The sequence below is a fragment of the Streptomyces sp. NPDC023838 genome, assembly GCF_040639555.1.
Taxonomy (GTDB): domain Bacteria; phylum Actinomycetota; class Actinomycetes; order Streptomycetales; family Streptomycetaceae; genus Streptomyces.
In genome coordinates, this window is record NZ_JBFAAD010000005.1 from 196,177 (window position 1) to 251,637 (window position 55,461).

General features: G+C 72.1%; 54 protein-coding genes, 1 tRNA gene and 2 riboswitches (2 of these 57 cut by a window edge). Of the genes, 26 read left to right on the top strand and 29 right to left on the bottom strand.

All coding sequences use genetic code 11. The features are described 5' to 3' along the window. The 5 genes from AB0G17_RS08720 to AB0G17_RS08740 all read right to left on the bottom strand — a co-directional run. A protein-coding gene (locus AB0G17_RS08720; protein ID WP_361377682.1) for an ABC transporter ATP-binding protein crosses the window boundary here: on the bottom strand, positions 1–85 show its 5' end (the start). 1,673 nt of this gene lie to the left of the window's left edge; the window shows 85 of its 1,758 coding nt (coding positions 1–85); its start codon is at positions 83–85; its stop codon lies beyond the left edge, outside the window. Between the two features lie 65 nt (positions 86–150). Next, complete coding sequence (locus tag AB0G17_RS08725) at positions 151–282, bottom strand: SapB/AmfS family lanthipeptide (RefSeq protein ID WP_361377685.1); 132 nt, start codon at positions 280–282, stop codon at positions 151–153. Positions 283–323: 41 nt separating this feature from the next. Continuing rightward, the gene (gene lanKC, locus AB0G17_RS08730) at positions 324–2,957 is read right to left on the bottom strand and encodes a class III lanthionine synthetase LanKC (RefSeq protein WP_361377688.1); all 2,634 of its coding nucleotides are present in this window, start codon (positions 2,955–2,957) and stop codon (positions 324–326) included. 213 nt (positions 2,958–3,170) lie between these two features. Further along, positions 3,171–3,404 (bottom strand): ferredoxin, encoded by a 234-nt coding sequence (locus AB0G17_RS08735; protein WP_361378067.1) that lies wholly within the window; start codon positions 3,402–3,404, stop codon positions 3,171–3,173. Beyond that, a complete protein-coding gene (locus AB0G17_RS08740; protein WP_361377691.1) occupies positions 3,404–4,888 on the bottom strand; it encodes an aldehyde dehydrogenase in 1,485 nt (494 codons plus the stop codon). The genes AB0G17_RS08735 and AB0G17_RS08740 overlap by 1 nt, the downstream gene beginning before the upstream one ends. 218 nt (positions 4,889–5,106) lie before the next feature. Between AB0G17_RS08740 and AB0G17_RS08745 the strand changes: the two genes are divergently transcribed. The 7 genes from AB0G17_RS08745 (at position 5,107) to AB0G17_RS08775 (ending at position 14,076) form a co-directional block, all read left to right on the top strand. Further along, on the top strand, positions 5,107–6,177 hold the full coding sequence (locus AB0G17_RS08745; RefSeq protein ID WP_361377694.1) for an MBL fold metallo-hydrolase: 1,071 nt from the start codon (positions 5,107–5,109) through the stop codon (positions 6,175–6,177). 566 nt (positions 6,178–6,743) lie between these two features. After that, a riboswitch (cobalamin riboswitch) is annotated at positions 6,744–6,823 on the top strand. A gap of 132 nt (positions 6,824–6,955) precedes the next feature. Continuing rightward, complete coding sequence (locus AB0G17_RS08750; RefSeq protein WP_361377697.1) at positions 6,956–8,209, top strand: prenyltransferase/squalene oxidase repeat-containing protein; 1,254 nt, start codon at positions 6,956–6,958, stop codon at positions 8,207–8,209. Next, the gene (locus AB0G17_RS08755; protein WP_361377700.1) at positions 8,209–8,934 is read left to right on the top strand and encodes an SCO2322 family protein; all 726 of its coding nucleotides are present in this window, start codon (positions 8,209–8,211) and stop codon (positions 8,932–8,934) included. Before AB0G17_RS08750 ends, AB0G17_RS08755 begins: the two co-directional genes overlap by 1 nt. A 546-nt stretch (positions 8,935–9,480) precedes the next feature. Further along, complete coding sequence (locus AB0G17_RS08760; protein ID WP_361378070.1) at positions 9,481–10,590, top strand: energy-coupling factor transporter transmembrane component T; 1,110 nt, start codon at positions 9,481–9,483, stop codon at positions 10,588–10,590. Continuing rightward, positions 10,587–12,476 carry an ATP-binding cassette domain-containing protein gene (locus AB0G17_RS08765; protein ID WP_361377703.1) on the top strand — a complete coding sequence of 630 codons (1,890 nt, stop codon included), beginning with the start codon at positions 10,587–10,589 and terminating at the stop codon, positions 12,474–12,476. Before AB0G17_RS08760 ends, AB0G17_RS08765 begins: the two co-directional genes overlap by 4 nt. Continuing rightward, positions 12,473–13,339: an ECF transporter S component gene (locus AB0G17_RS08770; RefSeq protein WP_361377706.1), complete on the top strand. Its 867-nt coding sequence runs from the start codon at positions 12,473–12,475 to the stop codon at positions 13,337–13,339. The genes AB0G17_RS08765 and AB0G17_RS08770 overlap by 4 nt, the downstream gene beginning before the upstream one ends. Before the next feature lie 311 nt (positions 13,340–13,650). Further along, positions 13,651–14,076 carry a transglycosylase SLT domain-containing protein gene (locus AB0G17_RS08775; RefSeq protein ID WP_361377709.1) on the top strand — a complete coding sequence of 142 codons (426 nt, stop codon included), beginning with the start codon at positions 13,651–13,653 and terminating at the stop codon, positions 14,074–14,076. A 295-nt stretch (positions 14,077–14,371) separates the two neighbouring features. Here AB0G17_RS08775 and AB0G17_RS08780 read toward each other — a convergent pair whose 3' ends face one another. Continuing rightward, complete coding sequence (locus tag AB0G17_RS08780; RefSeq protein ID WP_361377712.1) at positions 14,372–15,541, bottom strand: steroid 3-ketoacyl-CoA thiolase; 1,170 nt, start codon at positions 15,539–15,541, stop codon at positions 14,372–14,374. A 282-nt stretch (positions 15,542–15,823) separates the two neighbouring features. Here AB0G17_RS08780 and AB0G17_RS08785 point away from each other — a divergent pair, with 282 nt between their 5' ends. Next, positions 15,824–17,065, top strand: a complete 1,242-nt coding sequence (locus AB0G17_RS08785; protein ID WP_361378073.1) for a cytochrome P450 — start codon at positions 15,824–15,826, stop codon at positions 17,063–17,065. A gap of 21 nt (positions 17,066–17,086) precedes the next feature. On the opposite strand, the gene AB0G17_RS08790 is transcribed toward AB0G17_RS08785, so the two are convergent. Together AB0G17_RS08790 and AB0G17_RS08795 are read right to left on the bottom strand one after the other, a co-directional pair. Further along, the gene (locus tag AB0G17_RS08790) at positions 17,087–17,350 is read right to left on the bottom strand and encodes a DUF397 domain-containing protein (protein WP_361377715.1); all 264 of its coding nucleotides are present in this window, start codon (positions 17,348–17,350) and stop codon (positions 17,087–17,089) included. Further along, entirely contained in the window at positions 17,331–18,158 is an 828-nt protein-coding gene (locus tag AB0G17_RS08795; protein ID WP_361377718.1) for a helix-turn-helix transcriptional regulator, read from the bottom strand. Before AB0G17_RS08795 ends, AB0G17_RS08790 begins: the two co-directional genes overlap by 20 nt. Positions 18,159–18,252: 94 nt before the next feature. Here AB0G17_RS08795 and AB0G17_RS08800 point away from each other — a divergent pair, with 94 nt between their 5' ends. Continuing rightward, positions 18,253–18,687, top strand: a complete 435-nt coding sequence (locus AB0G17_RS08800; RefSeq protein WP_361377721.1) for an ATP-binding protein — start codon at positions 18,253–18,255, stop codon at positions 18,685–18,687. Here AB0G17_RS08800 and AB0G17_RS08805 read toward each other — a convergent pair. Further along, positions 18,646–19,926: a M48 family metalloprotease gene (locus AB0G17_RS08805; RefSeq protein WP_361377724.1), complete on the bottom strand. Its 1,281-nt coding sequence runs from the start codon at positions 19,924–19,926 to the stop codon at positions 18,646–18,648. The genes AB0G17_RS08800 and AB0G17_RS08805 overlap by 42 nt on opposite strands. Positions 19,927–20,085: 159 nt before the next feature. On the opposite strand from AB0G17_RS08805, the gene AB0G17_RS08810 reads away from it, so the two are divergent. Next, the gene (locus AB0G17_RS08810) at positions 20,086–20,787 is read left to right on the top strand and encodes a pyridoxamine 5'-phosphate oxidase family protein (RefSeq protein WP_361377727.1); all 702 of its coding nucleotides are present in this window, start codon (positions 20,086–20,088) and stop codon (positions 20,785–20,787) included. Here the strand turns inward: AB0G17_RS08810 and AB0G17_RS08815 are convergent. Then, positions 20,691–22,694 carry a bifunctional glycosyltransferase 87/phosphatase PAP2 family protein gene (locus AB0G17_RS08815; RefSeq protein ID WP_361378076.1) on the bottom strand — a complete coding sequence of 668 codons (2,004 nt, stop codon included), beginning with the start codon at positions 22,692–22,694 and terminating at the stop codon, positions 20,691–20,693. The two genes, AB0G17_RS08810 and AB0G17_RS08815, sit on opposite strands and share 97 nt — an antisense overlap. Before the next feature lie 334 nt (positions 22,695–23,028). On the opposite strand from AB0G17_RS08815, the gene AB0G17_RS08820 reads away from it, so the two are divergent. Then, positions 23,029–24,183, top strand: coding sequence for a DUF2330 domain-containing protein (locus AB0G17_RS08820; RefSeq protein ID WP_361377730.1), 1,155 nt, complete (start codon positions 23,029–23,031; stop codon positions 24,181–24,183). A 119-nt stretch (positions 24,184–24,302) separates the two neighbouring features. On the opposite strand, the gene AB0G17_RS08825 is transcribed toward AB0G17_RS08820, so the two are convergent. Both AB0G17_RS08825 and AB0G17_RS08830 read right to left on the bottom strand, forming a co-directional pair. Beyond that, a complete protein-coding gene (locus tag AB0G17_RS08825) occupies positions 24,303–24,773 on the bottom strand; it encodes a hypothetical protein (protein ID WP_361377733.1) in 471 nt (156 codons plus the stop codon). Continuing rightward, entirely contained in the window at positions 24,773–25,372 is a 600-nt protein-coding gene (locus AB0G17_RS08830) for a hypothetical protein (protein WP_361377736.1), read from the bottom strand. The genes AB0G17_RS08825 and AB0G17_RS08830 overlap by 1 nt, the downstream gene beginning before the upstream one ends. Before the next feature lie 89 nt (positions 25,373–25,461). Between AB0G17_RS08830 and AB0G17_RS08835 the strand changes: the two genes are divergently transcribed. Further along, the gene (locus AB0G17_RS08835; protein ID WP_361377739.1) at positions 25,462–25,965 is read left to right on the top strand and encodes a GNAT family N-acetyltransferase; all 504 of its coding nucleotides are present in this window, start codon (positions 25,462–25,464) and stop codon (positions 25,963–25,965) included. A gap of 94 nt (positions 25,966–26,059) precedes the next feature. Here the strand turns inward: AB0G17_RS08835 and AB0G17_RS08840 are convergent, their stop codons facing one another. Then, entirely contained in the window at positions 26,060–28,114 is a 2,055-nt protein-coding gene (locus tag AB0G17_RS08840) for an MDR family MFS transporter (protein ID WP_361377742.1), read from the bottom strand. A gap of 635 nt (positions 28,115–28,749) precedes the next feature. Here AB0G17_RS08840 and AB0G17_RS08845 point away from each other — a divergent pair. Together AB0G17_RS08845 and AB0G17_RS08850 are read left to right on the top strand one after the other, a co-directional pair. Then, a complete protein-coding gene (locus AB0G17_RS08845) occupies positions 28,750–29,484 on the top strand; it encodes a peptidoglycan-binding protein (RefSeq protein ID WP_361377745.1) in 735 nt (244 codons plus the stop codon). Positions 29,485–29,683: 199 nt separating this feature from the next. Continuing rightward, entirely contained in the window at positions 29,684–30,349 is a 666-nt protein-coding gene (locus AB0G17_RS08850; RefSeq protein WP_361377748.1) for an HAD family hydrolase, read from the top strand. Between the two features lie 320 nt (positions 30,350–30,669). Here AB0G17_RS08850 and AB0G17_RS08855 read toward each other — a convergent pair whose 3' ends face one another. Together AB0G17_RS08855 and AB0G17_RS08860 are read right to left on the bottom strand one after the other, a co-directional pair. Continuing rightward, positions 30,670–31,251 carry a TMEM165/GDT1 family protein gene (locus AB0G17_RS08855; protein ID WP_361377751.1) on the bottom strand — a complete coding sequence of 194 codons (582 nt, stop codon included), beginning with the start codon at positions 31,249–31,251 and terminating at the stop codon, positions 30,670–30,672. Positions 31,252–31,567: 316 nt separating this feature from the next. Then, a complete protein-coding gene (locus AB0G17_RS08860; protein ID WP_361377754.1) occupies positions 31,568–32,311 on the bottom strand; it encodes an ABC transporter permease in 744 nt (247 codons plus the stop codon). Positions 32,312–32,557: 246 nt separating this feature from the next. Here AB0G17_RS08860 and AB0G17_RS08865 point away from each other — a divergent pair, with 246 nt between their 5' ends. From AB0G17_RS08865 to AB0G17_RS08880, 4 genes are all read left to right on the top strand, one after another. Beyond that, positions 32,558–33,211, top strand: coding sequence for an HNH endonuclease family protein (locus AB0G17_RS08865; protein ID WP_361377757.1), 654 nt, complete (start codon positions 32,558–32,560; stop codon positions 33,209–33,211). A gap of 96 nt (positions 33,212–33,307) precedes the next feature. Then, positions 33,308–35,128 (top strand): alkaline phosphatase D family protein, encoded by a 1,821-nt coding sequence (locus tag AB0G17_RS08870; protein WP_361377760.1) that lies wholly within the window; start codon positions 33,308–33,310, stop codon positions 35,126–35,128. Positions 35,129–35,390: 262 nt separating this feature from the next. Further along, complete coding sequence (locus AB0G17_RS08875; RefSeq protein ID WP_361377763.1) at positions 35,391–35,870, top strand: DoxX family protein; 480 nt, start codon at positions 35,391–35,393, stop codon at positions 35,868–35,870. Positions 35,871–36,025: 155 nt separating this feature from the next. Further along, on the top strand, positions 36,026–36,667 hold the full coding sequence (locus AB0G17_RS08880) for a VTT domain-containing protein (protein ID WP_361377766.1): 642 nt from the start codon (positions 36,026–36,028) through the stop codon (positions 36,665–36,667). A gap of 84 nt (positions 36,668–36,751) precedes the next feature. Here AB0G17_RS08880 and AB0G17_RS08885 read toward each other — a convergent pair whose 3' ends face one another. Continuing rightward, on the bottom strand, positions 36,752–36,988 hold the full coding sequence (locus AB0G17_RS08885) for a DUF2277 domain-containing protein (RefSeq protein WP_361377768.1): 237 nt from the start codon (positions 36,986–36,988) through the stop codon (positions 36,752–36,754). A 51-nt stretch (positions 36,989–37,039) separates the two neighbouring features. Here AB0G17_RS08885 and AB0G17_RS08890 point away from each other — a divergent pair, with 51 nt between their 5' ends. Continuing rightward, positions 37,040–37,474 (top strand): RNA-binding S4 domain-containing protein, encoded by a 435-nt coding sequence (locus AB0G17_RS08890; RefSeq protein WP_361377771.1) that lies wholly within the window; start codon positions 37,040–37,042, stop codon positions 37,472–37,474. 118 nt (positions 37,475–37,592) lie between these two features. Further along, positions 37,593–37,874 carry a hypothetical protein gene (locus tag AB0G17_RS08895; protein ID WP_361377774.1) on the top strand — a complete coding sequence of 94 codons (282 nt, stop codon included), beginning with the start codon at positions 37,593–37,595 and terminating at the stop codon, positions 37,872–37,874. Positions 37,875–38,020: 146 nt separating this feature from the next. Here the strand turns inward: AB0G17_RS08895 and AB0G17_RS08900 are convergent, their stop codons facing one another. Further along, positions 38,021–38,794 carry a CbtA family protein gene (locus tag AB0G17_RS08900; protein WP_361377777.1) on the bottom strand — a complete coding sequence of 258 codons (774 nt, stop codon included), beginning with the start codon at positions 38,792–38,794 and terminating at the stop codon, positions 38,021–38,023. Between the two features lie 15 nt (positions 38,795–38,809). Then, a complete protein-coding gene (locus AB0G17_RS08905; protein ID WP_361377780.1) occupies positions 38,810–39,034 on the bottom strand; it encodes a CbtB domain-containing protein in 225 nt (74 codons plus the stop codon). A 36-nt stretch (positions 39,035–39,070) separates the two neighbouring features. Continuing rightward, positions 39,071–39,217, bottom strand: a riboswitch (cobalamin riboswitch). A 76-nt stretch (positions 39,218–39,293) separates the two neighbouring features. Here AB0G17_RS08905 and AB0G17_RS08910 point away from each other — a divergent pair. Then, positions 39,294–39,863: a histidine phosphatase family protein gene (locus AB0G17_RS08910; RefSeq protein WP_361377783.1), complete on the top strand. Its 570-nt coding sequence runs from the start codon at positions 39,294–39,296 to the stop codon at positions 39,861–39,863. Between the two features lie 155 nt (positions 39,864–40,018). On the opposite strand, the gene AB0G17_RS08915 is transcribed toward AB0G17_RS08910, so the two are convergent. After that, positions 40,019–40,090 (bottom strand) — tRNA-Val (locus tag AB0G17_RS08915). A 181-nt stretch (positions 40,091–40,271) separates the two neighbouring features. Between AB0G17_RS08915 and AB0G17_RS08920 the strand changes: the two genes are divergently transcribed. From AB0G17_RS08920 to AB0G17_RS08930, 3 genes are all read left to right on the top strand, one after another. Next, positions 40,272–41,771: a hypothetical protein gene (locus AB0G17_RS08920; RefSeq protein ID WP_361377786.1), complete on the top strand. Its 1,500-nt coding sequence runs from the start codon at positions 40,272–40,274 to the stop codon at positions 41,769–41,771. Positions 41,772–41,981: 210 nt separating this feature from the next. Further along, positions 41,982–42,539, top strand: a complete 558-nt coding sequence (locus tag AB0G17_RS08925; protein ID WP_361377789.1) for a DUF4383 domain-containing protein — start codon at positions 41,982–41,984, stop codon at positions 42,537–42,539. A 38-nt stretch (positions 42,540–42,577) separates the two neighbouring features. Continuing rightward, positions 42,578–42,793: a zinc ribbon domain-containing protein gene (locus AB0G17_RS08930; protein WP_361377792.1), complete on the top strand. Its 216-nt coding sequence runs from the start codon at positions 42,578–42,580 to the stop codon at positions 42,791–42,793. Positions 42,794–43,106: 313 nt separating this feature from the next. On the opposite strand, the gene AB0G17_RS08935 is transcribed toward AB0G17_RS08930, so the two are convergent. Genes AB0G17_RS08935 through AB0G17_RS08950 form a run of 4 tightly spaced genes read right to left on the bottom strand, consistent with a single transcriptional unit; the run spans position 43,107 to position 48,251 of the window. After that, the gene (locus AB0G17_RS08935; RefSeq protein WP_361377795.1) at positions 43,107–43,766 is read right to left on the bottom strand and encodes a class I SAM-dependent methyltransferase; all 660 of its coding nucleotides are present in this window, start codon (positions 43,764–43,766) and stop codon (positions 43,107–43,109) included. Positions 43,767–43,786: 20 nt separating this feature from the next. Beyond that, positions 43,787–44,623 (bottom strand): HAD family hydrolase, encoded by an 837-nt coding sequence (locus tag AB0G17_RS08940; RefSeq protein ID WP_361377798.1) that lies wholly within the window; start codon positions 44,621–44,623, stop codon positions 43,787–43,789. Continuing rightward, positions 44,620–47,091 carry a phosphoribosyltransferase gene (locus AB0G17_RS08945; RefSeq protein WP_361377801.1) on the bottom strand — a complete coding sequence of 824 codons (2,472 nt, stop codon included), beginning with the start codon at positions 47,089–47,091 and terminating at the stop codon, positions 44,620–44,622. The genes AB0G17_RS08940 and AB0G17_RS08945 overlap by 4 nt, the downstream gene beginning before the upstream one ends. Then, positions 47,088–48,251: an HpcH/HpaI aldolase/citrate lyase family protein gene (locus tag AB0G17_RS08950; RefSeq protein WP_361377804.1), complete on the bottom strand. Its 1,164-nt coding sequence runs from the start codon at positions 48,249–48,251 to the stop codon at positions 47,088–47,090. Before AB0G17_RS08950 ends, AB0G17_RS08945 begins: the two co-directional genes overlap by 4 nt. 240 nt (positions 48,252–48,491) lie before the next feature. Here AB0G17_RS08950 and AB0G17_RS08955 point away from each other — a divergent pair, with 240 nt between their 5' ends. After that, complete coding sequence (locus AB0G17_RS08955) at positions 48,492–49,415, top strand: TerD family protein (protein WP_361377807.1); 924 nt, start codon at positions 48,492–48,494, stop codon at positions 49,413–49,415. 28 nt (positions 49,416–49,443) lie between these two features. Here the strand turns inward: AB0G17_RS08955 and AB0G17_RS08960 are convergent, their stop codons facing one another. From AB0G17_RS08960 to AB0G17_RS08985, 6 genes are all read right to left on the bottom strand, one after another. Beyond that, positions 49,444–50,178: a Tellurium resistance gene (locus AB0G17_RS08960; RefSeq protein WP_361377810.1), complete on the bottom strand. Its 735-nt coding sequence runs from the start codon at positions 50,176–50,178 to the stop codon at positions 49,444–49,446. 133 nt (positions 50,179–50,311) lie between these two features. Further along, positions 50,312–51,457: a DUF475 domain-containing protein gene (locus tag AB0G17_RS08965; protein WP_101388160.1), complete on the bottom strand. Its 1,146-nt coding sequence runs from the start codon at positions 51,455–51,457 to the stop codon at positions 50,312–50,314. A gap of 87 nt (positions 51,458–51,544) precedes the next feature. Beyond that, positions 51,545–52,120 (bottom strand): TerD family protein, encoded by a 576-nt coding sequence (locus tag AB0G17_RS08970; protein ID WP_361377813.1) that lies wholly within the window; start codon positions 52,118–52,120, stop codon positions 51,545–51,547. Positions 52,121–52,211: 91 nt separating this feature from the next. Further along, the gene (locus tag AB0G17_RS08975; protein ID WP_361377815.1) at positions 52,212–52,787 is read right to left on the bottom strand and encodes a TerD family protein; all 576 of its coding nucleotides are present in this window, start codon (positions 52,785–52,787) and stop codon (positions 52,212–52,214) included. Between the two features lie 122 nt (positions 52,788–52,909). Further along, entirely contained in the window at positions 52,910–53,368 is a 459-nt protein-coding gene (locus tag AB0G17_RS08980) for a peroxiredoxin (protein WP_067158615.1), read from the bottom strand. A 139-nt stretch (positions 53,369–53,507) separates the two neighbouring features. After that, positions 53,508–53,930, bottom strand: coding sequence for a DUF3052 domain-containing protein (locus tag AB0G17_RS08985; RefSeq protein WP_361377818.1), 423 nt, complete (start codon positions 53,928–53,930; stop codon positions 53,508–53,510). 391 nt (positions 53,931–54,321) lie between these two features. Between AB0G17_RS08985 and aceE the strand changes: the two genes are divergently transcribed. After that, positions 54,322–55,461: the start of a pyruvate dehydrogenase (acetyl-transferring), homodimeric type gene (gene aceE / locus AB0G17_RS08990; protein ID WP_361377821.1), read on the top strand. The gene runs 1,608 nt beyond the window's last position; only the first 1,140 of its 2,748 coding nucleotides appear in the window; it begins with the start codon at positions 54,322–54,324; its stop codon lies beyond the right edge, outside the window.

Genomic DNA, 55,461 nt, shown 5'->3' on the forward strand with positions numbered 1-55,461 from the left:
CGCGGAGAAAGGGGCGTGGAGCCAAGGGACCCTCCGGGGCGCGCAGGCCCCGGGCGGAGAGCAGATCCGCCCGGGGCCACGTCACACGGTTGATCAGGATCGATCACGGTTGATCAGGTGCAACAGGGATTGATCAGGGTGGTTCGTGTCTCAGAGGCAGAGCAGCTGGCTGGCCCCGCTGTGCTTGTCACACAGCAGCAGGCTGACGCTGCTCTCGCCGCCACCGCCGCCGCCACCGGTGGTCTCGGGAACGTCCATCTTCTGCAGGTCGAGAAGTGTCATGACAATCTCCTTCTGTCGGGAACTTCTTCGTGGGGACGGGTTCACCGTCCGGCCCCTCGCGGGGCCGTCTTGGGGGCCACCGGAAGCGGTGGCAGGAAGGGCAGCCCCGCGGGGCGCCTTCGGGCGGACGCGGCGGCGGGCAGCGAGCCCAGGGCGAGCAGACAGCCCGCCGTGCCGGTCGCGAGGTCCATGGAGAGCCGCATCATCTGGTTGCCGGGAAAGGCCAGATGGCCCTGGTACGGCACGGCGTACCAGGCGAGCGCCGCGCTCTGCGCGTCCAGGTCGGCACGTGCGGCGCGGGTGCGGGCGAGGTGCAGCACCATGCCCGCGCGGCCGTCGAACAGGCCCGGCTGGGCGTAGTACCGCAGCCGCGCGGTGGGCAGGATCGCGGCCCTGGCCTCGGCGAACTCCTCGTCGTGCCGGTGCGCCAGATAGTCGTCGAGCACCATCGCGATGCCGACACCGCCCGAGCCCAGATAGGGCATGGTCCGTACGCCCTCGTCGACCTGGAGGGCGCCCGAGCGGTCGGTGACGCAGCGCGCGAGGTCGCGCCGGAGGAACTCGGCGGCGTGGTCGAGGAGCGCGGGCTCGCCGGTGTGCTCATAGAGCCGAAGGAAGAGCAGGGCGGGGCCGCTGGCGCCGTGCAGCAGCCCGGCGCGCGGGCGTGCGGCTCCCTCGTCCGGCCGCGGCTCCCCGGCGATGATCCAGGCCGCTTCCAGGGCCCGGTCGCGCAGGTCGCTCTCGCCGGTGGTGCGGCCGAGGGAGTCGAGGGCCAGCCCGAGTCCGGCGAGGCCGCCGTGCAGTCCGGGCGCGAGCCGCTGCCACTTCTCGTCGAGCACCCGGTCGACGAGGTCGAGGGCGCGCTCGGTGTGGCCGAGCCGGTCCAGGACGTACGCGACGCCGCTCAGCCCGTCGTAGAAGCCCAGCGGAGAGCCGGCGGGCGGCTCCTCGGTGCGGCGCAGCAGCCACTCCTCGCCGTCCCGGTAGCGCCCGGCGCCGGTGGCGTCCAGGGCGTAGAGCACCCCGGCCGCGCCGTACGCGACGCCGAGGCCGCCGCCGTCCGCGAACTGCGAGATGTCCCCGGGGAAGAGCCGGTCCTCGCGCTCGGGCGTGGCGGAGGCGAGGATCGCGCGGACCATCGAGTCGCGCCCGGCGGGCCACTCCTCGGGCCGGGCGGGCAGATAGGGCCGCGCCAGGGGCTCGTCCGTGCCCCGGATGACCCGTACCGCCTCTTCGAAGAAACCTTCCGGCACAGCGGGGAACTGGCTCTTCGCGACCTTCGCCAGATGCGCCGCCTTGTCCTGGTCGACCACGAGCAGCGTCGTCATCGGCACGAACAGGGCGAGCCGCAGACAGGCCAGCGCGTACCGGTCGACCTCGAAGCCCTTGCGGTCGGGCGGGGCCACGAACCCGGGGTGCGCCATCGTCTGCCCCTCGTGCTCGTCGACCGGCACCGCGGCCTCGAAGTCGAGCAGTCGCACCGGGACCTCCCGGCCGCCGTTCGCCTCGTCCCCGTCCGGCCCGACCATCACGTTGAACATGTGCAGGTCGTTGCAGACCAGCCCGCGCGAGTGCACCGCCTCGACCGCCCGCTCCACGGCGCGGTGCACCGCAAGGGCCCAGGTCGTGTACGAGGCCACCGCGTCCGGGTCGGGATCGACCGCGAGGAGCGGGTGGCGCTCGGCGAAGAACGCGTTCAGTGTGCGCCCCTCCAGGAAGTCCATGACGAGGAAGCGGTGGTCGCCCAGCTCGAACCAGTCGCGCACCTCCGGCGCCACCCCGAGCCCGGAGATCCGCTCCAGGGCCGCCTTCTCCCGCTCCAGGCGGGTGACCGCGTCGCAGCCGTCGGCGGCGAGCCCCGCGTACGGCCGGGCCTCCTTCAGAACGACCTTGCTGCCGTCGCGCACATCGGTCCCGGCGTACACCCCGCCGCCGTTGGAGAAGTGCAGCGCCCGCTCGATGCGGTACGGCAGGTCGCCCACGGTCGTCGCGTTGCGCGCCTCCAGCTGGGGCCGCAGGAACGGGGGCAGCGTCACCCACTCGGGCATCTGGAACACCGGGTCGCGGCGGTCGGGGACCAGCTCGCCCCGGGCGTTCTCGATCGCGGGCACCAGCGCCCCGCCCTCACCGACGCAGTGCCGCTCGACGAAGCCGCCGTAACGCACGTACAGCGGCCCGGAGTTCCAGCGCAGATCGGTGAGGATGTACGGGCCCGGCTCGCCGTCGAGCAGCTCGCCGAGCTCGGTGAGTATTCGCTCCAGCTCGTCCACGCCGGAGGGGTAGATCGTGGCGAACTTCCCGCTGGAACCGCGCCCGGCGTACTTGGAGTTGCGCAGGTGCAGCGGCTGGCGGCCCGGCACGAACTTGAACGGGACCGCTCGGGGGACGCAGTACTCCCACACCTGCGCCGCCATCTTCTCGGCGTTGTCCAGACACGCCGAGACGTGGATCTTCCAGCCCTGGCGGGGCCTCCCCGGGCGCGGTTCGCCCGCCTCGTCGACGGGACTGAAGTGGAGCCAGTCCCCGGAGAGCGTGCTGCGCCACCCCTCGGGAACCGGGCGCAGGGCCGCCTCGAAGAGCGGTACGGACTCGCCGGTCCTGGCCGATGACAGACGGTCCGGAGTCTCATAGAACTGCCTGTCGGCCAGACAGAAGACCTCGTACCGCTTGTCCATCGCTTCTCCCCTCGGTGGCGTGGCAACGAAGGTGCCATGCCGGCCGGGAGCCGGACAGTCGCATGTGTCATGCGGTCACTGTGCGGTACGCATGCGTCAACCTGTGTTCGTAGGGGTTCGAACGGACGGAGCGCCTGCTGCGGGCCGGTGGGGAGGCAGGGGCGCGGGGAGCTGCGCGACCAGCCCACCAGGACCCGCAGACGAACGACGCACTCACTCCTCAGGGGGGAAAACGGGCTCGCCCGAATCGTGCAGGGCGATGCTGATCGCCTCCACCGGGCACCCCTCGGCCGCCGCGAGCACGCGCTCATTCGCGTCCGTGTCGGCGCCGCGCGGCCGCGACTGCCGAGCCGCGTCCAGCGCGAAAGCACCCGGCGCGGTGTTCACGCACATGCCCGAGCCGATGCAGACGCTCCGGTCGACCTCGACGTGCCAGCGGTCCCCCATCACGCCTCGCCCCCGGCCCCGCCGTACCCGGCGGGCAGGTGGATCATCTTGTGCTCCAGGTACTCGCTCAGCCCCTCGGGCCCGAACTCCCGCCCCAGACCGGAGTTCTTGTAGCCGCCGAACGGGCCGAGCATGTCCAGGCTGAAGGTGTTCACGTTGAAGGTGCCGGTGCGCACCCGCCGGGCGAAGTCGATGCCGTGCTCGACGTCGCCGGTCCACACGCTGCCGCTGAGCCCGTACTCGGAGTCGTTGGCGATGCTCAGCGCCTCGGCCTCGTCCCCGTACGGCAGGAGGCAGATCACCGGCCCGAAGATCTCCTCGCGGGCGATCCGCATGGAGTTGTCGACACCGCCGAAGAGCGTCGGCTCGACGTACCAGCCCCGGTCCCGGCCCGGCGGGCGGCCGCCGCCCGCGAGGATCTTGGCGCCCTCCTCCTGGCCGATCCGGATGTAGTCGAGCGAGCGCCGCTGCTGCCGTTCGGCGACCAGCGGGCCGACCTGGGTCGCCGGGTCGAGCGGGTCGCCGACGACCAGTTGTCCGGCGGCGGCGGCGAACCCCTCCGCGAACTCGTCGTACCGGCTCGCGGGCGCCAGGATCCGGGTCTGGGCGACGCACGCCTGCCCGTTGTTCATCCAGGCGGCCGGGACGACTCCGGCGACGGTCGCCTCCAGGTCGGCGTCGGGCAGGACGACGGCGGCGGACTTGCCGCCCAGTTCGAGGGTGACCCGGGTGAGGTTGCGGGCGGCGACCTCCATGACGCGCCGCCCCGCGCCGACCGACCCGGTGAACGACACCTTGTCGACGCCCGGATGCCCCACCAGATACTCGCTGACCTCGCGGTCGGCGGGCAGGATCGAGAGCACGCCCTCCGGCAGCCCGGCCTCGCGGGCGATGTCGCCGAGGATGTACGCGTCGAGCGGCGTCTCGGGCGACGGCTTGAGCACCACCGAGCACCCGGCGAGCAGCGCCGGCGCGAGCTTGGCGGCGGCCACGAACTGCGGGACGTTCCAGGGGACGACGGCCGCCACGACCCCGACCGGCTCGCGACGGACCAGGATCGGCCCGAGGACGCCGGCGCGCCGCTCCTCGTACGGGAAGTCACGCGCCACGGTGATCGCCGTGTCCCAGACCATCATGGCGCCCAGCGCCTGCGCGAGGACGCTCCAGGAGTACGGGGAGCCGTTCTGCGCGCTGATGGTGCGGGCGATCTCCTCGTGGCGCAGGGCGATCGCGTCCTTGATACGGGTGACGACGGCGATGCGTTCGTCGAGGGTGGCGCGCGGCCAGGGCCCCTCGTCGAAGGCGCGGCGCGCGGTGGCGACGGCGCGGTCGACGTCGGCGCGGGAGGCGTGCGGCACACGGCCGATGAGCTGCTCGGTGTGGGGGGAGACGACCTCGATGACGTCGGAGCCGAGGGGGTCGGTCAACTCCCCGCCGATGTAGAGGTGCTGGTGTTCGACGAGGTCGTGCGTGGCATCGGTCATGGCGTGGCGCCTCCGGGTCCGGTCCACTCTGGCGGTGTTTCGGGCGGTGTTTCTGACGGCATGTTTCTGACGACATGTTTCTGACGCCATTTCAGATCTGCGAAAACTGATACCAGTTCCACTATCAGGAGTCCACGGCCCGGGAGGCCCCTTGAGGGCTTACTGAAACACGTTCTACTGTGGCCCGAACGGCAGATGACCAGAGACGAGGCGGCACCATGACGCGGACGACCCCGGTGACCGACCACGGCGGGGGCGTCCACTCCCTCGCGGTACCCATCCCGGACAACCCGCTGGGCCACACACTGGTGTACGTCGTCGACACCGACCGGGGCCCGGTCCTGGTCGACACGGGCTGGGACGACCCGGCGTCCTGGGACGCGCTGACGGAGGGCCTGCGACGGCTCGGTACCGACGTCACGGACATCCACGGGGTGGTCCTGACCCACCACCACCCCGACCACCACGGGCTGTCCGCCCGGGTACGGGAGGCGTCCGGCGCGTGGCTGGCGATGCACGCGGCGGACACGGCGGTCGTACGGCGTACGCGCGAGGCCGAACCGGGCGCGTGGCTCGACTACTTGACGGAGAAGCTGACGGCGGTGGGGGCGCCGGAGGACCACCTCGCGCCGCTGCGGGAGGCGCGGGCGCGGGGGGCGGGGCGGTCGCTGCCGGGGATGCGGGCGGCGCTCCCCGACCGCGAGATCGTCCCCGGCGACCTGCTCCCCCTCCCCGGCCGCCGCCTGCGGGCGATCTGGACGCCGGGCCACACGCCGGGCCACGTCTGCCTCCACCTGGAGGAACGGCATCCGTCGGGGCGGCCGGGCCACGGCCGCCTGTTCTCCGGGGACCACCTGCTCCCCGGCATCACGCCGCACATCGGCCTGTACGAGGACCCCGACGACGCGACGGTGACCGATCCGCTCGGCGACTACGTCTCGTCCCTTGAGCGGGTGGGGCGCCTGGGGGTGGCGGAGGTACTGCCGGCCCACCAGCACGCGTTCCCGGACGCGGCGGGCCGGGTCCGGGAGCTCCTGGCCCACCACGAGTCCCGCCTGGCGGACCTGCTGGCGCTGCTGGCATCGGAGCCGCTGACCCCCTGGCAACTGGCGGTCCGCATGGAGTGGAACCGCCCCTGGGCGGAGATCCCGTACGGGTCCCGCAACATCGCGGTGTCGGAGGCGGAGGCGCATGTGCGGCGGTTGGTGAAGCTGGGGAGGGCGGAGGGGGTGCCGGGGCGGCCGCAGGCCTATCGAGCGGTGGATCCCCCCACCCCGCCCCTTCCCTGAACCCTCCGGGGGTGGGTGGGTGGCTGAGGTGGCTCTCCCGGGGGCTACGCCCCCGGACCCCGTCTGCGGGGCCTGCGGCCCCTGCGCCCCGCTCCGTTTGTCCGCGGACCGTGCTGGGCTGGTCGCGCAGTTCCCCGCGCCCCTCAAATACCGCTGCGCGGCATCCCCTGCGCCCTGCTTCCGTTTGTCTGCGGGCCGCGTGCGGCTGGTCGCGCAGTTCCCCGCGCCCCTGAAAGATGCGGGGTGCAGCGGCCGCAACCCCCCAAGGGGCGCGGGGCTGTGACATGTGCGGCTCCGCCGCGATGGGGGTCCCTCCTGTTCGAGCGAAGCCGAGAACTTGGGGGAGCGACCAGCCGAAGCGGACCCGCACCCGACCGACGGCCAGTCCTTCAGGGGCGCGGGGACCCGCACACCCACGGCCAAGCCTTCAGGGGCGCGGGGAACTGCGCGACCGAACCCCACCGGGCCGCAGGCGGGCGCGGGGCCCGGGGCGTAGCCCCGGTAGGGGCCCCCGGGGGCGGGGTGGGGCGGCCGGTACAGTGGGCGCGTCGTCCATGACCGTACGGGGGGAAGCCGGTGCGAATCCGGCGCTGACCCGCAACCGTGAGCCGCCGCCGAGAACAGGCGCGGCGAAGCCGGACCACCCCGACGGACATGACCGGCTCAACGGTCACCGGCAAGCCGCCGATGACCGGCCCCGTCGAGGTACACGGAGCCGGAGCCGGCGTGCCCCCGCGCCCGCCTGCCGCCGGCCCCCGCAGGAGAGGCACCGCCCGCCATGACCGTACGCCGCTGCGCCGCAACGCTCGCCGCCGCCACCACCGTGATCCTCGGCGGCGCCGCCCCGGCCGCCTTCGCCGACGGCACGGCGCCCCCCGCGACCACGATCCCGCAGGGGCTGTACGGGACGAAGGACCCCGCGTACGACGGCGTCTGGCGGCAGTCGCTCGCCCTGCTCGCGCAGAGCACCGTCGGAGTGAAGCCCGCCGCGCAGGCGGTGACGTGGCTGACGGGGCAGCAGTGCGACACCGGCGCGTTCGCCTCGTACCGCCCCGACGCCGCCAAGCCGTGCGACGCCAAGACGATGCTCGACACCAACGCCACCGCCGCCGCCGTCCAGGCGCTCGTCGCCCTCGGTGACCACACCGACGCCGTGACCAAGGGCGTCTCCTGGTTGAAGACCGTGCAGAACGAGGACGGCGGCTGGGCGTACAACCCCAGCGGCAAGAGCGACGCCAACTCCACCGCCGTCGTGATCGGCGCGCTCGCCGCCGCCGGCGAGAAGCCCGCCGACGCCAAGTCGGCTGTGAAGGACGGCAAGGGCGGCAAGTCGCCGCTCGACGCGCTGCTGACCTTCGCGATGCCGTGCGACAGCACGCCCGCCTCGGGCGCGTTCGCGTACCAGCCGGACCTCAAGACCGGGAAGCTGTACGCGAACGCCGACGCCAGCGCCGCCGCCGTGACCGCCTCGTACGGCAAGGGCCTCGCCGCCACCGCCGGGCACTCCGACGCCAAGGGAACCACCTGCGAGAAGGCGGCCACGCCGGAGCAGGCCGCGCACAACGGCGCCGCGTACCTGGCCAGGACCATGGCCAAGTCGGGCCACCTCAACTCCGCGATGCCGGGCGCCGAGAACCAGCCCGACTTCGGCAACACCGCCGACGCCGTCGTCGCCCTCGCCGCCGACGGCCAGGAGGCCCAGGCCAAGGCGTCCCTGCAGTGGCTGGAGAAGAACGCGTCCGGCTGGGCCAAGGAGAACGGCCCCGCCGCCTACGCCCAGCTCCTCCTCGCCGCGAACGCCACCGGCACCGACCCGAGGAACTTCGGCGGCGCGGACCTGGTCTCCCAGCTGAACGCGACGGGCCCGAAGCCGGCGGGAGTCGCGGCCGACCAGGGCAAGCCCGCGAAGGAGAAGTCCGAGAAGGACGACTCCTCCAGCACGTCGGTGTGGTGGATCGTCGGCGTGTTCTTCGTGGCGAGCGTGGGCGTCGGCTTCCTGGTGAGCGCGCGCAAGAAGAACGCGCAGAAGTGATGCGGGTGCGTGTGCCCGTGCCTCTGCCCGTGCGCATCTCCGTGGCCCTGCCCGTACTACGTCGGGCCCTGACCGGTCTCGCCCTCGCCCTCGCGCTGACGCTCGGCGCGGGGGCGGTGGCGGCGCCCGCCCAGGCGTCCGGGTACCGCTACTGGTCCTTCTGGGACCGCCAGGGCACGACATGGACGTACGCCACGCAGGGCCCGGCCACCGCGCACCCCTCGGACGGCGATGTCCAGGGCTTCCGCTTCGCGGTCAGCGCGGACTCCAAGGACGCGGCGACCCCGCGTACGGCGCCGACGTTCGACGAGGTGTGCGCGTCGACCCCGGCGAAGCCGGGCCGCAAGCGGGTCGCCCTCGCCCTGGACTTCGGCACCCCGCAGGACGCCCCGGGCGGCGAGACGCCCCCGGCGGCGCGTACGGCGTGCGCGCAGGTCCCCGAGGACGCGACGACGGCGGACGCGCTGGCCGCGGTGGCCAAGCCGCTCCGCTACAACAGCGCGGCCCTGCTCTGCGCGATCGCGGGCTACCCGCACACGGGCTGCGGGGAACAGGTCTCGGGCAAGACGCGGACGAAGGCCCCCAACCAGTCGGCCGAGCCGCAGGATTCCGCCGAGAGGTCCTCCGACTCCGGCCCGTCCCTGGGCCTCCTGGCGGGCATCGCGGCGATCCTGGCGGTAGCCGCAGCAGCCATCTGGCAATCCCGCCGCCGCCCCCGCGACTGACCCATGCCGACCGAGAACGACAACCCGCACCCCCGCAGGGCGAAGCCGCCCTACGGGGAACCCCCCACCGGCGAAGCCCCCACCCACGACCCGCACCCGCCAACGGCGAACGCGCCCCACGCTGAGCCCCACACCAGCGAACCCACCGTCACGGGCGAAGCCCCCACCCACGACCCGCACCCGCCAACGGCGAACGCGCCCCACGAGAAGACCCGCACCGACGAACCGACCCTCACGGGTGGAGCGGGTGGGTACGACAACCCGGCCGAAGGCCGGGTGCCTGCCCACGGCCCGCAGCCGCCGACGGCGAACGCGCCCCACGAGAAGACCCGCACCAACGAACCGACCCTCACGGGTGGAGCGGGTGGGAACACCGGCCCGGCCGAAGGCCGGGTGCCCACCCACCGGCCCGGGGCCGAAAGCCGCCGCACCCCCCGGCCCCCGGCCAAGCCGCACCGCACCCCCCGCCCCCCGGCCAAGCCGCACCGCACCCCCCGCCCCCCGGCCAAGCCGCACCGCACCCCCTACGCCACCCGCTCCAACGCCCTGCCCCCCGGCGCCTGGTGGCTCTGGGCCATCGGTCTCGCGACGGCCGCGTCCCGCACCACCAACCCTCTCCTCCTCGCCCTGCTCGTCACCGTCGCCGGCTACGTCGTCGCGGCGAGGCGCACCGACGCCCCCTGGGCCCGCTCGTACACCGCCTTCGTCAAGCTCGGCCTCGCCGTCGTGGCCATCCGCCTCGTCTTCAACATCGCCCTCGGCTCGCCCATCCCCGGCACCCACACCCTCCTCACGCTCCCCGAGGCCCCCCTCCCCGACTGGGCCAAGGGCATCCGCATCGGCGGCCGCGTCACCGCCGAGGGGATGCTCTTCGCGCTGTACGACGGCGCCCGGCTCGCCACCCTCCTCATCTGCGTCGGCGCCGCGAACGCCCTCGCCAACCCGGCCCGCCTCCTCAAGTCCCTCCCGGGCGCCCTGTACGAGGCCGGCGTGGCCGTCGTCGTCGCGATGACGTTCGCGCCGAACATGGTCGCCGACGTCGCCCGCCTGCGTACCGTCCGCCGTCTGCGCGGCCGCCCCACCGGCGGCATCAAGGCGATCCTCCAGATCGGCCTGCCGGTCCTGGAGGGCGCCCTGGAGCGCTCGGTCGCCGTCGCCGCCTCCATGGACGCCCGCGGCTACGGCCGCACCGCGCACGTACCACCCGCCGTACGCCACACCACCACCGTCCTCACCCTCGGCGGACTCCTCGGCGTCTGCGCCGGTACGTACGGACTCCTCGCCGCCGAAGGCGCCCGCTACGGCCTGCCCGTCCTGCTCACCGGCCTCGCCGCCGCCCTCGCGGGCCTGCGTCTGGGCGGCCGCCGCTCGGTCCGCACCCGCTACCGCCCCGACCGCTGGGGCGCCCGCGCCTGGCTGGTGGCCGGTTCCGGCGCGGCGGTGGCGGCGGTGATGATCTGGGCGGGTAGGTACGCACCGGACGCCCTGCACCTCGGCGTGGTCCCGCTCACCGCGCCCACGCTCCCCCTCTGGCCCGCCCTCGCCACGCTCCTCGGCCTGCTCCCGGCCTTCGTGGCCCCCGCACCTCAGACCCGCCCGGCACGCCCGGCACCCCCGGCGCTCCCGACCCCCTCGACACCCCAGGAGTCAGAATGATCCACTTCGACGAGGTGTCGGTCACGTACGAGGGCCAGGCGTCGCCCACGATCCAGCAGGTCCAACTCGCTGTCCCCGAAGGGGAGTTGGTCCTCCTCATCGGCCCCTCCGGCGTCGGCAAGTCGACCCTCCTCGGTACGGTCTCGGGCCTCGTCCCCCACTTCACCGGCGGCACCCTGCGCGGCCGCGTGACGGTCGACGGCCGCGACACCCGTACCCACAAGCCGCGCGAACTCGCCGACCTGGTCGGCACGGTGGGCCAGGACCCGCTCGCCCACTTCGTCACCGACACGGTCGAGGACGAACTCGCGTACGGCATGGAGTCGCTCGGCCTGGCCCCGCACGTGATGCGCCGCCGGGTGGAGGAGACCCTCGACCTGCTGGGCCTGGCGGACCTGCGCGACCGCCCGATCGCGACCCTCTCCGGCGGCCAGCAGCAACGCGTGGCGATCGGCTCGGTCCTGACCCCCCACCCCAAGGTCCTGGTCCTGGACGAGCCGACGTCGGCGCTCGACCCGGCGGCGGCGGAGGAGGTCCTGTCCGTACTCCAGCGCCTGGTCCACGACCTGGGCACAACGGTCCTGATGGCGGAACACCGCCTGGAACGAGTGATCCAGTACGCCGACCGGGCCCTCCTCCTCCCGTCCCCGGCCGCCCCTCCCGTCCTGGGCACCCCGGCCGAGATCATGGCGATCTCCCCGGTCCACCCCCCGGTGGTGACCCTGGGCCGCCTGGCGGGCTGGCACCCCCTCCCACTGTCAGTACGAGACGCCCGCCGCCGGGCAACCGACCTCCGAGTCCGCCTGGCGACAAAGGCGCCGCAGCCGCCGACGGCGAAGGCGCTCCACGGGAAGACCCTCACCGACGAACCCACCGTCACAGGTGGAGCGGGTGGGTACGACAACCCGGCCGAAGGCCGGGTGTCCGCCCACGGCCCGCAGCCGCCGACGGCGAACGCCCCTCGCCAGAAGACCCGCACCAGCGAACTCACCGTCACGGGCGGAGCGGCTGGGAACACCGACCCGACCGAAGGCCGCGGCCCCACCCACCGCCCCGCACGGGAAAGCATCAGCCGCCTCCGCGCGGCGCTCCGCCTCCGCCGAGGCACGAACGCAACCCCACCGCCCGCCGCCAAGGCGACCGCAACCCTGAAAACCCTCGGCGTACGCCGAGCCCGCATCGACGCCCTCCGAGACGTCACCCTCACCCTCACCCCCGGAGAAACCGTCGCCCTCATGGGCCGCAACGGCGCCGGCAAGTCCACCCTTCTCAACACCCTCGTCGGCATGATCGAGCCCACCACCGGCACGGTGACCGTCAACGGCCGCACCCCGCACCGCACACCCCCGCGCGACCTGATCCGCGAGGTCGGCCTCGTACCGCAGGAGCCCCGCGACCTGCTGTACGCGGACACGGTCGAGGCCGAGTGCGCGGCGGCCGACGCGGACGCCGAGGCACCCCCCGGCACCTGCCGCGACCTGGTCTCCGCGCTCCTGCCGGGCGTCCCCGACGACACCCACCCCCGCGACCTCTCCGAGGGCCAGCGCCTCGCCCTCGCGCTCGCGATCGTGCTGACCGGCCGCCCCCCGCTGCTCCTCCTGGACGAGCCGACCCGAGGTCTGGACTACGCGGCGAAGGCGCGGCTCGCGGACGTCCTGCGCGACCTCGCGGCCGAGGGCCACGCGATCGTCCTGGCCACCCATGACGTGGAGCTGGCCGCCGAGATCGCCCACCGGGTGGTGATCCTGGCCGACGGCGAGGTCGTCGCGGACGGCCCGACCGCCGACGTGGTCGTCTCCTCGCCCTCCTTCGCCCCCCAGGTTTCCAAGATCCTGGCCCCGGACCCGTGGCTCACGGTCACCCAGGTACGCGAGGCCCTCGCATGACCACGCCCCCAACGCCCCCGACGCCCCCGCATCCCCAGCCCCACACCCCCCAGGCAAAGGCGGTCCGCCTCGGCCCGCGCGGGGTGATCGCCCTCACCCTCATCACCCTCATCGGCATCGCGGCCTTCGGCTGGCCGCTCCTCGCCGACGCGGACGCCGGGCTCGCCCACTCCCGGGATGCCCCCTGGCTCTTCGCCGCGCTCCTGCCCCTCCTCGTCGGCGTGGTCGTCGCCACCATCGCGGACGAGGACGGCGGCATGGACGCCAAGGCCGTCGCCATGCTCGGCGTCCTCGCGGCGGTCGGCGCCGCCCTGCGCCCGCTGGGCGCGGGCACGGCCGGTCTGGAGCCGATGTTCTTCCTGATGGTGCTGAGCGGCCGCGTCCTCGGCCCGGGTTTCGGCTTCGTGCTCGGCGCGGTCACGATGTTCGCGTCCGCGCTGCTCACGGGGGGTGTGGGCCCCTGGATGCCGTTCCAGATGCTGTCGATGGGCTGGTTCACCATGGGCGCCGGACTGCTCCCGGGCGGCCACCGCCTCCGGGGCCGGGCCGAGCTGGTACTCCTCGCGCTGTACGGCTTCGCGGCGTCCTTCGCGTACGGCACGGTCATGAACCTTCAGGGCTGGACGTACATCGGCGGGATGTCGTCCGGGATCTCCTTCCACCCGGGCGACCCGCTGGGCGAGAACCTGCTGCGCTTCGCCGCGTACTGCGCGACCACCTCGCTCGGCTGGGACCTGGGCCGGGCGGTGCTGACGACGGTCCTCACGTTCACGCTCGGCTCGACCGTACTGAAGGCACTGCGCAGGGCCACCCGGCGCGCTTCCTTCGAGGCCCAGGTCACATTCGACGGGCCCGGCGGGTGAGGCCCCCCACAGGACCTGCGTCACATACGACCCGGAATAGTGGATTTATACGGCCTATATAGAGGCAAAAATCCCGTCTCCGACCAGCCGTTTCTCCTCCACGCCCCACCGGGGCCGCAACACCCCGGATGCGAGGACCACTAGTAAGAGGGGTCGTTGCGGCGGCCTCTCGGGGTCGCTAAAACTGATCCAGTCGCCGGGCACCGCCTGGCCCGTCACCCGGGCCGCGGAAGCCCACGCAGGACGAAACCCTCGCTCCTCCCGGGAGCTCATGTGGCTCTCCGGAGCTGCCGCCTGCTCCGTGACGCCCCATGCCCCCGACGTTAGGTCTCTCTGTGTCGTTCGCCGCCCGTCTCGCCGCCCGCAAGAAGTCGATCGCCGCCGGTGGCGCCACGCTGCTCGCCGCCGCCGGTATCGCGATGGCCGCCGTTCCCGCCCAGGCCGCCCCCATGGGCGCCCAGGACGTGGCGAAGAAGATGATCCCGAGCGCCGCCCAGTTCCAGTGCTTCAGCAACATCGTGAACCACGAGTCCGGCTGGAACGTGCACGCCTCCAACCCCTCCAGCGGTGCGTACGGCCTGGTCCAGGCGCTGCCCGGCTCCAAGATGGCCGCCAAGGGCTCCGACTGGCAGACCAACCCCGCCACCCAGATCGCGTGGGGCCTGGACTACATGAACTCGCGCTACGGCAGCCCGTGCGGCGCCTGGAACTTCTGGCAGCAGAACAGCTGGTACTGAGCCGAGCGGCTGAGCACCCCAGCTGAGCGCACCAGCTGAACCCACCAGCTGAACCCACCAGCTGAGCACAAGCAACGCGAAGCTCCCCGGTAGGAACGCCTGCCGAGGGAGCTTCTCCCGTATAACCGCTGACCGCTGACCGCTGACCACTGACCACTGACAGCTAACAGCTAACAGCTAACAGCTAACAGCTAACAGCTAACGGCTGACAGCTAACGGCTGACAGCTAACGGCTGACGGCTAACGGCTGACGGCTAACGGCTGACAGCTAACCGCTCCACCCCGGCGGCAGCCCCTACAGCCGCTGAATGATCGTCCCCGTAGCCACCGCACCCCCCGCACACATCGTCACCAGCGCGAACTCCCGATCGCGCCGTTCCAGCTCGTGCAGAGCCGTCGTAATAAGACGGGCCCCCGTCGCGCCGACCGGGTGGCCGAGGGCTATCGCGCCGCCGTTGACGTTCACCTTGTCCAGGTCCTGGTCGAAGACCTGGGCCCAGCTGAGCACGACCGACGCGAAGGCCTCGTTGATCTCGACGAGGTCGATGTCCCGCAGCGACATCCCCGCCTTTCCCAGCACCGCCCGCGTCGCGTCGATCGGCCCGTCCAGATGGAAGTGCGGGTCGGCCCCCACCAGCGCCTGCGCCACGATCCGTGCCCGGGGCCGCAGCTTCAGCGCCCGGGCCATCCGCTTGGACGCCCACATGATCGCGGCCGCGCCGTCGGAGATCTGGGAGGAGTTCCCGGCCGTGTGCACGGCGGTCGGCATGACCGGCTTCAGCCCGGCCAGCGCCTCCATCGACGTGTCCCGCAGCCCCTCGTCCCGGTCGACGAGCCGCCACATGCCCTGCCCGGCCGTCTGCTCCTCCTCGGTCGTCGGCACCTGCACCGCGAACGTCTCCCGCTTGAACCGCTCCTCCGCCCACGCCGCTCCCGCCCGCTCCTGCGAGAGCAGCCCGAGCGAGTCGACCCGCTCCCGCGTCAGCCCCCGGTGGCGCGCGATCCGCTCCGCCGCCTCGAACTGGTTGGGCAGGTCCACGTTCCACTCGTCCGGGAACGGCTTGCCCGGCCCGTGCTTGGACCCCGATCCCAGCGGCACCCGCGACATCGCCTCCACGCCGCAGCTGATGCCGACGTCCACGACCCCCGCCGCGATCATGTTCGCGACCATGTGACTGGCCTGCTGGGACGAGCCGCACTGGCAGTCCACGGTGGTCGCCGCCGTCTCGTACGGCAGCCCCATCGCCAGCCACGCGGTGCGCGCCGGGTTCATCGACTGCTCGCCGGCGTGCGTGACCGTGCCGCCGACGATCTGCTCCACGCAGTCCGCGTGGATCCCGGTCCGCCCCAGCAGTTCACGGTAGGTCTCGCCGAGCAGATAGGCGGGGTGGAGATTGGCGAGCGCACCTCCGCGCTTGCCGATCGGTGTGCGTACGGCTTCGACGATGACGGGTTCCGCGGCCATGAGCTCGTCCTCTCCCTCGCACAGTCGCCGGGGCCTCCCGGAGCCGCCGCGACCGAACTAGTACGCGTTCTAGTTCCGTATGCAGTCTGGTGAGACTTACCCCCGGTACGCAAGGGTTGTGCACGCATCGCGCGCGCTCCAGCGCACTCCCGCGCGGGAACGAACACCTCCCGCACCCTTGCGACTTGTAGAACCCGTTACTACCTTTCAGTCAAATTCTGATGGGTCGTCAGACAAGTTCAGACACGTGCCGTCCGGATGGAGTTCCCGATGGAGTTGCCGATGCGCTGCCCCCACCTTCCCGAGGGGTTCGACTTCACCGACCCCGACCTGCTCCAGGACCGCGTCCCCTACCCGGAGTTCGCCCGCGCGCGGCAGACCGCCCCGGTCTCCTGGTGCCCGCAGCCGCACGGCATCGCCGGCTTCGGCGACGACGGCTACTGGGTGGTGACCCGGCACGCCGACGTCAAGTACGTCTCCACGCACCCGGAGCTGTTCTCCTCCACCACCAACACGGCCGTCATCCGCTTCAACGAGAACATCACCCGTGAACAGATCGAGGTCCAGCGGCTGATCATGCTGAACATGGACCCGCCCGAGCACACCCGGGTCCGCCAGATCGTCCAGCGCGGCTTCACCCCGCGCGCGGTCCGCTCGCTCGAAGACGCCCTGCGCGACCGCGCCCGCCGGATCGTCGACACGGCCCTCGCGGCCTCCGAGGGCCACGACTCCTTCGACTTCGTCACCAACATCGCGGTCGAGCTGCCGCTCCAGGCGATCGCGGAGCTCATCGGCGTACCGCAGGAGGACCGCGCGAAGATCTTCGACTGGTCCAACAAGATGGCGGCGTACGACGATCCCGAGTACGCCATCACCGAGGAGATCGGCGCCGAGGCGGCCATGGAGATCGTCAGTTACGCCATGAACCTCGCGGCGGCGCGCAAGGAGTGCCCGGCCAAGGACATCGTGTCGACGCTGGTCGCGGCCGAGGGCGAAGGCAACCTGCTGGCCGACGAGTTCGGCTTCTTCGTCATCCTGCTCGCGGTGGCGGGCAACGAGACGACCCGCAACGCGATCAGCCACGGCATGCACGCGTTCCTCACCCACCCCGACCAGTGGGAGCTCTACAAGCGCGAGCGCCCCGAGACGACGGCGGAGGAGATCGTACGCTGGGCCACGCCGGTGGTGTCCTTCCAGCGTACGGCGACACAGGACACCGAGCTGGGCGGCCAGAAGATCAAGGCGGGCGACCGCGTCGGCCTCTTCTACTCCTCGGCCAACAACGACCCCGAACTCTTCGACGAGCCCGAGCGGTTCGACATTCTCCGCGACCCGAACCCGCACCTCGGCTTCGGCGGCGGAGGCCCGCACTTCTGCCTCGGCAAGTCGCTGGCGGTCCTCGAAATCAACCTGATCTTCAACGCGATCGCCGACGCCCTGCCCAACCTGACGCTCGCGGGCGACCCACGCCGCCTGCGCTCGGCATGGCTGAACGGGATCAAGGAGTTGCAGGTGAGCCCATGAGCCCCGTGAGCTCCGTGAGCTCTACAGGTGCCGTACGAAGTCGCTGAAAGCGGTGACGTCGAAGCGGAGGGCGGGGCCTTGGGGGTTCTTGGAGTCGCGGATCGCGACGGTGTGGGGCAGGGCGGCGATCTCTACGCAGTCACCGCCCTGGTCGCCACTGTGCGCGGACTTGCGCCACTCGGCCCCGTCGAGGGCTGCACACTCGACGCATTCGCCGCCCTGGTCGCTGCTGTAACTCGACTTACGCCACTCGGCCTGGGACAGCTCAGAGTTGTTGCTCCCCATAGCGCTCCTCCATCACCCGCCGGATCAGCTCTGCCGAGTCCCGGAGGGACAGGGCGGCTGCCTGCAGATGATCGTATCGGAGCGAGCAGTCCTTGACAGTCTCTGGATTGGCCGTGGGATGCCCCATTCCGTAGCCCTCGGTGTAGATGATCGCGGGGTCGCTGGAGAACCGGTAGAGGTTGAATGAGCCTTGCAGCCCGGCGTGCGACCCGACGTCGTACGGCAGCACCTGAATGTTGACCTTCGGGTTGTCCTCGTAGCTCAACAGATGCGCAAGTTGCTCGCGCATGACCTTCGGGCCGCCGATTTCCTGGCTCAGGGCCGCCTCGCTCAGGATCGCCCAAAGAACCGGAGCCCCGTCCTTCTCCAGAATCCGCTGCCGAGCGAGCCGCACCGCCGCACGGTCCTCCAGATTGGCGGTGTCCACGGCCCCCAGCACCGCCTTGGCGTACCCGCTCGTCTGGAGCAGGCCGTGCACCATGTGCGTCTGGAAGGTATAAATCTCAATCGCCCGCGCCTCCAGCTCAGCAACTTGCTGAAACCAAGCCGGAAGTTGACTTCGCAGAACGAGCGGCAGCAGCCGGGACAGCAACCCGCCCGTGCCGAGCGCGATGTCCGCGCGTTCGCTGAAGTCGGCCGTCGGTAGCTTGCGGGCCGTCTCGATCTGACCGATCAGCGAGCCCGTGTACGAGATGATCGCGCCCAGTTGTTTCTGCGTGAGCCCGCTCGCCTCTCGGTAGCGGCGCAGCTCGTAGCCGTAATAGTCGAGCGGCGAGGCGCTCGGGTCGAGGACGTTGATGTGGACCACGGCGGGTACCCCCTCGTGCTCAACTCCGCTTACTTCTCAGCGGGTTGTATTCGTGCCGTAGCCGAGAGTAGCCATCGCGCGCCACGCTCGTACCGTGAACGACAATTCCCAGTACGGCATGCGCTTCACGGTCGGCGCGCACTCTGCCCGCCACGTCCGCAGGATCGTCCGTACGCACCTCGACTTCTGGGCCATGTCCGACCTCACGGACGTGGCCGAACTCGCCGTGACAGAGCTGCTCGCCAATGTGGTGCGGCATGTGCCCGACCGTTACTGCGAGTTGAGCATCCGCCGTCGGCCGCACGGCGTACGCATCGAAGTGTCGGACAGATTCCCGCAGCTTCCCCTCCCCCTCACCGCGTCGGAGGAGGACGAGTCCGGGCGCGGGCTCTTCCTCCTGGACGCGGTGGTCGACAAGTGGGGCGTCTCGCCGGGGCCGGCGAGGAGCGGGAAGACGGTGTGGTTCGAGTGCACCACGTCCAACGTCTCAGCCCGCGTAGTCCCGGATGACCCGCCGCGCCACGCGTGAGCGGGCGCCCGCGAGTTCCGCCTCGATGGCGGCTGTGCTGTCCTCGGTGGGGCGGACGGCGGCCGGGTGCGGCGCGGCCGCCTCGGCGAGGCGCCCGCGGCGCAGGTGGGTGGGCGGATGGGTGGAGTCGACGGCGTGGCCGCGCAGCGCGGCGGCCCGGCGCAGGCGCTCGTACTCCCGCTCCGGTATGGCTCCGATACGTTCGGCGAGCCGGTCCCACAGGCCCCGCTCCGCCTCGTCGCGCGACGCGCTCGCACGGCCCTTGGTCTGCGCTGCGACGGACTCGCGGCGCAGTTCGAGCGCGACCGAGTCCGTGAGCAGGATGCGGTCCATCAGCTCGACGGCCGCCTCGGTCGAACCGGCCCGGGCGGCGGCCTCGTCCGCGAGGTACTCGGCGCGCTGGGTCGCGCGCAGGGTGAGCTGGTCGAGCAGGACGAGCACGCCGTACACGGCCCATCTGGGCACGGCCATCAGGTAGTTGGCGAGCCGCTCGGCCATGGTCGGGTGCGGCTCGGGCGAGAGGAAGTAGACCCACAGGGAGAGCGAGCGCAGGGCGTTGTGGACGATCGTGCCGTGCCGGGTGTCGCCGTTGGCGTAGTGACCCAGCTCGTGGCCGAGGAGGGCGACGCGCTGACGGGGTGTCAGCACCGTCCAGAGACCGAGGCCCAGCCAGAGCACCCGGCGCCGACGTATCCCGTACGTACTGACCGCGGCGTTGGCCTCGGCCCCGACCACGACCGCATCCACGCCGCGCGTGCCGACGACGGCCGCGACCTCGTCGATCAGGCCGAAGAGGCTGGGCGCGTCGGCCCGATACAGCACCGGCTCCTCCCCGGAGTCGGGCAGTGAGCCGAGCCGGGGCCGGAGGACGAACGCGATGCCCAGGAGCACGGCGCCGAGAGCCCAGCCGCTGAACGTGCCGATGCCGCCGACCAGGATCACCACCCCCGCGACGGCGAGGCCGAGGGTGACGGCGTGCACGAGGAGCGCCAGCGCTCGGGCGAGGACGCTCGACGCGTCCTTGAGGGGGCGGCCGTCGACCCCTTCGGCGTACAGCTGCTCGCCGTGACGTCGTGCCAGCTGCCGCCGCAGCGCCTCCAGCCGCCCCTCGGGGGCCTGCGGCGCGCCCGGATCGACGTTCCAGCCACACGCGGCGCACCACGTCACGAACCTCGGGTCGACCGGTACGTCCCGGCCGCAGTCCGGGCAGAGCTTCGCCTGCGGTCTCGCGGTCTCCACGGTTCTCTTTCCCCTCCCCTGGCCGCCCCTCCCCAGGGGCCGCCTCCGATGCCGGGCGCACCGCGCCGACGAGGCAGGGTAGAGCCTCACCTCTTGATTGCCCGCACCACAACTGAAACAGTTGATATTGCAGGTGATATCAACCGGATCGGTGGGGGAATGAGCACCAAGGAACAGAATCAGCAGCATCCGGGGCAGCTGGACGTCACCGAGCGGACCCGGCACCGGCGGCTGCGGGAGCAAGGCAGCACCGAGGTCGCCGACCTCGACGCGATCCTTGGGGGCGGGTTCGTGTGCCATCTCGGGGTCGTCGTCGACGGCGCGCCGATGGTCGTGCCGACCGTCTACGGCGTGGACTTCGACGTCCGTACGCTCTACGTCCACGGATCCGTCGCCAGCCGCAGCCTCCTCCGTGCCCCCGAGCAGACCGTGTGCGTCACCGTGACGCACATCGACGGGCTCGTCCTCGCCCGGTCCGTCTTCGAGCACGGGGTGAACTACCGCAGCGCGATGATCTACGGCGTGCCCCGGGCCGTGAGCGAGGGGGACGAGCTGCTGCACGGGCTGCGGGTGGTGACCGAGCAGTGCGCGCCGGGGCAGTGGGAGTACGCGCGCCGGCCCAGCCGTAAGGAGCTCGCCGCCACCGCGCTGCTCGCGCTGCCGCTCGACGAGGCGTCCGTGAAGACCGCGTCCGGCCCGCCCCAGGACGGGGACGGGCCGGACGGTGAACTCGGGCTGTGGGCCGGGGTGGTGCCGCTGCGGAGCTACTTCGACACGCCGGTGCCCGACCCCGTTCTGCCCGTCGGCATCGCCGTGCCGCCCCATGTGGCCGCTCTGGGCGCGGGCGGTCCCGGAAGCTGAACGCCGCGCGGGCCCGCCAGTACGTACACCAGGGCGAAGCCCGCGCCGACGACCGTCGCGCCGCCCACCGCGTCGAGCACCCAGTGGTTGGCGGTGGCGATGATCGCGCAGACGGTGAAGAGCGGGTGGAGCAGGCCGAGCGCCTTCATCCACAGCTTGGGCGCCACCACCGCGATCACGATGCCGCACCACAGCGACCAGCCGAAGTGCAGGCTCGGCATCGCCGCGTACTGGTTGGTGACCTGCGTCATCGCCCCGTAGTCCGGGTTGGCCAGGTCCTGCGGGCCGTGGACCGTGTCGACGAAGTCCATGCCCGGCATCAGGCGCGGCGGGGCGAGCGGGAAGAACCAGAAGCCGAGCAGGCCGAGGAGCGTGGCGAAGCCCAGGGCGGCGCGCGCCCAGCGGTAGTCCACCGGGCGGCGGACGTACAGCACGGCCAGGACCGTCAGCGGCACCACGAAGTGGAATGACTCGTAGTAGAAGTCGAGGAACGATTCTAGCCACTTGACGTGCTGGATCGAGTGGTTCGCCCAGCGCTCGATGTCGATGTGGAGCGCGCGCTCGATCGACACGATCGTCCGGCCGTGCGCCTCGGCCGTCCCGCGCCCGGCGTCGGCGGCGGCGCGGATGTGCGAGTACGCGGAGTAGCCGACGCGGATGAGCAGCAGTTCCAGGAGCAGGTTGGGGCGGCTGAGCACCCTGCGCCATAACGGCAGCAGCGGAACGCGCGCCCAGCGGGCCGGGGCGGGCTGCGCGTACGTGGTGGGAATCGGCGCCCGGAAGTGCTCGGAGGCGCGCGGCAGGAACGGCACCAGACAGGCCGCCATGAGCGCCGTGAGGAGGGGGACGTTCTCGCGTATCGGGTACAGCACCGCCACGTTGGGCAGCAGCACCGCGCCCGGGAGCGTCATCACCAGGATCACGACGGCGGGCCACACCAGACGGTCGCGGGCCCTGGTCCCGGCCCGGCCGGCCATCGCCAGCAGCACCCACAGCAGCTGGTGCTGCCAGGCCGTCGGCGAGACGGCGACCGCGACACAACCGGTGAGGGCGACGGCGAGCAGCAACTGGCCGTCGCGCGCGAGGCGGACGGCGCGGTGCAGCCCGAGGACGATCACGGCGGCGGCGAGCACCAGGAACAGCGCGATCTCCAGCGGCCCTTCGAGGCCGAGGCGGAGCAGGGCGCCGTGCAGGGACTGGTTGGCGAGTCCGTCGGGGCGCGCGCCGAGCCCGGCGCCCGCCACGTGGTGCACCCAGTACGTCCAGGAGTCGTGCGGCATGACCGCCCAGGTCAGGGCGGTCGCGGCGGCGAAGGTGGCGGTGGTGGAGACGGCCGCGCGTCTGCGTCCGGTCAGCCAGAGCAGCGGCACGAAGAGCAGCACGGTGGGCTGGAGGGCCGCGCCGATCCCGATGAGCAGGCCGCAGACGCGCTCGCCCCGTACGGCGAAGCAGCCGAGCAGGACGAGCAGGACCGGGATGATGCTGGTCTGGCCGGTGGTGAGGGCGTTGCGGACCGGCAGCGAGACCATCAGGAGGCTGATGGCGACGGGCGCGGCCAGCAGCGAGCTGCGGCGCGAGAGGGGACCCGGCAGCGCGCGGGCGGCCACGACGCCGAGCACCGCGACGAACAGCAGGGTGGAGAACGTCCAGGCCACGCCGAGCGCCTGCTCGGCGGAGTGGGTCAGCGGCTTGAGGACGAACCCGGCGAAGGGGGTGCCGGTGAAGTGGTCCTGGTCGTACAGGGACCCTTTGACGTGCAGCACTCCGCTCACGCCGCCGTCGGTGCTGTTGGCGCCGGTCCAGGTCTCCAGGTCGGTCAGCCGTTCGTTCGGCGGGAGGCGCAGCACATGAGCCATCTGCCGTAGGGCGAGGACGGCGGCGACGAGCCACAGCACCACACGGGCCATGCTCATCCGGGTGTCCGTCGGCCCCGAGTCCACCGTGCTGCCGTGTCCGCCGTGCTCCGCGTTCGCCACGCCCCGCCGAACCTCCCACCGTTCTCCGTAAGCCCGCTGTTCGCCCGTCGTACCGGCCCCCGAGTGCGGGGCGACTGCTCAGAGCCTTGCACCGCCCCTTCGAGAAGACTCAGACAACCCCCACTTCGCCTGACTGTCACCGGGGTTTTGACCGGAACCGCCTTGCCCGGACGCGCGCCGTACCGGAACCGGAGCCATCGGAACACCGTCGTAAGATCCCGTCGGCGTACGGAGTTTCACGGAAGGCGGGGGAATGCGCGGGGGAATGCGGACCAGCGGTGTCAGGGCACGAATCGGGCTGGTCACGGGGGCGTTGCTGGCGCTCCAGCTCGGCTCGCTCGTCTCCCCCGCGTACGCGTGCGGCTGCGGCGCGATGGTCCACGGCCCGGGCACGCGGCTCGCGGTGCGGCAGGAGACGTCGGCGGTGCGCTGGGACGGCCGAAGCGAGCAGATCGTGATGAGCCTCACGGTCGACGGGAACGCCCCGAAGGCGGCGTGGATCATGCCGGTGCCGCACCGGGCGACGGTCACGCTCGGCGACCGCGCGCTCTTCTCCGAACTGGAGAAGGCCACGGCGCCGGTCCACAAGGACCGCGACTACTTCTGGCCGAGGGACGGCGACTGGCCCTTCACCCGCGACCACCACTCGGTGGGCGACGCCGCGCCCGCCCCGGGCGCGGCCGCCCCGTCGGTCGGCGTGGTCGGCCGCGAGCGCCTGGGCCCCTTCGACGTGGCCCGCCTCACGGCCACGGACCCGGACGCCCTGCGGGACTGGCTCGCGGCGAACGGCTTCCAGCTCCCGCCCGCCCTCTCCACCGAACTGCGCCCCTACGTCGACCAGAAGTGGGAGTACGTGGCGATCCGGCTGGCCCCCGCGTCGGGCGACGGCCCCTTGACGGGCACGCTGGACCCCTTGAAGCTGACGTTCCCGAGCGAGCGCCCGGTCTATCCGATGCGCCTGTCCCGCCTGGCGAAGACGGCCCAGTCCCTGAAGCTGTACGTGGTCTCGGCCCACCGGATGGAACCGGAGTCGGCCATTGGGGGCGCGCCGCCGGAGGTGCTGTACGCGGGGCGGGTGCCGGCGGAGTGGGGCGAACTGGCCAGGTTCGCGGGCACGTCGACCGACGCCCCCAAGGGCGGCACCCCGTACCTCACGGCCGTGAGCCAGTCCTTCTGGCAGCCCTCGGCCATCACCGGCGACCACGAACTGACCCGTACGGCGGACGACGCCCCGTTCCAACGCGTGATCTACACGGACCACTTGATGCGCGTGGGCGGCATCCCGGCCTGGCTCCTGACGGTGGGCACGGGCCTGGCCGCCATGGCGACGACGGCCCTGCTGCTCGTACGCCGGGGCCTGCGCCGCCGCCGCGTGGTGGTGCCACCGGCACCGGTGGTGGTGCCGCCGCCGTTGGGGTGAGGGGCTGTTGGGGCAGGCGTGTTGGGCTGGGGGTGTTGGGGCGGGGCGCCGCGCGCGTACGACCCGTACGGCTTGAGGCGTGCGTACGGGTCGTACGGTACGGGGCTCCGGGGCTCCGGCTAGAGCTCCAGCATGCGCTCGGTGAGCTCGCGGCAGTCGCGCAGCGCGAGGCGGAGCTCCTCGGTGTCGCCCTTGGCGGAGACGTCCCGCCGCCGCTCCTTGACGAGTTCCGCGACCCGCGCTGCCGTCTCGCCCAGCACGGCGTCGGCCTCCTCGACGGACTTGCGGGGCTCGTCGATGAACCCGGTCACCGCCCGGTGCATCCGCAGCGCCCACTTGTCGCGCTCCTCGGTGGGCAGGAGCGGGGCGGGCGCGAGCTCGGCGGGCGGGGGCGGGGCGGGCTGGTCGCCGCTCACCGGGGCCGAGGGGCCCATGCCCGGCTCCGGGGCGCTCAGCCCCGGGTCGGAAGCCCGTACCGCCGGAGCCACCGGTGGCGCGGCCGGGGTCGTGCCCGGGGTAGTGCCAGGGCCCGGCCCGGGCCTTGGGACCGCCGCCGCGGTGCCCGCCGGCTCGTCGTCGTGATGCCGCATCACACCGCCCCCTTCGCATGGCGCCGCGGCAGGGCCGGGCGGCGGGTGGGCTGGGCGTGGCGGGGGCCCGCCGTGAGGAGTTCCTCGAACAGGGAGCGGGCCTCGATGACCGCGCCCCGCATCTCCTCGGTGTCGCCCTCGCCCCGCGCCGCGCGGTGCACCCGGCGGTAGCCGTCGAGCTGCCCGGCGTGGTGCACGGACAGCGCCGCGATCTGGTCCTCGTACGCCTTCGCCGCCGGGAAGCCCCGCTCCTCGGCCAGCCGGGCCACCAGCTTGTCGGCCGCCTCGGCCGCCCGCCGCGGCGAGTCGACGAACTGCTCCTGGATGCCCGCCCAGCGCACGAGGTAGTGCTCGCGGGCCTCGGGGGGCAACGGGCGCTCGGTGAGCGCGCCGTGCTGCTTCAGCCGCTGGGTGAGCTCCCGCTCGGCGGCCCGGCGGTCCCCGTCGTGCAGGACGACCGCCCGTTCGTACTCGGGGCCGAAGCGCCGCCGCAGTCCGCGCCCGCCGGTCGCCGAGCCGCGCAGGGCGAACCGGACGGCGACGGCGAGGGCGGCGAGGGCGAGCACGGCGATCAGGACGACAATCACGATCGTGGACATGTCTGCCTTCCCGGTGAGTTGGTCCGTGTCCGCCGGGTTGCCAGGAATTCGGTGGCCAAACGGTGCCTGCGTCGGGTAGGCAGACGCCCATGAGTTGGATCATGAACCGCGAGCCCTACGACTCCCCCAACGCGGCCCTGCTCCGCCGCGCGTACTACGACGAGGTGGCGAGCCGCTGGTACGGCCGCCCGGCCACGGACGAGGAGATCGAGCAGGGGCTGACGGACGACGGCGCCGACCGCCTGCGCCCTCCCCTGGGCGACTTCGTGGTCGGCCGCCGCGACGGGGCCGCCGGCGCCTGTGGCGGCATCCTGCTCTGCGAGACCGCCCCGGTCATCGACGGCACCGCCCCGGCCACCGCCGAGCTGACCCGCATCTATGTACGCCCCGAGCTGCGCGGCACCGGCGGCGGCGCCGCCCTTCTCACCGCCCTGGAGACGGCCGCCCGCCGCCTCGGCGCCCGCCGCGTCGCCCTGGACACCCGCCACGACCTGGTCGAGGCGCGTGCGCTGTACGCGCGCAACGGCTACCGCGAGGTCGAGCCGTACGACCAACGCCCGTACGCGGAACGGTGGTTCGCGAAGGAGCTGTGAGGGGGCCGCGCGGGAGTCGCGCGGGAGTTGTCAGGGCGGCGGGGGCGGTTGTCAGGGCGGCCGGGGCGGCGCACTCGGCCGCCGCACACCGCCGTCACCTCGCGTGGTCCCGCCGCGGTTCCGGCCCGCGCGGCAGTTCCCCGTCCGAGCCCGACAACTGCGCCGTCAGCTCCTCCACCAGCTTGACCAGGTCGGTCGGCCGGTCGGGGCCCCACCAGTCGCCGAGCAGGTCCGCCAGGGACTCCTCGCGGGCATGGGCGAGCCGCAGGGCCGTCGCGCTGCCCTCCTCCGTGGCGACCAGCGCCATCCCGTCGCGGCGGGCCAGGCCGCGCACCTCCAACTGGCGGGCGCCCTCGGTGATCACTGCCAGGGGTACGGGCACGCGCTCGGCCAGGAAGGCGGGTTCCGCGGAGCCGTAATGGTGGATCCGCAGCAGGAGCCAGCTCGCGGCGGGCAGCAGGTCGAGCCCGGCCCTGGCGGTGATCGTCTCGTAGATCTCGCGGCGGCCCTCCCGCGTGCCGAGCACCGAAAGGGCCCGCGCGCACTCGTCGTACGACGAACGCTCGACCGGGTTGGAGGCCACGGTCTGGCTGGCGTCGGGCGCGGTCACGGCGCCGCGCAGCTTGTCCTCGCGCAGGAACCAGGCGATCGCGAAGGCGAGCAGGGTCACCGGCACCGCGTAGAGGAAGACATCGGTGATCGACTGCGCGTACGCGTGCAGCACCGGGGGCCGCAGCAGCGGCGGCAGTTCGGCGATCGTGCGGGGATCCGCGGCCAGTTGGGAGGGGCCGGTGCCCGCCGGGAGCGTACGGCCCGCCAGCGCGTCGGCGAGTTTGCCGTTCAGCCGGTTGGTGAAGATCGTGCCGAAGATCGCCACACCGAAGGACGCGCCGATCGAGCGGAAGAAGGTGGCCCCGGACGTGGCGACGCCCAGGTCCGCGTACGCCACCGCGTTCTGGACGACCAGGACGAGCACCTGCATCACCAGGCCGAGGCCCGCGCCGAAGACGAAGAAGTACAGACTCATCTCCCAGGTGGAGCTCGTCTCCGTGAGCCGGTGCAGCAGGAGCAGCCCGAAGGTGACGACGGCCGTGCCCGCGATCGGGAAGACCTTCCAGCGCCCCGTACGCGACACGATCTGGCCGGACGCGGTCGACGTCACCAGCAGCCCGAGCACCATCGGCAGCATGTGCACGCCGGACATGGTCGGTGTGACCCCCTGGACGACCTGCAAGAACGTCGGCAGGTACGTCATCGCCCCGAACATCGCGAAGCCGACGACGAAGCTGATGACGGCGACGAGCGAGAAGGTGCGGATACGGAACAGCTTCAGCGGAAGGACGGGTTCCGCCGCCTTCCGCTCGACCACGACGAACGCGCCGAGCAGCACGGCGCCCAGCACCGCGAGCCCGATGATCTGCGCCGAGCCCCAGGCCCAGGTGGTCCCGCCGAGCGAGGCGACCAGGACCAGAGAGGTGGCGACGGAGGCGATCAGGAAGGTGCCGAGGTAGTCGATGGTGTGGCGGGTGCCGTGCGCGGGGATGTGCAGCACCGCGGCGATCACCAGCAGGGCGACGATGCCGATCGGCAGGTTGATGTAGAACACCCAGCGCCAGCTGAGGTGTTCGGTGAAGAGGCCGCCGAGCAACGGACCGAGCACGCTGGTCGCGCCGAAGACGGCGCCGAACAGGCCCTGGTACCTGCCGCGTTCGCGCGGGGAGACGAGGTCGCCCACGATGGCCATGGACAGCACCATGAGGCCACCACCGCCCAGGCCCTGCACCGCCCGGAAGGCGATCAACTGCCCCATGTCCTGCGCGATCCCGCACAGCGCCGAACCGACGAGGAAGATGACGATGGCGGCCTGGAACAGCTTCTTCCTGCCGTACTGGTCGCCGAGTTTGCCCCAGAGCGGGGTCGCGGCGGTGGAGGCGAGCATGTACGCGGTGACGACCCACGACAGGTGCTCCATCCCGCCGAGCTCGCTGACGATGGTCGGCAGCGCGGTGGAGACGATGGTCTGGTCGAGCGCGGCCAGCAGCATGCCGAGCAGCAGCGCGCCGATGGCGACGAGTACGGTCCGCCGCTCCTGCCCCGCGCCGGGCCCGGCCGCGGGGGAGAGCGCGGCGGGGGCCGTTTCCTGAGCCATGGACACCCCTCTCTCTTCTGCCTCCCCCTCCGTCTGCGCCCCGCCTCTCTCCATCCTGATAGCAATGTCCGGATATGGCCTGCCGGGCCCGCCCGGGCCCCTCGGTCGGCCGCCGTGGGGCCCTGCATAATCGCAGGCAGTTCAAGGGGAGGGGACCCACGATGACGGGACACGTATGTCCTGAATGCGGCACGGAACACGAGCCCACCGGCATCCGGGCCCACACCTGCGCGCTCCGCGCGGACCACGCGCTCCGCGAGGCCCGCGAGGCCGAGACAGCCGCATCGACCGAATTCGACCCACTCCGGATCAGGCCATATGTGACGCTGGAGAACTTGGGGGAGGGGACGGGCGGGGGTGCGGGTGCGGGTGCGGGTGCGGCGCCTGGGGGCCCTGCGGGCTTCGGGGCGGTGCCCGGAAGCCGGGGCTCTGGCGGTTTCGGGGCGGCTCCCGGTGACATGGACCCTGCGGGCTTCGGGGGCGGCGGCTCTGCGGGCCGGGGCCCGTTTCCAGGACGTATGGACCCTGCGGGCCTGGGCGCGGCGCCCGGGGACATGGACCCTGCAGGCCTGTGGGCGACGCCCGGGGGCATGGACCCTGCGGGCCTTGGGGCCACAGGTGACCCGGGGGCCACGATGCCGCTCCACCCCATCCCCCCAGGGGCGCGGGGAACTGCGCGACCAGCCCCCACCGACCCGCACCCGACCAACCACCCAGGGGCGCGGGGAACTGCGCGACCAGCCCCCACCGACCCGCACCCGACCGCCCGCACCCGCCGCCACCCCCTCCTCCTCGCCCTCGCCGCCGCCGTAACGATCGCCACGCTCGGCACGGCCGCGTACGCGAGCGGCCTGCTCGGCGGCGGCGACTCCGAAGACAAGGCGACCGCCCCGGCCACAACCGTGAGCACCGCCCCAGACCCCGGCACCACCTCCGCCGTGCCGCCCTCCCCCACCACCCGCAAGCCCACCCACGGCACCGCGCGCACCAGCCCGTCCCCCCGCAAGAGCTCGCCGTCCCCGACCAGCACGCCCAAGCCCTCCACCACCCCGTCCCGCCGCCCCACCACCCCGTCGCCGACCCGTTCGCAAGTCACCGGCACCGGCACCGTGGACACCACGACCGCCCCGGCCCCACCCCCCGCCACGGCCCCCGTACTGCGCCGGGGCGACGACGGCTCCGAGGTGGTCGAACTCCAGGACCGCCTCGCCCAGTTGGCGATCTACGACGGAAAGGTCGACGGCCACTTCGGCTCCCGGACGGAGAACGCGGTGCGTACGTACCAGTCGTACATGGGCCTGCAAGGCGACCCGCCGGGCGTGTACGGCCCGGAGACCCGTCGAGCCCTGGAGGCACAGACGGGGGGCTGAGGCGCGCGGACGCAGGCGCAGACGCAGACGCAGACGCCCCAAGGGCACGCGGACACCCTGAGGCACGCGGACACCCTGAGCCACGGTTGGACCATTCGGCACTTGTTTTGTATCGTGATGGAACAAAGTGGTTCCGCCCGTACTCCCTGACCGGCGGGCGGAGCCACTTGTCTCTGCTCCCGCTCCCAGGAGTCCGCCGATGCCGGCCACGCCCACCACCCTGAACGCCCGCGCCCTCCTCCTCGACATGGACGGCACGATCGTCAACTCCGACGCCGTGGTCGAACGGTGCTGGCGCCGCTGGGCCGTGGAGCACGGGCTGGACCCCGAAGAGGCGCTGAAGGTCGTCCACGGCCGCCAGGGCTACGCCACCATGGCCGTCCTGCTGCCGGACCGCCCGATGGAGCAGAACCTCGCGGACAACCGCGTGATGCTCGCCGAGGAGACCGCCGACACCGACGGCGTCGTCCCCGTCCCGGGCGCCCCCGCCTTCATGGCCTCCCTCGCCGGGCTCCCCCACGCCCTGGTGACCTCGGCGAACGAGCCGCTCGCCCAGGCCCGTATGGGCGCGGCAGGCCTGCCGATACCGACCGTACGCGTCACCGCCGAGCGGGTGGGCGCGAGCAAGCCGGACCCCGAGGGCTTCCTCAAGGGCGCGGCCGAACTGGGCTTCGCCCCGGCGGACTGCATAGTCTTCGAGGACTCGGAGGCAGGCATCCAGGCGGGCCTGGCAGCAGGAATGCGCGTCATAGGCGTGGGCCCGCGAGCAGCCGCACACGCACCGACGGCGCACGTCGAGGACCTGACGCACGTAACGCTGACGGCGGAGCAGGACGGCACACTGACGCTGAAGATCACCCAGTAGAACGACCACCGTCACAGGGGCGCCCTTGTCACCGGGGCGCCCCTGTGGCGATCGCCCCGCAGGGACGCCGCTTCAGGGGCGCGGGGAACTGCGCGACAAGCCCACCGCCGCGCGCCCAAAAGACGACCGGGGATCGCCCCGGAGGGGGGCGTCTCAGGGGCGCGGGGAACTGCGCGACAAGCCCCCACGGTCCGCAGGCGAGCAACGACCGAGATCGCCCCGCAGGGGCGCTCAAGGGGCGCGGGGAACTGCGCGACCAGCCCCCACCGGCCCGCAGACGAAACCTCCTCCCCCTCCCGGAGGGCCCCCACGAACAAACGTCAGCCGGCCACAGCCTCAAACAGGCTGAACCCGGCAAGCGCCGCCATCAGACAAGCCGCAACCTTCGTGATCAACCGCAGCGGCACATACCTCATCAGCGTCCGCCCACCCACGATCCCCAGCCCCGCGACCGCCCAGAGGGCCAGCACCGCGCCCAGCCCCACCGACAGCGGGCTGTCGTAACGGGCGGCCAGATTCGCCGTCATGATCTGCGTCAGGTCCCCGAACTCCGCGACCAGGATCAGCATGAACCCCGCCCCGGACACCTTCCAGAACGACTGGTCGGCCGGGGCCTTCACCCCGTCCTCCTCCTCGTCCTTCTTGAACAGCAGCATCGCCGCACCCGCGAGGAAGAGCACGCCCACGATCGCCTGGAGCAGCCGGTGCGGCAGCAGCGTCAGCACGCTGCCCGCCGCGATGGCCAGCGCGACGTGCACGAGGAACGCGGCCGCGACGCCGACGAACACGTACGACGCCTTGTAGCGGGTCCCGAGCATCAGGCCCGCGAGCGCGGTCTTGTCGGGGAGCTCGGCGAGGAAGACCACGCCGAAGGTGATCGCCAGGATGGTGAAGCTGAGCACGGGAGAGGGTCCTCAATCGGTCGGGCGCGGCCGTACCGAGAGCGTGTCACGAAAGAATCCGGGGTCGCTTCGGCACGGCAGCGCCATGAAACGGTCATGGTCACTGCGTAGGCCGAAGGTCTCGCTGGCGAGCCCTCGCGGGCCTGCCTCCGGGCGCCGGCTGGGGCCCCCTGCTCGAAGAGCCCGGGGAAGTCCAGCAGTATGTCGACGTTCCGGCGAAGAGCTACTCCCCTTCTGCTCCGTACAGAATACGCGACGCCACCAGACCCCCGGCAGGGACCAAAGTCCCTCACACCCCCCACCACGGCCAGGGCCCTCACCCCGCCACATCCCGATGCACCAGCCCCCGCCCCACCAGCTCCAGCACCACCGAGACCGCCACCCCCTGCACCGCCATCAGCGCGACCAGCACGAACAGCTGCACCGCCCCCGCCTGCACCGGTGACGCCCCGCCGAGCAGCATCCCGACGAACGCGCCCGGCAGCGTGACCAGCCCCACCGTCCGCGTCTGGTCGAGCCCCGGCAGCAGCGCGTCCGACGCGGCGGTCCTGGCCACCTCCAGCCGCGCGTCCCGGTCGAGCAGCCCGAGCGCCATCCCCGCCTCCACCTCACCGCGCCGCACGGTCAGCTCGTCCAGCGCGCGCCGCCCGCCGAGCACCGTCGCGGTGAGCGCGCCGCCGATGAGGATGCCGGTGACGGGGATGAGCGCGATCCCCTTGACCGGGACGAGCCCGGTGAGCAGCAGCGCACCGACCACCGGGGTCACCCCGGCCGCGATCGGCAGCGCGGCCCACCACCAGGTGCCGTTGGGCGTCATCCGCCGCCCGGCCGTACGGACCGCCACCGCGTACATCAGCAGCAGGAAGCAGAGCAGCAGCGGCACCGAGCCGACCACCCAGCGGATGGCGCTCGCCACCACCGCCAGCTGAACGGTCGCGCGCACCCCGGCGACCATGATCTCCTTCGCCCGGCCGAGCCGCGCCACCGCCGCGACACCGGCCGCGGCCAGGAGCAGTACGGCGAGAACGACCCCCAGCGTGACATTGACGGGCAGCAGCACGCGCCCACGGTACGCCCGCGACCGCGCCCGCGCCGGGTGGTGCAACCGTGGCATACGGGGCGTCAGTTCCCTTGCGGGACAAGGGCGTCGCAATGACCACCGGAATCGCGACACCTCTTGATGTGACGTGCCCATGTCGCCACCCTGTTACCTGGCGCCCACCCCACGGAAACCCGGCGCCGCCACGATGACCGGGCCGCACACCCGTGCGCCCGGCCAAGGTCCCCCCACATCCAGGGAGTTCGCATGTCAGGTGTCTACGCGCGTCGAATAGCCAGGCTCTCCGCGCTCACCGCCTCCGCCGCCCTCCTCGCCACCGCCAGCCTGCTCACCGCCCCCGGCGCCCAGGCCTCACCCCCCGCCCCGGTCAGCGCCGCCACTGCCCGCAGCTATCTCGCGGCCATGACCGCCACCCCGGAGGGCTCCTCCGACGGCTACAGCCGCGCCATGTTCCCGCACTGGATCACCCAGTCGGGCACCTGCAACACCCGCGAGGTCGTCCTCAAGCGCGACGGCACCAACGTCGTCACGGACTCCAGCTGTGCGGCGACCAGCGGCAGTTGGTACTCCGAGTACGACGGCGCCACCTGGACGGCCGCCGCCGACCTCGACATCGACCACGTCGTCCCGCTCGCCGAAGCCTGGCGCTCGGGCGCCAGCGCCTGGACGACGGCGCAGCGCCAGGCCTTCGCCAACGACCTGACCCGGCCCCAGCTGATCGCCGTCACCGACAACGTCAACCAGGCCAAGGGCGACAAGGACCCGGCCGAGTGGCTGCCCTCGCGCACCGCCTACCGCTGCACGTACGCCCGGATGTGGGTGGACGTGAAGCACTACTACGACCTGAAGGTGGACTCCGCCGAGAAGTCCGCCCTCCAGAACGTCCTCAACGGCTGCTGAGCCCGGACCCGCCCGCTTCGGCGCCACCCGCCGGGCCGCCGGGGCTGTCTCGCCCCTCCGTCGTTCCGTACCGTACGGAGCGACGGAGGGGACGACATGGCCGGACTGCGCCTGGGACCACTGCTGCGGTACGTCGACGGGGCTTCGGGCGCCTCGGCCACGGTCTGGGTCGAGACCGACCGCCCGTGCACGGTCGCGGTCCGCTGCCCCGACAGCGCCTCCGGCTCCTCCCCTACGTTCCAGATCTGCGGGCACCACTACGCGCTGGTCCCGGTCACCGGCCTCACCCCGGGCGCCGCCACCCCGTACGAAGTGCTGCTCGACGGGCGGCGGGTGTGGCCGCCCGAGCGCTCCCCCTTCCCCCCGTCCGTGATCCGCACGCCCGCGCCCGGCGGCTCCCCGCTGAGGGTCGCCTTCGGGTCCTGCCGCTGGGGCGCCCCGCCCAAGGGCGAGCGCGACCCCGCCGGGCCCGACGCCCTGGACACGCTCGCCACCGGCCTCGCCGCACGGCTGACCGCCGACGCCACGCACGCGGACGCCGCCCCGGATACCGACCCGGACGCCGCCCCGGACAGCGCCCCCGACACCGGCCCGTACGCCGAGCGGCCCGACGTCCTGCTGCTCCTGGGCGACCAGGTGTACGCCGACTCCGTCTCGCGGGCGACCCGCCGCTGGCTCGCGGCCCGGCGCGATCTGGCCGACCCGCCGGGGGCACAGGTCGGGGACTACGACGAGTACACCCGGCTCTATGACGAGTCGTGGGGCGACCCCGAGATCCGCTGGCTGCTCTCCACCGTGCCGAGCTGCATGATCTTCGACGACCACGACGTCATCGACGACTGGAACACCAGCGCCGCCTGGCTGGCCGAGATGCGCGCCACCCCGTGGTGGGCGGAGCGGCTCACCGGCGGACTGATGTCGTACTGGGTCTACCAGCACCTCGGCAATCTCCCGCCCGCCGAACTCGCCGCCGATCCGCTGTACGCGGCGGTACGGAGCGGCCCCGACGGGACGGAGGCGCTGCGCCGGTTCGCGGCGGAGGCGGGCACCTCTCCGGCCACCGCGCGCTGGAGCTACCGCCGGGACTTCGGACGCGTACGGCTGCTGATGGTGGACAGCCGGGCGGCCCGGGTCCTGGACGAGCAGAAGCGCGCGATGCTCGACGAGACGGAGGCCGACTGGGTACGGGAGCAGGTGCTCGACGGGACGGACCCCGAGGGGACCGGCCCGTACGCGACCGCCCTCGACGGGACTGGCCCCGAGGCGACCGGCTCCGACGCCACCAGCCCCGAAAGGACCGGCCCGTACGACCACTTGCTCATCGGGACCTCGCTGCCGTGGCTGCTGCCGCCGCTCGTCCATGACGCGGAGGGCTGGGACGCGGCCCTGTGCCGGGGCGAACGCGGCCCGCGCTGGGCGCGGTTCGGCGAGAAGGTGCGCCGCCGGGCCGACCTGGAGCACTGGGCGGCCTTCCCGTCCTCCTTCGCCCGGCTCGCGGAGCTGATCGCTCAGGCCGGCAGTGTGCCGCAGGCGCCCGCCACGGTCTGCGTGCTCTCCGGCGATGTGCACCACGCGTACCTCGCGGAGCCGGTCTGGCCCACCGGCGGCCCCGACGCGCGCGTGCTCCAGCTGACCTGCTCGCCCGTCCACAACTCCGTCCCGCCGTCCCTGCGGGCCATGTTCCGCTTCGGGTGGAGCCGGTGGGGGCGGCGGCTCGGCCGGGCGCTGGCCCGGCACGGCCGTCTCGGCGCGCCGCCGGTGCGCTGGCGCAGGGCCGGCGGCCCCTGGTTCGGGAACCAGTTGATGACGCTGACCCTGACCGGCCGCGCGGCCCGCCTCCGGCTGGACCAGGCGCGGGCAGCCGGGCGCGACGGGGCCCGCCTGGTCACGGTCCTGGACGAGGACCTCACGCACTAAAGCCCGAGCCGAACTCCGTAAAGCCCGAGCCGTAAGCCGCCCGAGGCGCCTTCGCAGCCCCGCGCGCCGCCACTCCACTCGTAACCCTGCGTCCCGGCGCGTTCGCCATACGTTCACATATGCCCCCCGTAAAGATGAATTTCGGCCAGCCTCAACCAGAATTGAGACATCTACTTAAACTTGAACTTGCAAGCACTACTCAGGTCTACCTAACCTTGAGGCTCCACCGGCCCCGTCCCCCACACCGAAGGAGCCCGTCCCCATGGCTTCCCCCACGCTCCCCTCCGCTCTGAACACCGAGCGCGCCAAGCCCTACGCCCTGGGCCTCTTCCGCATCGTCACCGGCTTCCTCTTCGCCTGCCACGGCGCCGCCTCGCTCTTCGGCTGGTTCGGCGGCGCGGCCGGGACCGGCGGCACCGTCGAGACCGGCGCCTGGCCCTACTGGTACGCGGCAGTCATCCAGCTCGTCGGCGGCCTGCTGATCATGGCCGGACTCTTCACCCGCTCCGCCGCCTTCCTCTCCTCGGGCTCCATGGCGTACGCCTACTTCGACGTGCACCAGTCCGGCGCACTGCTCCCCCTGCAGAACGGCGGCGAGAACGCCGCGATGTTCAGCTGGGTCTTCCTGCTGCTCGTCTTCACCGGCCCCGGCGCCCTCGCCCTCGACCAGCTGCTCGGCGCCCGCGCCACCGCCACCGCGCCGGAGGCCGCCACCGCCGCCCCGGCGGGCGCGGCACGCTGACGCACCCTCACCGCCCGCACAGCCGTTCACCGGGTCGCCGGTGACATCCCACCCCCGAACGGAAACCCCGCGCGCCCCAGGCGTACGCTGTACGGCTGTACAGCGACCCGACCGCGGACCAGCGACAGCGGGGCGCATTCCGTTCGGGGGTCGTAGTGCTGGAGAGTGTGGGGTTGCTGACGGGCAGCCCATGGATTTACGCCGTGGTGACTGTCTCCGTTCTCCTGGACGTGTTCCTCCCGGTCCTGCCCAGCGGGGTCCTGGTGATCACCGCCGCGACCTCCGCGGCGGCCGGGTCGACCACCGCGGCGGGCGCCCCGCACGCGATACGCGACGTGCCCGACCTGCTCCTCCTCGCCGCCTGCGCCGCCGCGGCCTCGGTCCTCGGCGACCTCGTCGCGTACCGCCTCGCCTGGCGCGGCGGGGCGCGGCTGGACCGGGCCATCGCCCGCTCGCGCCGGCTGACCCGCGCACAGGAACGTCTCGGCGCCGCACTGAGCCGGGGCGGCGGCGCGCTCGTCGTCATCGCCCGGTTCGCCCCGGCGGGCCGGTCCGTCGTCTCGCTCGGCGCGGGCGCGGCGCACCGCACCCCCAGGCAGTTCCTGCCGTGGTCCGCCCTCGCCGGGGTGGTCTGGGCCGGATACAGCGTGGGGCTCGGCTACTTCGGCGGGCGCTGGCTCGGCGCGACCTGGCTCGGCACGGGCATCTCCGTCCTCGCCCTGTTCGCGGCGGGCTCCCTCGCCGCCTACGTCATGCGCCGCCCGGCCGCGGCCACGGCGGCCAGCCCGGCCGCCTGAACAGGCCTGACCAGCCCTGATCGCACGCCTCGCAGCCCGGCCGCACCTCCACCAGCGCCGTACCTACGCGCACCCGCGCCGCACCTACGCCGACGCCGACGTCCTGACCGGCACTCCCCGTATCTCCAGGCCTTCGAGCAGCTCGGCCGTGGCCCGCGCTATCTCGTCCACCGCCCGGTCGAAGACCTCCCGGTTGTGCGCGGCGGGCGCACGGAAGCCGGACACCTTGCGCACGTACTGGAGAGCCGCCGCGCGGATCTCGTCGTCGGTGGCCTCCTCGGGGAGGACCGGCGGCCTGAGCGTCTTGATGCTTCTGCACATGCCTCAAGTGTGACGGGTACCACTGACAACGGCCTCGGTAGAGTCGTGGGCATGGCGGCAGCAGACGCGGTGAAGGCACAGGGGGCCAAGGGCCCGGCGGGACCGGCGGGACCGGCGGGGCCCTCCGAGCCCGTACGGATCGACAGCTGGATCTGGTCCGTACGGCTCACCAAGACGCGTTCCCAGGCGGCGACGGCGTGCCGCGCCGGTCACGTCCAGCTCAACGGCGAGCGCGTCAAGCCCGCGCACACCGTGAAGGTGGGCGACGAGGTGCGGCTGCGCCTGGACGGGCGGGAGCGGATCGTCGTGGTCGCGAAGGTCATCCGCAAGCGGGTGGGCGCGACGATCGCGGCCGAGACCTATGTCGACAACAGCCCGCCGCCGCCCGCCCGCTCGGACGTACTGGCCGCCGGAGTGCGCGACCGGGGCATGGGCCGCCCCACCAAGCGGGACCGCCGGGAGATGGAGCGGCTGCGCGGGCTGTAGGGGCGCGTGAGGCGCCGACGCCCGCACAACTCGGAGGCCAACTCCCGCCGTACCGGAGTAGCTTGGAGGGCGCCCGGGGGCGAGGGGAGCCCCCGATCCGTCCCTAGAGGAACACGCCATGATTTTGTTGCTACTCGTCCTGGCGCTGGTCCTGTACGGCTTCGGCTTCAGTCTCGGCGGCATCGTGTTCTGCGTCGCCGTGGTGGCCGTACTCTTCAGCGCCCCACGCCGTGGCCGCTCCACGGCACCGTCCGGCGGCTCGTCCGGAGCCGGCGGCGGCCGTGGCACGGACACCGACTATCGGGCCTACCGCGCCCGCCGGGACCGTATGGACCGGTGGGAGCGGCGCTACCGCAGGGAGCGGCAGAGCCGTCTGTTCTCCCTGCGCCGCCCGGACTGATCGAGCGCCACCACAGCACACCGCACCCACAGCGCACAACAACCAGCACACAGCACACAGCACGCCGAGAACAGCGCATGGCCTACGCGCGCGAGGGCCCCGGACCATCACGGTCCGGGGCCCTCGTGCGTGCGGCGGTGCCAGGGTCAGTGGGCGGCCGCGGCCGTGCTCTCCACGGTCGTGCCCGAGTCCCGGGGCCCGGCCGGTGCGGCCTTGGGCACCAGGAGCCGTTCGGCGAGGTGGCCGAAGACCAGCCCGAAGCCGGTCCACAGGGTCACCTGGATGGCGAGGGCCGCCAGGCGGAACCGCCAGAGCAGCATGGCCGGGAAGTCCTTCGGGACCTCGTTGACGGTGGGCAGGAACGCGTACGCGAGCCCGACGGCGACCAGGAAGGCGGCCGCCGCGGCGACGGTCGCGTTCCAGTTGCCGAGGCGGGGCGCGAGCCGCTTGCCGAGGATCACGGCGGCGACGGCGAGCAGCACGCTCAGCGCGATCATCAGGAAGTACAGGGCGGTGCGTTTGCCGATCGTGTCGGGGTCACCGATGGACGGCGGGTTCGCCGGGTACTTCAGGAACGGGACGACGTAGACGGTCAGGAGCGCGCCGACCGAGACGAGCGCCGCCGTGGCGCGCGGCCCGAAGCGGCCGATCCGGCCGAGCGCCACGCAGAACGCGAGCGCGGCGATGCCGCCGATGGCCACGCCGAACACCAGCACACCGGTGGCGAGGCCGCCGGTGGACTGCAGGGTGCGGCTGAACACCTCTTCGCCGTGCTCGTGCGCGTGCGCTTCCTCGAAGTCGATGGCCGCGTCCACCCGGGGCTCACCCAGGAGGTACGCCACGACGAGCGCCAGGGCGCCCGCCGCCAGACCGGCGATCATGCCCCGCACCAACAGGGCCCTGACGGACAGGGAGTTCACGAGTCGGTTCCCCGGTCAGTGGCAGGGGAAGCCGAGCAGGTGGCGTCCGTCGTGGAGCCACTCATGGACGTTCTCACCGGAGATCAGGTTCGTGGCGCCCTGCTCGGCACCGACGAAGTACAGGAGGACGAGCATGAGGATGCCGAAGAAGAGCGCCCAGGGAGCGATCGCCTTGAGCGAGATGGGGGTGATGGCCGGCGTTGCAGCTGCGCTGGGCGCAGGGGCGGCGGAGAGTGCCACGGCAGAACCTCCTGGGGAACACGCGTCCCGGTCATTGGTGCCTTTGTCGACGGTGGTGGGTCTGACTTCCCCGCCTTCGCTCCCTGTTGAGGGCGCTCGCCGGGTTCACAGTGGCGCGACCGTGCCGGATTCTCACCGGGCTTCCTTCACACCGTCTTTATGTCCACGAGACCGTACCGCGTGACGGACCGCACCGCTACGGCGTACGGGGGCGCAGCCCCCGCGCGAAGTGCGTCAACGGCCGTGCTCTGCTTGTCCCATGACCGTACGCGTGATGTTGATCTCACCCCCGGCCGACCGCTACGCGCGCGAGGCGAGAGTCGGCGACGACGCGGCCGCCCCGGACGAGGGCGCGGTCCGCCGGGTCAAGGCCGCGGCGGCGGCGCTTCCGGTCCCGGCCCGCCGACTGAAGCCGCCGTCCTCCCTCTACGAGTTGGCGGACGGCTTGCCCACCTGCGACGAACCGGCCCTGACCGACTGGGATCTGGGCCGCTGGCGGGGGCGCCGGCTGGACGAGCTGAGCGCCGCGGATCCCACGGGCGTACGGGCATGGCTCACCGATCCCGCCGCGGCGCCGCACGGCGGGGAGAGCCTGCTCGCGCTCATCGCGCGCGTGGGCGCGTGGCTGGACACGCTCCCGGCGGCGGGCGGCCGGATCCTCGCGGTCGCCTCCCCGGCGGTGGTCCGCGCGGCCGTGACCCACGCCCTGACCCTGCCCCCCGCCTCCTTCTGGCGCCTGGACGTGGCCCCCCTGACCCTGACGGAACTCTCGGGCCGGGCGGGGCGCTGGAACCTGCGGTGCGGGCGGCCGGCGGAGGGGGAACGGTAACGACGAAGGGGCCCGCCCTGATCGGCGGGGGGCCTCCCTTGTGGTGGGATGCGGCATCCCTGTGACGTCCGGGCATGAAGCAGGCATGAAGCGGCCCCCCGGCCGAGATCGGCCGGGGGGCCATCGGCAGGCTCTCACCTGCCGCTTCCTACGGGTGGGCATGGACGGTTTCGAACCGCCGACATCTGCTTTGTAAGAGCAGCGCTCTACCCCTGAGCTACACGCCCGTGGCACATCCGTGGATGAGGGAACAGCGTACATGGCCTCCGGGGCCGGGCTGCAAACGCGTTCTCGGCGGCGGCCCGGTTCGGATCGCGGGACGCGGGGGCGCGGGAGGCCGGATCGGCCCGGGGCGGCGGGAGAGTGCGAACTAATCGGCCGGTGTGTTCGTCAGTACCAGGTGGGAGAATGAACCGGCAGGCGGACACGGCACGGGAGAGGGATGTGACGGCGACACACGCGCGGCCGTACAGCAGAGCGGGTGCCATCGTCCCCGGTGTCGGAGTGCGGGCCGCCGGAGGGCCGGTGGCCCGAGGCCGGGCCGCCAGAGGGCCGGTGGCCGGAGGCCGGGCCGCCGGGGGGCTGCGGGTCCTCGGGGACGCGTTCGCGCTCGTCGCGCTGCCGCTGGTGCTCGGGGCCGCGCTGCTGCCCGGGGCGTTCGCCGGAGGCGGGACGCGGCGGTGGTTCGGCGGGCGCGGCGAGAGCGTGCGGGCCGACGCGCAGGCGGCCAAGGACGCGGCGGCCGCCGCCTTCTACGAGCTGGACACCGCCCAGCGCGACCTGCGGATCTCCATCGAGACGATCACCGCGGTGGACAGCTCGCCGCGCGCCCGCAAGGCCGTCGACGACTTCGCGGCGCTCGGCCGGCGCATCGACGAGGTCAGCAACGACTACATCACCGCGGTCGACGCGTACGACCTGGACCGTGACGACCTGGACGCCTCGGTGGCCTCCCGGGCCAGGGGCGAGCTGACGAAGGCCAAGGACGACCTCGTCCGGGTCAAGGGCGAGCTCGACCGGTTCGAGCAGAGCCTGGGGCCGCTGCTGTCCACCGCCGAGACCCAGCTGGCGCGGCTCGCGCCGGCCGTGGAGCGGGCGCGACAGGCGCTCCTTTCCGCGAGCACTGCTCTCGATTCGGTGCGGGCGTCCGGAATGAGAGCGGACGATCTCGCCGCCCGCCTCGCCGCGCTGGGGCCCGAGCTGACCCGGCTCAACCAGGGCGCGGGCCGGCACGGCGTGCCCGAGACCCTGGAGCGGGCCGACCGGGTGCTGCGGGAGGCCGAGGGGGTGCGCGCCGAGGCCGAGCGGCTGCCCGAGCGGGCCGCCGAGATCGACCGCCGGCTGGTCTCGTTGCGTACGCGCGCGCAGGCGCTCACCACCCGGGCCGGGACCGTCGACCCGGTCCTGAGCGAGCTGCGGCGCCGGTTCGCGGCCGCCTGCTGGCAGGACCTCCAGCAGGTCCCCGACCAGGCGCTCGTGAACGTACGGCAGGCCGAGGAGAAGCTGAAGGAGGCCGCCGCCGCGCGCGACGAGCAGCGCTGGGCCGACGCGACCTCCCGGCTGAGTACGGTCAGGGCGCTCCTCAACTCCACCGACGAGGCGGTCTCGGCCGCCGGTGACCGGCTCCAGCGACTCAACGCCGTGGCGAAGGACCCGGAGCAGGAGATCCAGCGGACGCGCTTCGCGATCCGGGACGCGCAGCGCCTCGCGATGTCCGGCCGCAACACCCCGGACCCGCACCACGCCCGCCCGCTCGACGACGCCGTGGCGCGGCTGGACCGCGCGATCGCCACGCTGGAGGGCCGCCACCCCGACTACTGGCACTTCCTCACCGAGACCGAGGCGGTCCGGCAGACCGCCGCGCGCGTGGTGGCCCAGATCCGCGAGGAGCGCGGGCACGGAGCCTGAGGGGCGGCACCGGGGCCCGCCGGAGCGCGGGCAGGCCTCCGCCGGGATGCCACCGGGATGCCACCGGGATGCCACCGGTCCACCGCAAGGGATGCCGCCGGGATACCGCAGGTCCGCCGCCAGGATGCCGCAGGTCCGCCGCCCGGACGAGTTGTCTCCTCTGCGAGACGGGCGGATCCTGGGAGTACGGACGACACGAGGAGGCCGCCCATGGCCACCCAGCCGCTTCATCCCGTGCGCCACCCCCTGCGCACCCCCCATGTGTCCCTCGACGAGCACCTGCCCGTCGACCACCGCCTGAGCCAGGTGTACCGCTTCGGCGCCGGGATCATGGGGCTCTTCCTGCTCGTCTTCGGCATCCTGGGGCTCACCCACAACATCGGGTTCTTCGACACCGGCGGCAAAGAGGTCGCCGGGCTGAGCACCAACGGCACGCTCAGCGTGATCTCGATCGTCGTGGGAGCGCTGCTCCTCTACGGCATGGTCAAGGGCGGCAACTTCGCGTCCTGGCTGAACATGTCCCTCGGGGTGCTGTTCCTGATCAGCGGGTTCGTGAATCTGGCCCTGCTGGACCGCGGCTCGGCGAATTTCCTCGCCTTCAAGATGCAGAACGTGATCTTCAGCTTCCTGGTGGGCCTGGCGCTGATGGTCTTCGGGATGTACGGGCGGGTCGGCAGCAATCTGCCGCACGACAACCCGTACTGGAAGGCGCGGCGCGAGGCGGAGGCGGAGGCGGAGCCGGGCGTACGGGAGCGGCCGCTGCGGTAAGCCGCACGGCCCCGCCACCGGGCGGTTAGCCTGGGGGCATGCCTCGCTATGACTACCGGTGCCGCTCGTGCGGCGACACGTTCGAGCTCAGTCGGCCCATGGCCGAGTCGGCCGCGCCCGCGACCTGCCCTGCCGGGCATGAGGACACGGTGAAGCTGCTGTCCACCGTGGCTGTGGGCGGGATGGCCAAGGGTGCGCCGGCGCCGTCCGGCGGGGGCGGGGGCGGGTGCTGCGGCGGAGGCTGCTGCGGCTAGGGCCTGTCGTCACATTCCCGTCGTCGCCCGAAGGGCGGTCCGGCGGCGTCTGGTGCGTGCTCTCGGCGCGCCGGGCGAGAGCCCTCGTACTGGACGTACGTGGGCTTTCGCCCGGTGCGGCGAGAGTGCGTGCCAGGCGTCGCAGGACAGACGGGAATTTGACGACAGGCCCTTGGCGCCCCGGCCGCGGACCACTGCCCGGCTTCCAGGCGCCCCGGCCGCGGACCCTGCTCGGCCGGGCGCGCCCACGCGGCGGAGCCACGCCACAGCACCCCACCCCTGCCCTCCAGGGACAGGGACAGGGACAGGGACGCTAGCGCTTCCTGGACACCGTCAAGCCGTCCGCCACGATCAGCATCACGCTGTCCATCCGCTCGTCCCGCTTCACGTGCTCGTTGAAGCGCTGGATCCCGGCGGCGGGACCGGTCGCCGCCGGGTCCACGACCTCGCCGTGGAAGAGCACGTTGTCCGCGGCGATGAGGCCGTTCTGCCGCATCCTGGGCACCAGCTCCTCCCAGTACGCGATGTAGTTGTCCTTGTCCGCGTCCAGGTAGGCGAAGTCGATGTGCGGCTCGGCGGGCATCGCCCGCAGCGTGTCGAGCGCCGGAGCGATCCGCAGGTCCACCTTGTGCGCCACGCCCGCCTTCGTCCAGGCCTCACGCCCGTACGCCGTCCACTCCTCCGAGATGTCGCACGCGATCAGCCGTCCGTCGTCGGGCAGCGCCTGCGCCATGGCGAGCGCCGAGAACCCGGTGAAGGTGCCGACCTCCACCACGTGCCGGGCGCCCACGAGCCGGACGAGGAAGGCCAGCAGCGGGGCCTGCTCCTCGGCCGACTGCATGCCCGCGTGGTCGGGCAGCCGGGCGTACGTCGTCTCCACGAGCTCGCGCTGCACCGCGTCCAGCGGCGGGTTGTGCGCCAGCATGTACGCGTACAGCTCGTCGGTGATCCTGGTGGTGTTTCCCTTGCTCATAAGGGCGAGTATGGGACCGGTCAGGGCAGGACGGGCGCAACCTCGGCGGCCGTGGCGCGGGCGGCGAACCGGCGCACGATCTCCTCGCCCGCCAGCACGCCCCGCTCGTCCAGGACGTCGACGTGCGGCGCGGTCCAGCCGGAGTCCGCGAGCTCGCCGTGGCTCGGGCGCCAGCCCTCGTCGGCGGCGAGCAGCAGGTCCGCGTCGAGGAGCGAGTCCCCGGCGGCCAGGGTGAGTTCGGCGCCGGTGCGGCGGGCCACCTCGTGCACGGCCGCGCTCTTGGTCAGCGGCTTCGGCACCGCGTAGATCTTGCGGCCCTGGAGCGAGACCGTCCAGCCGCGCGCCTCGGCCCAGGCGCTCAGCTCCTTGACCCAGTCCTCGGGCAGCAGCGCGCGCTCGACCACGAGGTACGCGAAGAGGTCCTCGGCGACCCGCTCCTTGCGCAGCCAGGCCGGGTCGGCGGCGGCCGAGATGTGGGCGCGCACCTCGTCGAGCGTGGCGCACTCGTCGGAGATCCGGGCGTCCACCTGCCGCCGCCAGTCGCGGTCGGGGACCCCGTCGACGAGCAGCTGGCCACCGTTGACGCAGATCGCGTACTTCGCGGGCAGGCCGGGCAGTTGGATGCGCTGGTACTGCTTGCGGGTGCGGGTCGTGGTGGGCACGAAGAGCGTGTCCGGGTCCGTCTTGAGCGCGGCGAGCAGGGTGGCGGCGTTCTCGGTCATGTACGAGAGCGGCCTGTGCTCGTGGATCTCGACGCAGAGCAGCCGGGGGGCCCGGGGGTCGGGCATGGTCAGGTCGAGGGCCGCCGCCGAGTAGATCAGCGTACGGTCGAGGTCGCTGGCTATCAGGGTGCTCATCGGGAGGCCACCGCCTTGCCGTCGGCGCCGGTCGCCCCGCGCGTGTACTGGGGGTGGATCAGTCCGACACAGCTGTACGGCAGGTCGTCGACCCATTCCACCGGCACCCCGCGCTGCTCCGCAAGAAGGCGTACGTGGTCGAGGTCGGCGCCGGCGTCGCGGTGGGCCAGGATCTTCCAGGGGACGCGGCGCAGCAGGACGCGGGTGGTCTCGCCGACGCCGGGCTTGACGAGGTTGACGTCGTGGATGCCGTACTCCTCGCTGATCCGCTCCACGGCGGCCCAGCCCTCCCAGGTGGGGCTGCGGTCGGCGCCCTGGAGCGCCTTGGCCTCGCGCTCGACGTCGGCGGCGACGTCGTCGAAGCGGGCGGCGACGGCGTCCAGGAAGTCCACCGAGACGTCGGAACCGGCCAGTTCGCGGTAGAACTTGGCGCCGTGGAAGTCGCCCGGCCCGATCAGGTCGCGGCGCAGCACGGTCCGCGATATCAGCCCCGACACGGTGGAGTTGAGGCAGGCGGACGGGATGAGGAAGTCCTCGCGGGTGCCGTACGTACGCACGCAGGAGCCGGGGTCGGCGAGGACGGCGATCTCCGGGTCGAAGCGGTCGACCCCCGAGTGTTCGGCGAACTCCCGTATCGCGGCGGCCAGTTCGCGCGTGATCGCGCCCTTGCCGGTCCAGCCGTCGACGAAGACGACGTCGGCGGGGTCGTGGTGGGCGGCGAGCCAGCGCAGCGCGTTGGGGTCGATGCCGCGGCCGCGCACGATGGAGACGGCGTAGTGCGGCAGGTCGAGCCCGTGCCGCCGCTGGGCCCAGCGGCGCATCAGCACGCCGACGGGGGTGCCCGCGCGGGCCAGCGAGACCAGGACCGGGCGCGGCGACCGCTCGGCCAGGACCGTCTCGGTCACGATGCCGACGGCGCGGGCGATGCGGTCGGCGGAGGAGTCGAGCGCGGCGCGGAAGAGCTCCTGGTACTGGGGCGAGGGCTGGTACTCGACCGGCAGCGACTCCGCGTAGTGGGCGCCGCCGCTCTGGATCGCCTCCTCGCGCTCCTCGGTCGGCGCCTCCAGCTCGACCCCGGACAGGTCCTTGAGCAGCCAGCCGACCTCGTCGGGCGCGTACGAGGAGAAGGCGGGCCCTCGGAGGGGCTCGGGCAGGGGCTCGGGCATGGGGGCACCTTTGGGTACGTACGAGGGGACGACGGCCAGTACGACGTGCGGGATGTGCGCGGCGAGCCGGGCCAGCAGGCCGTCGGGGGCGTGCAGTGCGGGGGTGTCGGCGACGGAGTCGACGACGACCACGACGCTCTCGAAGCCGGCGCCCGCCACGTTGTACGCGTAGCGCTCGCCGGGGCCGTCGGAGGGGGTGTCGTGGGCGGGGAAGACGAGGCGGGTGCGGATGGCGTAGCCGGGGTCGTCCACGGCGAGGACGGGTGACCTGGTGGTGGTGGAGTAGCGGACGTCCACGCCCGCCTCCTCCAGGGCGACGGCGAGGCGCAGGGGCGCGTACATCAGCTCCTCGAAGCCGAGGACGAGGGTGCGGCCGGGGGTGTCCCCCAGGGCTTCCCGGATGCGGGCGGCCATGTCGGGGAGCGCCGCTTCCAGCACCACCCGGTGCTCCGGGGTGAACCCGTGCCGCGCCCCGTCGGGGAGGCCATCGGGCCAGGCCAGCTCGGCGCGGGCCACGGCGGGCAGGGTGGTGGCGGGGGGCGGGGAAGGGGCCCCCGGGACCGGGGTGCCGCTGTGCTCGGCCACCAGCGCCTGGCCCTTCTCCAGTACCCCCTCCGGCAGGCGAACCGTTCCTGCCGCCAGGGTCACCAGGGACACCTCCGCCCCGATCTCCGTCGCGAACGCGGCGAAGCGGGTGCGGTCCGCCGGGGAGCGCATGTCGACCAGGGCGACTATCACGTACCGGCGCCGGGGGTAGCGCGCGTGCAGCGCCCGGATCGTGTTCAGGACCGTGTTGCCGGTCGAGAACTCGTCGTCGACCAGGACCAGCACCCCGTCCCGCGCCAGCAGCGCCGGATCCTCCGGCAGCAGCAGGTGCGAGGTCGCGTGGGAGTGGGACTCCTCGAAGCCGCCCGCCCGCGCGACCCCCTCGACGGGGCGGCGCGTGGAGTGCAGACAGGGCGCCACGCCCAGGCCGTCCGCCACCGCGTGACCGAGGCCCGTCGCGGTCTCCGCGTAGCCCAGGACGACCGCACCGGCCGCCTCAGGGCCGAGCAGCTCCCGTACCTCCTCCCCCAGCCCGTACCCCGCCCCGTACACCCGCGAGGGCCGCTGCGGCACGTGCTTGCCCAGCACGTTGGAGACCAGCAGATGGGCCCGCTTGGGGTTGCGGCGCAGGGCGAGGCCCAGCAGCTCGGGCAACCGCTCGTCACCCTGGAGTTCGACTCCGAGCCGCTCCGCGACCCACGTTCCCGACCAGACCACCACGTTGTCGAATCCTCTGCGTATCTCTGAGTCGGTCATCCGGCCAGGCCGGCGGTCAGCAGCTCCACGAAGCCGGTGTCCTCGTGCGCGACGCCGAAGACCTCGGCGCGCAGCAGGGTCCGCTCGGCCCAGGCGCGATGCGGCTTCACCTCGTTCATCTTGTTCGTATACGCGGAGCGCAGCACTCCGCCCCCGCCCCGCTCCGGGCGCAGGATGTCCCTGGCGTCGCTGTACTCCTCGTGGCTGACCACGGACAGCGCGTGCACCGGCACCACGTGCGAGGGGTGGATGCAGGTCTTGCCGAGCAGCCCGTTGGCGCGGTCCAGCTCTATCTCGCGCAGCAGGCCGTCGATGTCCCGCTCGATCAGTGTGTCGCGCAGATCCTCCGCGCGCCCTTCGAGGAAGGGGCTGCGCCGCAGCTGGGGCTTGAACATGCGCTCCTGGAGTCTGAAGTACTCCCACACCGGGCCGGTGATCGTGAAGCCGGTGCCGTCGGCGCGGCCCAGCACGTTGACCACGTCCGCGATCACCCCGGCCACGATCTGCACGTCGTACGCCGTCATGTCCGGCGAGCGGCGCAGCCCGTACGCCGAGCAGAAGTCGGTCACGCCGAGCCGCAGCGCGAGCACCCGCTCGCGGTACTTGTCGACGGTACGGGCGATGCCGGTCAGCGTGTCGCACCGGGTCTCCAGGTGCAGCAGCTCGGGCGATTCGAGCACCGGCATCGCGAAGAGCCGCCGCCCGCTCGCCGCCTCGGCCGCGCCCAGCGCCTCCAGGAACGGCACCCCGCGCTCCTCGGTGAACTTCGGCAGTACGAATCCGGACAGCAGCCGCACCGAGGAGCCGAGCCGCCGCACCAGATCGGGGATCTGGGCGGGTTCGCGGACCCGGATGAACAGCAGCGGGATCTGCCCGTCGCGCGCGTCGAGGTCCGCGAACTGGCGGACCAGATTGGCCTCCGCCCCCGCCACCTCGGCGTCGTCGATCGAATCCTCCAGGCAGAGCACCATGGACACGACACCCCGGCGGGCCTGCTTGAGCACGTCGTCGGCGAGCGTGGGGCGGGTCGCGGGGCTGTAGAGCGTGGCTCCCAGCGCGGCGGCCAGCACACGCGCGGGAGAGTCCGAGCTGAACTCGACGGGCTCCCGGTGGAACAGGTCCTTACGAGCAGCAGGCGGAACGTGCCCGAAATGACGCATATGGATTCCCCTGTACTGCAACGATGGCCCGGACTGAGTGTGGGTGGGTGGCCGGTAATAGTACGTAGGAACACATGTCGCGAGTTCCCCGCGGGCATGAAATCCCGGTAACTCGCCCGCGCTCTTCCGGTGCCGCGCGCGGACGCGGTACGTAAGGTACGTAACGCTCATCTGCGGGACAAGGCCGCCCTCGGGCCCCCGCGTTGTCCGGGCGGGCGACGGGAAGGCAGGATGGCGACCATGACGCACGCGATGCTGAAGGGATCCAACGTCCCGCTGGAGGCCATGGCCGTCAGGGCCGTGCTCCGCTGGACGCCGGGCGCCGACGTCCCGGACGTGGACGCCTCGGCGCTGCTGCTGGCGGCCGACGGCCGTGTGCGCTCCGACGAGGACTTCGTCTTCTACAACCAGCCGCGCCACCCCTCCGGCCTGGTGCGGCGGCTGCCCAAGAAGCGGGTCGGGGACGGTCTGACCGACACCATCGAGGCGGATCTGGGCGCGCTCGACCCGTCCGTCGACCGCGTCCTGGTCACCGCCTCCTCGGACGGCGCGACCTTCGGCGCCGTCCGTGACCTGCGCGTTCTGCTGTACGACGCGGGGCCGGCCGGCGCCGAGCCGCTGGCTGTCTTCGACGTGAAGGCGGAGACCGGCGAGGAGACCGCGATCATCTGCGGCGAGCTCTACCGGCGCGGCGAGACGTGGAAGTTCCGCGCGGTGGGGCAGGGCTATCCGACCGGTCTGGTGGGGCTCGCGACCGAGTACGGGATCTCCGTGGACGAGGACGGCGAGGAGGGCGCGGACAGCGGCTCCTCCGGCGGCGCCCGGCCCCCGGCCCCGGACCCCGCCCGGACGCACGGGCAGGCGGCCCCAGCCCCCGTGCCCGCCGTCTCCGTGTCGCAGCCGCTGCCGCCCGCCGTTCCCACGGCCGCCCAGCCGCAGACCCAGCCGTACGTGCCGCCGCTGCCGGCCGCCTCGCCGCCCTCCTACGGCTACCCGCACCCCGCGCCGCCCCAGCACCCGCCGGCGCACCAGCCCTCGTACGGCTATCCGCAGCCCGCCTCGGAGCAGCCCGGCTACGGCTATCCGCAGCCGGCGGCAGCCGCCCACGCGGCGGACCCGGACTTCGCGCTGCCGCCGATGGGGCCGCAGTTCATCCGGCAGTGACGGGCCGGGCCCGCTCACAGCCGCACTCTCAGGCCTTCGTCTTGTAGCCCCGGCCCCACTGGAGCCCCCATCCGTAGAGCCGGTCCAGCTCGGCCTGGAAGCCGTACACGAACTTCACCTCGCGGCGCACGACCATGTCCCCCTTGACGTTCTCGATGGTGACGACCGCGCAGGAGCGGGCCTGCGGGGCGTGCTCGTCCAGGTCGATCTCTATGCGCGGGCCGTTGCTCGGGTAGAGCGTGACCTTGGCGTGCGTACGGTCGAAGGCGGGTGTCTGGTCGTAGATGTAGACGAAGACCAGCAGCCGCTTGATGGACTCGCGGTGGTCGAGATTGACGTAGATCGTCTCGCCGGACGGCGAGCCGAACCGGTCGTCGCCGCTGAGCTGGACGTACGGCGGCGCGTTGGTGGCGCCGAAGAAGCTGCCGAGCGGCTGGACCACGCCCTTGGAGCCGTCGGTGAGCTCGTAGAGGCAGCCGAGGTCGAGGTCGACGTTGACGACGCCCTGGGTGTGCGCCTGGACCACGTCGGGCTTGAAGAGCTTGAACGGGTGCCGCAGCACGCTGGGCCGCGACCGGCCGCCGAAGTCGGAGGTGCGCATCCGCCACGACAGGTTGACGCGCAGCGACCCGGAGTTGGCGCCCTGCTTGCCGAGCGAGACCACCGGATGCCGTTTGGTCAGCTCGATCGCGTTGCTCGCGGCGCTGCCCGTGTCGAACTGCGCCGAGGGCCTGCCGCGCAGCAGGCTGTCCCAGAAGGCCATCTGTTCCCCACCCCTATACGAACCAAGTGAACGGCCCCGCACCGGAAGAACGGCGGGGCGGCCGGGAGGCACGAAACCTCCCGGCCGCCCCGCTCAGAGCGTTCCGCAATCACCGACGGGTCACACCACGGATTCAGACACCCGTGGAGACTTCCGCCTTCTCACTGAAATCCCCGCCGCCCTCCGCCGCGATCCGCTTGTTGCGGCGGACCGAGGACCAGAAGGACCAGGCGATCAGGACGACGCCGACGAGACCGGTGATGACCTCGTTGATCTCGTACTGGATGGTGACCAGGAGGATCACGGCGAGGGCGCCGATCGCGTAGTGCGCGCCGTGCTCCAGGTAGACGTAGTCGTCGAGGGTGCCCTGGCGGACCAGGTAGACCGTGAGGGACCGCACGTACATGGCGCCGATGCCGAGGCCGAGCGCCATCAGGACGATGTCGTTGGTGATGGCGAAGGCGCCGATCACGCCGTCGAAGGAGAACGAGGCGTCCAGGACCTCCAGGTAGAGGAACATGAAGAACGCGGCCTTGCCGGCGAGCAGCACCGCCGAGGCGCCGCCCTTGCCGCTCTTCTTGGCCTCTTCCTCGGCCTCCAGCTCGGCCTCCTCCTCTTCCTCCAGCTTGTCCTCGAAGTAACCGGAGAGGCCGCCCACGATCATGTACGTGATCAGGCCGGCGATGCCGGAGATGAGGACCGTCTCGCCCTTGTCCGCGTGGGCCCCGCCGTGCAGGTGGGCGTGGGTCGCGAAGGTCATCGAGGAGACGAGCAGGACACCGAGCGCGATGGCGACGGAGAGCATGTCGACCTTGCCGAGCTTGGCCAGCGGCCGCTCGATCCAGCGCAGCCACTGGATGTCCCGGTCCTCGAAGATGAAGTCCAGGAAGATCATGAGCAGGAACATGCCACCGAAGGCGGCGATCGACGCGTGCGCGTCGGTGACCAGCTCCTTGTAGTGCTCTTTCTCGTTCAACGCCAGGTTGACGGCCTCGATGGGGCCGATCTTGGCGCTGATGGCGACGATGACGACGGGGAAGACCAGTCGCATGCCGAAGACGGCGATGAGCACACCGACCGTGAGGAAGATCTTCTGCCAGAAGGCGTTCATCTTCTTCAGGATTCCGGCGTTGACCACCGCGTTGTCGAACGACAGCGAGATCTCGAGGATGGACAGGATCGCCACGATCCCGAAGGCCGTCCACCCGTCGTAGAGCACTGCCAGGGCAAGACCGACCGCAGTGATCACGAATGACCAGCCGAAGGTTTTCAGAATCACTGACTTCCCCATCTAGCTAGTGGGGGTCCCCCAGACGGAGTCTGGGGGAGAGTCTCCCCCCGCGCCGCGCCCAACTTGGACGTGGCTTTACGAAACGTTGACCCCGAAGTCTAGAGCGATCCCCCGCAGTCCGGACGCGTACCCCTGACCGACCGCTCGGAACTTCCATTCGCCGCCGTAGCGGTAGAGCTCGCCGAAGATCATCGCGGTCTCCGTGGAGGCGTCCTCGCTCAGGTCGTAGCGCGCGAGCTCCTGGCCGTCGGCCTGGTTGACCACCCGGATGAAGGCGTTGCTGACCTGGCCGAACGTCTGGCCGCGGTTGTCCGCCTCATGGATCGAGACAGGGAAGACGATCTTGTCGCAGTGGGCCGGCACCTTGGCCAGGTCAACGATGATCGACTCGTCGTCACCCTCGCCCTCACCGGTCAGGTTGTCACCGGTGTGCTCGACCGAGCCGTCCGGGCTCGTGAGGTTGTTGTAGAACACGAACCACTCGTCGCCCAGGACGCGGCCCGACTGGCACAGCAGCGCGCTGGCGTCGAGGTCGAAGTCGGCTCCGGTGGTGGAACGCGCGTCCCAGCCGAGGCCGACCAGCACCTGGGTGAGGTTCGGTGCGGCCTTGGAGAGGGAGACATTGCCCCCCTTGGCGAGCGTGACGCCCATGATCGTGAGTCCTCCCCTGAATGGCGAACGAAGGGTTGAGCGCGTCCGGCGCCGCACGGGTGTGCGGCGCCGGACGAGGGAGAGCGACGGCTCAGACGTTGACGCCGAAGTCCTGCGCGATGCCGCGCAGGCCCGACGCGTACCCCTGGCCGATGGCGCGGAACTTCCACTCCGCGCCGTTGCGGTACAGCTCGCCGAAGACCATGGCGGTCTCCGTCGAGGCGTCCTCGCTCAGGTCGTACCGGGCGAGCTCGCTGTTGTCGGCCTGGTTCACCACGCGGATGTACGCGTTGCGGACCTGCCCGAAGGACTGCTGGCGGCTCTCGGCCTCGTAGATCGAGACCGGGAACACGATCTTGTGAACGTCGGCCGGGACACCGGCCAGGTTCACCTTGATGACCTCGTCGTCGCCCTCGCCCTCACCGGTGAGGTTGTCACCGGTGTGCTCGACGGAGCCGTCGGGGCTCTTGAGGTTGTTGAAGAAGACGAAGTTCGAGTCGTTGGCGACCTTGCCCTGGTCGTTGGTCAGCAGTGCGCTGGCGTCCAGGTCGAAGTCACCCCCGGTGGTGGTACGAGCGTCCCAGCCCAGACCGACGATGACCGCGGTCAGGTTGGGGGCGGCCTTGGTCAGCGAGACGTTGCCGCCCTTGCTGAGGCTGACTCCCACGAGTCCTCCCAATAAGTGTGAGGGGCCGGCTTGGTCAGCGTCCCCGTCGTGCGTTGGCATCGGATCAACGTCTGGATCCTAGTGACCGGTTCCCGCCTCAAACAGGCGATTCGACCGATGGATCACAGGGTGTCGAGCGCCTTGACGTAGTCATTGAGGTCCCGGGCGTCCGGCAGGCCGTTCTCGACGGTCCAGCGGACCACGCCGTCCTTGTCGATGACGAAGGTGCCGCGCACCGCGCAGCCCTTCTCCTCGTCGAAGACCCCGTACGCGCGCGAGACCTCGCCGTGCGGCCAGAAGTCCGAGAGCAGCGGGTACTCCAGGCCCTCCTGCTCGGCGAAGACGCGCAGGGTGTGGATCGAGTCGTTGGAGACGGCGAGCAGCTGGGTGTCGCGGTCGGTGAACTGCGGCAGGTTGTCGCGCAACGCGCACAGCTCGCCCGTGCAGACGCCGGTGAAGGCGAACGGGTAGAAGAGGAGCACCACGTTCTTCTCGCCGCGGAAGTCGGAGAGCTTCACGGTCCGGCCGTGGTTGTCCTTGAGCTCGAAGTCCGGGGCCTTGGTGCCGACCTCGATCGCCATGGAAACGCCATCCCTTCTGTGGGCCCGGGCAGATCTGTGGGCCCGGGCGAAAGGCCGCCGCGGGCCGTTCTGGTGGGGCCCACCCTACGCAAAGGCCCCCGCCGGCGTACGCCGGCGGGGGCCTTGAGAAGCGGGGGGATCAGCGCTTGGGTGCGACGAGACGGCTGCCCGTCCAGTCCTTTCCGACGCTGATGCTCTTGGTCTGCGAGAGACCGGCGGTCTGCGCGGCGTCGCTCATGTCGCTGGGCTCGATGTATCCGTCCCGGCCGGTCTTGGGAGCCAGCAGCCAGATGACGCCGCCGTCCTCCAGGAGGCCGATGGCATCGACCAGGGCGTCCGTGAGGTCGCCGTCCTCGTCGCGGAACCACAGCAGCACGGCGTCGGCGACGTCGTCGTAGTCCTCATCCACGAGATCCTGGCCAATGATGGACTCGATGCCTTCGCGGAGATCCTGGTCGACGTCGTCGTCGTAACCGATCTCCTGGACCACCTGTCCGGGCTCGAACCCCAGCCTTGCAGCCGGGTTGGTCCGCTCCTCCGCGTGGTCCGCGGTCGCGCTCACGGCTTGCCTCCTGATCTTGATTAGGTAAGTAATGCGGCCCCACGCACGCGCGAGGCTTGGGCGTAGTCCACACGGGCGGGACGAATCGCGCAAGTACCAGGCCCCCGAACCCGCCCTTTGGGGTGCACTGTGCCCCCAGTCAGGGGCGAACCCGGGCCCGGTGGTGATTCATCCCACACCCTTGCAGATAGTTTGCACGCTTCTGCTCCGTGCGTACGCCAATCGGGGTGACGCGCCCTTTGGGAACACGCGCGCGGCTTGGGCGTAAGGTTGCGATTTGGGCGGCCGCAGACCTCGTTACCGCTCGGTAGAGATGACGTTTGGGTCCTCGCGGTCCACGATGGGATGCGGCGCACCAACGCCGCACGCCCCCCGACAGCGAAGGAACAGCGTGGCTTCCGGATCCGATCGCAACCCGATCATCATTGGCGGCCTTCCCAGCCAGGTCCCGGACTTCGATCCGGAGGAGACCGAGGAGTGGCTCGCCTCCCTGGACGCGGCGGTAGACGAGCGGGGCCGTGAGCGCGCCCGCTATCTGATGCTCCGCCTCATCGAGCGGGCCCGCGAGAAGCGCGTCGCCGTGCCCGAGATGCGCAGCACGGACTACGTCAACACCATCGCCACCAAGGACGAGCCGTTCTTCCCCGGCAACGAGGAGATCGAGCGCAAGGTCCTCAACGCGACCCGCTGGAACGCCGCGGTGATGGTCTCGCGCGCGCAGCGCCCGGGCATCGGGGTCGGCGGCCACATCGCCACCTTCGCCTCCTCCGCCTCCCTCTACGACGTGGGCTTCAACCACTTCTTCCGGGGCAAGGACGACGGCAAGGGCGGCGACCAGATCTTCTTCCAGGGGCACGCCTCCCCCGGCATCTACGCCCGCGCCTACCTCCTCGACCGGCTCAGCGAGCAGCAGCTCGACGCCTTCCGCCAGGAGAAGTCCAAGGCGCCGTACGGGCTGTCCTCGTACCCGCACCCGCGGCTGATGCCGGACTTCTGGGAGTTCCCGACCGTCTCGATGGGCCTCGGCCCGCTCGGCGCGATCTACCAGGCCCGGATGAACCGCTACATGGAGGCGCGCGGCATCGCCGACACCTCCGACTCGCACGTGTGGGCGTACCTCGGCGACGGCGAGATGGACGAGCCGGAGTCGCTGGGCCAGCTCTCCATCGCCGCGCGCGAGAACCTCGACAACCTGACCTTCGTCGTCAACTGCAATCTCCAGCGCCTGGACGGGCCGGTGCGCGGCAACGGCAAGGTCATCCAGGAGCTGGAGTCGCAGTTCCGCGGCGCCGGGTGGAACGTCATCAAGCTGGTCTGGGACCGCTCCTGGGACCCGCTGCTCGCCCAGGACCGCGACGGCATCCTGGTCAACAAGCTGAACACCACGCCGGACGGCCAGTTCCAGACGTACGCCACGGAGACCGGCGGCTACATCCGCGACCACTTCTTCGGCGACGACCACCGGCTGCGCGCCATGGTCGAGAACATGACCGACCAGCAGATCCAGCACCTGGGCCGCGGCGGTCACGAC

Coding starts and splice junctions, on each gene's coding strand:
- AB0G17_RS08830 (WP_361377736.1), bottom strand. CDS start 25,372: ATGTCCACGATCGTGATTGTCGTCCTGATCGCCGTGCTCGCCCTCGCC.
- AB0G17_RS08945 (WP_361377801.1), bottom strand. CDS start 47,091: ATGACCGACTCAGAGATACGCAGAGGATTCGACAACGTGGTGGTCTGG.
- AB0G17_RS08745 (WP_361377694.1), top strand. CDS start 5,107: ATGACGCGGACGACCCCGGTGACCGACCACGGCGGGGGCGTCCACTCC.
- AB0G17_RS08885 (WP_361377768.1), bottom strand. CDS start 36,988: ATGTGCAGAAGCATCAAGACGCTCAGGCCGCCGGTCCTCCCCGAGGAG.
- AB0G17_RS08970 (WP_361377813.1), bottom strand. CDS start 52,120: ATGGGCGTCACGCTCGCCAAGGGGGGCAATGTCTCCCTCTCCAAGGCC.
- AB0G17_RS08930 (WP_361377792.1), top strand. CDS start 42,578: ATGCCTCGCTATGACTACCGGTGCCGCTCGTGCGGCGACACGTTCGAG.
- AB0G17_RS08775 (WP_361377709.1), top strand. CDS start 13,651: ATGCCCCCGACGTTAGGTCTCTCTGTGTCGTTCGCCGCCCGTCTCGCC.
- AB0G17_RS08725 (WP_361377685.1), bottom strand. CDS start 282: ATGACACTTCTCGACCTGCAGAAGATGGACGTTCCCGAGACCACCGGT.
- AB0G17_RS08820 (WP_361377730.1), top strand. CDS start 23,029: ATGCGGACCAGCGGTGTCAGGGCACGAATCGGGCTGGTCACGGGGGCG.
- AB0G17_RS08870 (WP_361377760.1), top strand. CDS start 33,308: ATGGCCGGACTGCGCCTGGGACCACTGCTGCGGTACGTCGACGGGGCT.
- AB0G17_RS08950 (WP_361377804.1), bottom strand. CDS start 48,251: ATGCGTCATTTCGGGCACGTTCCGCCTGCTGCTCGTAAGGACCTGTTC.
- AB0G17_RS08750 (WP_361377697.1), top strand. CDS start 6,956: ATGACCGTACGCCGCTGCGCCGCAACGCTCGCCGCCGCCACCACCGTG.
- AB0G17_RS08770 (WP_361377706.1), top strand. CDS start 12,473: ATGACCACGCCCCCAACGCCCCCGACGCCCCCGCATCCCCAGCCCCAC.
- AB0G17_RS08765 (WP_361377703.1), top strand. CDS start 10,587: ATGATCCACTTCGACGAGGTGTCGGTCACGTACGAGGGCCAGGCGTCG.
- AB0G17_RS08865 (WP_361377757.1), top strand. CDS start 32,558: ATGTCAGGTGTCTACGCGCGTCGAATAGCCAGGCTCTCCGCGCTCACC.
- AB0G17_RS08780 (WP_361377712.1), bottom strand. CDS start 15,541: ATGGCCGCGGAACCCGTCATCGTCGAAGCCGTACGCACACCGATCGGC.
- AB0G17_RS08955 (WP_361377807.1), top strand. CDS start 48,492: ATGACGCACGCGATGCTGAAGGGATCCAACGTCCCGCTGGAGGCCATG.
- AB0G17_RS08920 (WP_361377786.1), top strand. CDS start 40,272: ATGAACCGGCAGGCGGACACGGCACGGGAGAGGGATGTGACGGCGACA.
- AB0G17_RS08740 (WP_361377691.1), bottom strand. CDS start 4,888: ATGACCGATGCCACGCACGACCTCGTCGAACACCAGCACCTCTACATC.
- AB0G17_RS08875 (WP_361377763.1), top strand. CDS start 35,391: ATGGCTTCCCCCACGCTCCCCTCCGCTCTGAACACCGAGCGCGCCAAG.
- AB0G17_RS08790 (WP_361377715.1), bottom strand. CDS start 17,350: ATGGGGAGCAACAACTCTGAGCTGTCCCAGGCCGAGTGGCGTAAGTCG.
- AB0G17_RS08890 (WP_361377771.1), top strand. CDS start 37,040: ATGGCGGCAGCAGACGCGGTGAAGGCACAGGGGGCCAAGGGCCCGGCG.
- lanKC (WP_361377688.1), bottom strand. CDS start 2,957: ATGGACAAGCGGTACGAGGTCTTCTGTCTGGCCGACAGGCAGTTCTAT.
- AB0G17_RS08835 (WP_361377739.1), top strand. CDS start 25,462: ATGAGTTGGATCATGAACCGCGAGCCCTACGACTCCCCCAACGCGGCC.
- AB0G17_RS08825 (WP_361377733.1), bottom strand. CDS start 24,773: ATGCGGCATCACGACGACGAGCCGGCGGGCACCGCGGCGGCGGTCCCA.
- AB0G17_RS08840 (WP_361377742.1), bottom strand. CDS start 28,114: ATGGCTCAGGAAACGGCCCCCGCCGCGCTCTCCCCCGCGGCCGGGCCC.
- AB0G17_RS08810 (WP_361377727.1), top strand. CDS start 20,086: ATGAGCACCAAGGAACAGAATCAGCAGCATCCGGGGCAGCTGGACGTC.
- AB0G17_RS08845 (WP_361377745.1), top strand. CDS start 28,750: ATGCCGCTCCACCCCATCCCCCCAGGGGCGCGGGGAACTGCGCGACCA.
- AB0G17_RS08925 (WP_361377789.1), top strand. CDS start 41,982: ATGGCCACCCAGCCGCTTCATCCCGTGCGCCACCCCCTGCGCACCCCC.
- AB0G17_RS08940 (WP_361377798.1), bottom strand. CDS start 44,623: ATGAGCACCCTGATAGCCAGCGACCTCGACCGTACGCTGATCTACTCG.
- AB0G17_RS08895 (WP_361377774.1), top strand. CDS start 37,593: ATGATTTTGTTGCTACTCGTCCTGGCGCTGGTCCTGTACGGCTTCGGC.
- AB0G17_RS08910 (WP_361377783.1), top strand. CDS start 39,294: ATGACCGTACGCGTGATGTTGATCTCACCCCCGGCCGACCGCTACGCG.
- AB0G17_RS08785 (WP_361378073.1), top strand. CDS start 15,824: ATGCGCTGCCCCCACCTTCCCGAGGGGTTCGACTTCACCGACCCCGAC.
- AB0G17_RS08960 (WP_361377810.1), bottom strand. CDS start 50,178: ATGGCCTTCTGGGACAGCCTGCTGCGCGGCAGGCCCTCGGCGCAGTTC.
- AB0G17_RS08735 (WP_361378067.1), bottom strand. CDS start 3,404: ATGGGGGACCGCTGGCACGTCGAGGTCGACCGGAGCGTCTGCATCGGC.
- AB0G17_RS08850 (WP_361377748.1), top strand. CDS start 29,684: ATGCCGGCCACGCCCACCACCCTGAACGCCCGCGCCCTCCTCCTCGAC.
- AB0G17_RS08935 (WP_361377795.1), bottom strand. CDS start 43,766: ATGAGCAAGGGAAACACCACCAGGATCACCGACGAGCTGTACGCGTAC.
- AB0G17_RS08980 (WP_067158615.1), bottom strand. CDS start 53,368: ATGGCGATCGAGGTCGGCACCAAGGCCCCGGACTTCGAGCTCAAGGAC.
- AB0G17_RS08755 (WP_361377700.1), top strand. CDS start 8,209: ATGCGGGTGCGTGTGCCCGTGCCTCTGCCCGTGCGCATCTCCGTGGCC.
- AB0G17_RS08815 (WP_361378076.1), bottom strand. CDS start 22,694: ATGGCCCGTGTGGTGCTGTGGCTCGTCGCCGCCGTCCTCGCCCTACGG.